Annotated in this window: 53 protein-coding genes and 2 pseudogenes (2 of these 55 only partly in view); 30 read left to right on the forward strand and 25 right to left on the reverse strand. The window is 32.6% G+C overall.

Translation table 11 applies throughout. The annotated features are described in order from the left end of the window. The 3 genes from DFR85_RS30350 to DFR85_RS30360 form a co-directional block, all read left to right on the forward strand. Positions 1–484, forward strand: the 3' portion of a protein-coding gene (locus DFR85_RS30350) for a hypothetical protein (protein WP_246252926.1). The gene continues 104 nt to the left of window position 1, outside the view; 484 of the gene's 588 nt are visible here — the last part of the coding sequence; the start codon falls outside the window, past its left edge; it ends in the stop codon at positions 482–484. Positions 485–803: 319 nt separating this feature from the next. Continuing rightward, a complete protein-coding gene (locus tag DFR85_RS30355; protein ID WP_246252927.1) occupies positions 804–1,931 on the forward strand; it encodes an AAA family ATPase in 1,128 nt (375 codons plus the stop codon). 407 nt (positions 1,932–2,338) lie between these two features. Continuing rightward, positions 2,339–2,791 carry a pyrimidine dimer DNA glycosylase/endonuclease V gene (locus DFR85_RS30360; protein ID WP_110271502.1) on the forward strand — a complete coding sequence of 151 codons (453 nt, stop codon included), beginning with the start codon at positions 2,339–2,341 and terminating at the stop codon, positions 2,789–2,791. A 233-nt stretch (positions 2,792–3,024) separates the two neighbouring features. Here DFR85_RS30360 and DFR85_RS30365 read toward each other — a convergent pair whose 3' ends face one another. Next, positions 3,025–4,134 (reverse strand): cytochrome P450, encoded by a 1,110-nt coding sequence (locus DFR85_RS30365; protein ID WP_168367222.1) that lies wholly within the window; start codon positions 4,132–4,134, stop codon positions 3,025–3,027. 93 nt (positions 4,135–4,227) lie between these two features. Here DFR85_RS30365 and DFR85_RS30370 point away from each other — a divergent pair, with 93 nt between their 5' ends. The 3 genes and pseudogenes from DFR85_RS30370 (at position 4,228) to DFR85_RS30380 (ending at position 8,362) form a co-directional block, all read left to right on the forward strand. Continuing rightward, positions 4,228–5,949 (forward strand): MFS transporter, encoded by a 1,722-nt coding sequence (locus tag DFR85_RS30370; protein ID WP_110271504.1) that lies wholly within the window; start codon positions 4,228–4,230, stop codon positions 5,947–5,949. Further along, positions 5,930–6,349, forward strand: a complete 420-nt coding sequence (locus DFR85_RS30375; protein ID WP_110271505.1) for a MarR family winged helix-turn-helix transcriptional regulator — start codon at positions 5,930–5,932, stop codon at positions 6,347–6,349. The genes DFR85_RS30370 and DFR85_RS30375 overlap by 20 nt, the downstream gene beginning before the upstream one ends. Before the next feature lie 953 nt (positions 6,350–7,302). Then, positions 7,303–8,362: pseudogene (locus DFR85_RS30380) on the forward strand (IS110 family RNA-guided transposase). Positions 8,363–8,477: 115 nt separating this feature from the next. On the opposite strand, the gene DFR85_RS30385 reads toward DFR85_RS30380, so the two are convergent. Next, a complete protein-coding gene (locus DFR85_RS30385; protein WP_168367223.1) occupies positions 8,478–9,659 on the reverse strand; it encodes an AAA family ATPase in 1,182 nt (393 codons plus the stop codon). A gap of 519 nt (positions 9,660–10,178) precedes the next feature. On the opposite strand from DFR85_RS30385, the gene DFR85_RS30390 reads away from it, so the two are divergent. Then, complete coding sequence (locus tag DFR85_RS30390; protein ID WP_110271507.1) at positions 10,179–10,649, forward strand: PaREP1 family protein; 471 nt, start codon at positions 10,179–10,181, stop codon at positions 10,647–10,649. 122 nt (positions 10,650–10,771) lie between these two features. Here DFR85_RS30390 and DFR85_RS30395 read toward each other — a convergent pair whose 3' ends face one another. Next, a complete protein-coding gene (locus DFR85_RS30395) occupies positions 10,772–12,217 on the reverse strand; it encodes an aldehyde dehydrogenase family protein (RefSeq protein ID WP_110271941.1) in 1,446 nt (481 codons plus the stop codon). 178 nt (positions 12,218–12,395) lie between these two features. Next, the gene (locus tag DFR85_RS30400) at positions 12,396–12,704 is read right to left on the reverse strand and encodes a hypothetical protein (protein WP_110271508.1); all 309 of its coding nucleotides are present in this window, start codon (positions 12,702–12,704) and stop codon (positions 12,396–12,398) included. A gap of 226 nt (positions 12,705–12,930) precedes the next feature. Here DFR85_RS30400 and DFR85_RS30405 point away from each other — a divergent pair, with 226 nt between their 5' ends. Next, positions 12,931–13,692 (forward strand): dioxygenase family protein, encoded by a 762-nt coding sequence (locus tag DFR85_RS30405; RefSeq protein WP_168367250.1) that lies wholly within the window; start codon positions 12,931–12,933, stop codon positions 13,690–13,692. 198 nt (positions 13,693–13,890) lie between these two features. Here the strand turns inward: DFR85_RS30405 and DFR85_RS30410 are convergent, their stop codons facing one another. Next, positions 13,891–15,072, reverse strand: coding sequence for a mandelate racemase/muconate lactonizing enzyme family protein (locus tag DFR85_RS30410; protein WP_110271510.1), 1,182 nt, complete (start codon positions 15,070–15,072; stop codon positions 13,891–13,893). Positions 15,073–15,124: 52 nt separating this feature from the next. Here DFR85_RS30410 and DFR85_RS30415 point away from each other — a divergent pair, with 52 nt between their 5' ends. Then, positions 15,125–15,616: an NTPase gene (locus DFR85_RS30415; protein WP_110271942.1), complete on the forward strand. Its 492-nt coding sequence runs from the start codon at positions 15,125–15,127 to the stop codon at positions 15,614–15,616. 74 nt (positions 15,617–15,690) lie between these two features. Here DFR85_RS30415 and DFR85_RS30420 read toward each other — a convergent pair whose 3' ends face one another. The 3 genes from DFR85_RS30420 to DFR85_RS30430 are packed head-to-tail and all read right to left on the reverse strand — an operon-like array spanning position 15,691 to position 19,813. After that, on the reverse strand, positions 15,691–16,638 hold the full coding sequence (locus DFR85_RS30420; protein WP_110271511.1) for an alcohol dehydrogenase catalytic domain-containing protein: 948 nt from the start codon (positions 16,636–16,638) through the stop codon (positions 15,691–15,693). Next, positions 16,639–18,594 carry a 3-hydroxyacyl-CoA dehydrogenase/enoyl-CoA hydratase family protein gene (locus tag DFR85_RS30425; protein ID WP_432417915.1) on the reverse strand — a complete coding sequence of 652 codons (1,956 nt, stop codon included), beginning with the start codon at positions 18,592–18,594 and terminating at the stop codon, positions 16,639–16,641. It lies immediately after the preceding gene. A 10-nt stretch (positions 18,595–18,604) separates the two neighbouring features. Next, positions 18,605–19,813 (reverse strand): acyl-CoA dehydrogenase family protein, encoded by a 1,209-nt coding sequence (locus DFR85_RS30430; RefSeq protein WP_110271513.1) that lies wholly within the window; start codon positions 19,811–19,813, stop codon positions 18,605–18,607. Between the two features lie 246 nt (positions 19,814–20,059). Here DFR85_RS30430 and DFR85_RS30435 point away from each other — a divergent pair, with 246 nt between their 5' ends. The 3 genes from DFR85_RS30435 to DFR85_RS30445 all read left to right on the forward strand — a co-directional run bounded on the left by DFR85_RS30435 (position 20,060) and on the right by DFR85_RS30445 (position 23,438). Continuing rightward, positions 20,060–21,655 (forward strand): long-chain fatty acid--CoA ligase, encoded by a 1,596-nt coding sequence (locus DFR85_RS30435; RefSeq protein WP_110271514.1) that lies wholly within the window; start codon positions 20,060–20,062, stop codon positions 21,653–21,655. Positions 21,656–21,720: 65 nt separating this feature from the next. Then, positions 21,721–22,911, forward strand: a complete 1,191-nt coding sequence (locus tag DFR85_RS30440; protein ID WP_110271515.1) for a thiolase family protein — start codon at positions 21,721–21,723, stop codon at positions 22,909–22,911. Beyond that, positions 22,902–23,438, forward strand: coding sequence for a Zn-ribbon domain-containing OB-fold protein (locus tag DFR85_RS30445; RefSeq protein ID WP_110271516.1), 537 nt, complete (start codon positions 22,902–22,904; stop codon positions 23,436–23,438). The genes DFR85_RS30440 and DFR85_RS30445 overlap by 10 nt, the downstream gene beginning before the upstream one ends. A gap of 451 nt (positions 23,439–23,889) precedes the next feature. Here DFR85_RS30445 and DFR85_RS30450 read toward each other — a convergent pair whose 3' ends face one another. Both DFR85_RS30450 and DFR85_RS30455 read right to left on the reverse strand, forming a co-directional pair. Next, complete coding sequence (locus DFR85_RS30450) at positions 23,890–24,720, reverse strand: hypothetical protein (protein ID WP_162582875.1); 831 nt, start codon at positions 24,718–24,720, stop codon at positions 23,890–23,892. A gap of 221 nt (positions 24,721–24,941) precedes the next feature. Next, entirely contained in the window at positions 24,942–25,427 is a 486-nt protein-coding gene (locus tag DFR85_RS30455; protein ID WP_110271518.1) for a GNAT family N-acetyltransferase, read from the reverse strand. Positions 25,428–25,816: 389 nt separating this feature from the next. Between DFR85_RS30455 and DFR85_RS30460 the strand changes: the two genes are divergently transcribed. From DFR85_RS30460 to DFR85_RS30475, 4 genes are all read left to right on the forward strand, one after another. Beyond that, positions 25,817–26,131, forward strand: a complete 315-nt coding sequence (locus DFR85_RS30460) for a 4Fe-4S dicluster domain-containing protein (RefSeq protein ID WP_110271519.1) — start codon at positions 25,817–25,819, stop codon at positions 26,129–26,131. A gap of 133 nt (positions 26,132–26,264) precedes the next feature. Continuing rightward, on the forward strand, positions 26,265–26,435 hold the full coding sequence (locus DFR85_RS30465; RefSeq protein WP_281351096.1) for a methyltransferase family protein: 171 nt from the start codon (positions 26,265–26,267) through the stop codon (positions 26,433–26,435). 297 nt (positions 26,436–26,732) lie between these two features. Next, a complete protein-coding gene (locus DFR85_RS30470; RefSeq protein WP_110271521.1) occupies positions 26,733–27,458 on the forward strand; it encodes an electron transfer flavoprotein subunit beta/FixA family protein in 726 nt (241 codons plus the stop codon). Further along, positions 27,455–28,312 (forward strand): electron transfer flavoprotein subunit alpha/FixB family protein, encoded by an 858-nt coding sequence (locus DFR85_RS30475; RefSeq protein WP_110271522.1) that lies wholly within the window; start codon positions 27,455–27,457, stop codon positions 28,310–28,312. The genes DFR85_RS30470 and DFR85_RS30475 overlap by 4 nt, the downstream gene beginning before the upstream one ends. Positions 28,313–28,692: 380 nt before the next feature. Here DFR85_RS30475 and DFR85_RS30480 read toward each other — a convergent pair whose 3' ends face one another. Further along, positions 28,693–30,222 (reverse strand): acetate--CoA ligase, encoded by a 1,530-nt coding sequence (locus DFR85_RS30480; RefSeq protein ID WP_110271523.1) that lies wholly within the window; start codon positions 30,220–30,222, stop codon positions 28,693–28,695. Positions 30,223–30,407: 185 nt separating this feature from the next. Between DFR85_RS30480 and DFR85_RS30485 the strand changes: the two genes are divergently transcribed. Further along, a complete protein-coding gene (locus DFR85_RS30485; RefSeq protein WP_110271524.1) occupies positions 30,408–31,022 on the forward strand; it encodes a beta-class carbonic anhydrase in 615 nt (204 codons plus the stop codon). A gap of 5 nt (positions 31,023–31,027) precedes the next feature. Here DFR85_RS30485 and DFR85_RS30490 read toward each other — a convergent pair whose 3' ends face one another. Further along, complete coding sequence (locus tag DFR85_RS30490; RefSeq protein WP_110271525.1) at positions 31,028–31,786, reverse strand: hypothetical protein; 759 nt, start codon at positions 31,784–31,786, stop codon at positions 31,028–31,030. A 177-nt stretch (positions 31,787–31,963) separates the two neighbouring features. On the opposite strand from DFR85_RS30490, the gene DFR85_RS30495 reads away from it, so the two are divergent. Beyond that, entirely contained in the window at positions 31,964–32,752 is a 789-nt protein-coding gene (locus DFR85_RS30495) for an XdhC family protein (protein WP_110271526.1), read from the forward strand. Position 32,753: 1 nt separating this feature from the next. Here DFR85_RS30495 and DFR85_RS30500 read toward each other — a convergent pair whose 3' ends face one another. Beyond that, the gene (locus DFR85_RS30500; RefSeq protein WP_110271527.1) at positions 32,754–33,167 is read right to left on the reverse strand and encodes a DUF3211 domain-containing protein; all 414 of its coding nucleotides are present in this window, start codon (positions 33,165–33,167) and stop codon (positions 32,754–32,756) included. 180 nt (positions 33,168–33,347) lie between these two features. Further along, complete coding sequence (locus DFR85_RS30505) at positions 33,348–33,821, reverse strand: STK_08120 family protein (RefSeq protein ID WP_162582879.1); 474 nt, start codon at positions 33,819–33,821, stop codon at positions 33,348–33,350. Positions 33,822–33,992: 171 nt separating this feature from the next. Between DFR85_RS30505 and DFR85_RS30510 the strand changes: the two genes are divergently transcribed. Further along, positions 33,993–34,232, forward strand: coding sequence for a hypothetical protein (locus DFR85_RS30510; protein WP_110271529.1), 240 nt, complete (start codon positions 33,993–33,995; stop codon positions 34,230–34,232). Between the two features lie 8 nt (positions 34,233–34,240). On the opposite strand, the gene DFR85_RS30515 is transcribed toward DFR85_RS30510, so the two are convergent. The 3 genes from DFR85_RS30515 to DFR85_RS30525 are packed head-to-tail and all read right to left on the reverse strand — an operon-like array spanning position 34,241 to position 36,748. Beyond that, a complete protein-coding gene (locus tag DFR85_RS30515) occupies positions 34,241–35,353 on the reverse strand; it encodes a helical membrane plugin domain-containing protein (protein ID WP_110271530.1) in 1,113 nt (370 codons plus the stop codon). 6 nt (positions 35,354–35,359) lie between these two features. After that, the gene (locus DFR85_RS30520) at positions 35,360–36,514 is read right to left on the reverse strand and encodes an NAD(P)/FAD-dependent oxidoreductase (protein ID WP_110271531.1); all 1,155 of its coding nucleotides are present in this window, start codon (positions 36,512–36,514) and stop codon (positions 35,360–35,362) included. A gap of 6 nt (positions 36,515–36,520) precedes the next feature. Continuing rightward, positions 36,521–36,748 (reverse strand): sulfurtransferase TusA family protein, encoded by a 228-nt coding sequence (locus tag DFR85_RS30525; RefSeq protein WP_210433919.1) that lies wholly within the window; start codon positions 36,746–36,748, stop codon positions 36,521–36,523. A gap of 353 nt (positions 36,749–37,101) precedes the next feature. Between DFR85_RS30525 and DFR85_RS30530 the strand changes: the two genes are divergently transcribed. Next, positions 37,102–38,739, forward strand: a complete 1,638-nt coding sequence (locus DFR85_RS30530; protein WP_110271532.1) for an oxidoreductase — start codon at positions 37,102–37,104, stop codon at positions 38,737–38,739. Between the two features lie 644 nt (positions 38,740–39,383). Here the strand turns inward: DFR85_RS30530 and DFR85_RS30535 are convergent. Next, positions 39,384–40,427 (reverse strand): annotated as a pseudogene (locus DFR85_RS30535) (IS110 family RNA-guided transposase). Positions 40,428–40,478: 51 nt separating this feature from the next. Beyond that, a complete protein-coding gene (locus DFR85_RS32050) occupies positions 40,479–40,796 on the reverse strand; it encodes a hypothetical protein (RefSeq protein ID WP_246252928.1) in 318 nt (105 codons plus the stop codon). A gap of 422 nt (positions 40,797–41,218) precedes the next feature. Between DFR85_RS32050 and DFR85_RS30545 the strand changes: the two genes are divergently transcribed. From DFR85_RS30545 to DFR85_RS30565, 5 genes are all read left to right on the forward strand, one after another. Continuing rightward, a complete protein-coding gene (locus DFR85_RS30545; RefSeq protein ID WP_110271533.1) occupies positions 41,219–42,091 on the forward strand; it encodes a bifunctional 2-dehydro-3-deoxy-phosphogluconate/2-dehydro-3-deoxy-6-phosphogalactonate aldolase in 873 nt (290 codons plus the stop codon). A 12-nt stretch (positions 42,092–42,103) separates the two neighbouring features. Further along, positions 42,104–43,036 carry a bifunctional 2-dehydro-3-deoxygluconokinase/2-dehydro-3-deoxygalactonokinase gene (kdgK, locus tag DFR85_RS30550; protein ID WP_110271534.1) on the forward strand — a complete coding sequence of 311 codons (933 nt, stop codon included), beginning with the start codon at positions 42,104–42,106 and terminating at the stop codon, positions 43,034–43,036. Between the two features lie 27 nt (positions 43,037–43,063). Further along, positions 43,064–44,587: an NADP-dependent glyceraldehyde-3-phosphate dehydrogenase gene (gene gapN, locus DFR85_RS30555; protein ID WP_110271535.1), complete on the forward strand. Its 1,524-nt coding sequence runs from the start codon at positions 43,064–43,066 to the stop codon at positions 44,585–44,587. Between the two features lie 36 nt (positions 44,588–44,623). Then, on the forward strand, positions 44,624–45,034 hold the full coding sequence (locus DFR85_RS30560; protein WP_110271536.1) for a PaaI family thioesterase: 411 nt from the start codon (positions 44,624–44,626) through the stop codon (positions 45,032–45,034). Positions 45,035–45,096: 62 nt separating this feature from the next. Continuing rightward, positions 45,097–46,740 (forward strand): acyl--CoA ligase family protein, encoded by a 1,644-nt coding sequence (locus DFR85_RS30565; RefSeq protein ID WP_110271537.1) that lies wholly within the window; start codon positions 45,097–45,099, stop codon positions 46,738–46,740. On the opposite strand, the gene DFR85_RS30570 is transcribed toward DFR85_RS30565, so the two are convergent. Further along, the gene (locus DFR85_RS30570; protein WP_110271538.1) at positions 46,735–47,433 is read right to left on the reverse strand and encodes a TrmB family transcriptional regulator; all 699 of its coding nucleotides are present in this window, start codon (positions 47,431–47,433) and stop codon (positions 46,735–46,737) included. The two genes, DFR85_RS30565 and DFR85_RS30570, sit on opposite strands and share 6 nt — an antisense overlap. A gap of 41 nt (positions 47,434–47,474) precedes the next feature. Here DFR85_RS30570 and DFR85_RS30575 point away from each other — a divergent pair, with 41 nt between their 5' ends. Continuing rightward, complete coding sequence (locus DFR85_RS30575) at positions 47,475–48,593, forward strand: MFS transporter (protein WP_110271539.1); 1,119 nt, start codon at positions 47,475–47,477, stop codon at positions 48,591–48,593. 59 nt (positions 48,594–48,652) lie between these two features. After that, entirely contained in the window at positions 48,653–49,057 is a 405-nt protein-coding gene (locus DFR85_RS30580) for a hypothetical protein (RefSeq protein WP_246252929.1), read from the forward strand. 4 nt (positions 49,058–49,061) lie between these two features. On the opposite strand, the gene DFR85_RS30585 is transcribed toward DFR85_RS30580, so the two are convergent. From DFR85_RS30585 to DFR85_RS30595, 3 genes are all read right to left on the reverse strand, one after another. Next, entirely contained in the window at positions 49,062–49,799 is a 738-nt protein-coding gene (locus tag DFR85_RS30585) for an MBL fold metallo-hydrolase (RefSeq protein ID WP_110271541.1), read from the reverse strand. A 116-nt stretch (positions 49,800–49,915) separates the two neighbouring features. Continuing rightward, positions 49,916–50,248, reverse strand: a complete 333-nt coding sequence (locus DFR85_RS30590) for a hypothetical protein (RefSeq protein ID WP_110271542.1) — start codon at positions 50,246–50,248, stop codon at positions 49,916–49,918. A 106-nt stretch (positions 50,249–50,354) separates the two neighbouring features. After that, entirely contained in the window at positions 50,355–51,902 is a 1,548-nt protein-coding gene (locus tag DFR85_RS30595; RefSeq protein ID WP_246252930.1) for an outer membrane protein assembly factor BamB family protein, read from the reverse strand. A gap of 283 nt (positions 51,903–52,185) precedes the next feature. Here DFR85_RS30595 and cyp119 point away from each other — a divergent pair, with 283 nt between their 5' ends. Both cyp119 and DFR85_RS30605 read left to right on the forward strand, forming a co-directional pair. Next, a complete protein-coding gene (cyp119, locus tag DFR85_RS30600; protein ID WP_110271544.1) occupies positions 52,186–53,289 on the forward strand; it encodes a cytochrome P450 Cyp119 in 1,104 nt (367 codons plus the stop codon). 44 nt (positions 53,290–53,333) lie between these two features. Continuing rightward, positions 53,334–54,500 (forward strand): trans-sulfuration enzyme family protein, encoded by a 1,167-nt coding sequence (locus DFR85_RS30605; protein WP_168367224.1) that lies wholly within the window; start codon positions 53,334–53,336, stop codon positions 54,498–54,500. 144 nt (positions 54,501–54,644) lie between these two features. Here DFR85_RS30605 and DFR85_RS30610 read toward each other — a convergent pair whose 3' ends face one another. Beyond that, on the reverse strand, positions 54,645–55,640 hold the full coding sequence (locus tag DFR85_RS30610) for an alpha-ketoacid dehydrogenase subunit beta (RefSeq protein WP_168367225.1): 996 nt from the start codon (positions 55,638–55,640) through the stop codon (positions 54,645–54,647). Next, positions 55,637–56,671, reverse strand: a complete 1,035-nt coding sequence (locus tag DFR85_RS30615) for a thiamine pyrophosphate-dependent dehydrogenase E1 component subunit alpha (RefSeq protein ID WP_246252931.1) — start codon at positions 56,669–56,671, stop codon at positions 55,637–55,639. The genes DFR85_RS30610 and DFR85_RS30615 overlap by 4 nt, the downstream gene beginning before the upstream one ends. Positions 56,672–57,158: 487 nt before the next feature. Here DFR85_RS30615 and DFR85_RS30620 point away from each other — a divergent pair, with 487 nt between their 5' ends. Beyond that, on the forward strand, positions 57,159–57,671 hold the 5' portion of the coding sequence (locus DFR85_RS30620) for an MBL fold metallo-hydrolase (protein WP_110271547.1). 114 nt of this gene lie beyond the right edge of the window; the window shows 513 of its 627 coding nt (coding positions 1–513); the start codon lies at positions 57,159–57,161; the stop codon falls past the right edge of the window.

Genomic DNA, 57,671 nt, shown 5'->3' on the forward strand with positions numbered 1-57,671 from the left:
AGAGATGAGAAATACTTTTACTGCAAGTGTTACAACACCTCGAGTTAACGCCTACGGAGTTAACAGCACATCTTTTAACCTAAGTTTTTCTATTAAGGTTAGAATTCCAGATTACTCTGGAAGAGTTCTTCTTGCTACTGGAGTTATTCCATTAGGGGCAAATCCTTGTACTTATCTTCCTCCTTCCTTCTCACCGAATATTACACCACAAGCAGTATATAGTGGATTCTCCTCCAAAACTTTCGTGGTAATGTTATTGAACTCAACAGTATATACGGAAAACAAAACTTTCATAGTAAGTTTAGACGCAGTGTCAACTCCCAACGATAACTGGGTGTTTTTAAGTCAAGGCTTTAACCTAAAAGAGACACCAGTAGTATGGATAATGGTATTTGAAGACCATCATGTTTACAGAATAGGAGTAATAGAATTCGAAAGAGTTGGAGAAGGTTTGCTTTACATGCCTAAGATAGAAAGATGTTAGAATGTTTAGCATTTTAAGAAATTTGAAAAGCACATAAAATATCATTCAATGAACACACTCCATTTCCATTACATTAATTGAAAGACATCTCAAAAAGTGCTATACAGTAGACCTAAAATCATCTACGTAAAAATAAAGTTTTTATCTATCATAGAGTATGACGACTCTTAGTGACTGTGAAGCTCCTCCCTCTGGCAAGATGAAGCTCTGAAGCAGGAAGCCACGTCACTAAGGGCGTGGTAGACTTTACATAGCGTAAATTGCTAGATGATAAGATAAGAACTTACAAGGCAATTAACGAATTTTCCAGAAACTTCTTTTGAAGAAAAATGTTTTAACTGGCTATGTCTCCAGTAACTGGAGATATCTCCTGTTATTCAACCCAAAGCCTAAAGAAGACCCGAAAGACCTTTTCGATAGGGAAAAGGAAATTGAAAAGTTAAGATTCGGAATAAATTATCCTATGACCCTTTTACTGGGAATAAGAAGGAGTGGAAAATCTTCATTAGTCAAGGTATTGATGAAGGAGGAGAAAGGAATTTGGTTATATCTTGATTTGAGAAAATTCGAGTCGTCTGCTTACATTAGTTATAAGGATATAATACAAGAATTAGAAAAGTCTATAAATACCTCTCTGCCGGAAAGATTAAAGAAAGTATTCGCTGGAGTGAAAGGCGTTAACTTTGTAGGAGTAAACGTAATATTTAACTGGGGAAAGGAGAGGATTAAATTAGCTCAGATACTAGATAAGCTCTCAGAAATTGCAGAAAAGGAAGGTGAACGGATTATAATAATCTTTGACGAATCACAAGAACTCAGAAAACTTAAGGGTGTTAATTTATTATATCCAATAGCTTACGCTTTCGATAATCTAAAGGTCAGATTCATATTTACAGGTAGCGAAATAGGAATGGTTTATGATTTTCTTAAGCTAGACAAGCCTGATTCACCCCTTTACGGAAGGGCTTATACAGAAGTTAATGTACCTCCTTTCAGTAAAGAGACTTCGCTAGAGTTCCTTAGAAAAGGATTTGAAGAATTTAAAATAAAAGTTGAGGAAAGGGAATTAGAAGATGCTGTAAACACTTTAGGAGGAATACCTGGCTGGCTTACATATTACGGATTTAACTATATTCAAGAAAAAGATCATGAAAAAGCACTTAACAAGACTGTTGAAACCGCAATTTCTTTAATAAAGAAAGAATTTAACAATTTCTTAAAAGGTAGAGAAGGGGCTAAAGAAAGGTATAAGACTATAATGACAGTGTATAAAAACGGATGTAAATGGAAAGAAGCTAAAATTGCCTTAGAGGCTAAGGAAGGAGTGAGAATTGATGATAAGAGGTTCACGCAACTGTTAAATAATCTTGTAAAGGCATCGTTTTTGATAAAAGAGGGAGAAATATATAAGCCTACTGATGTATTAATTGAAAAAGCCTTCTCGTAGTGTCAATATTACTATAGGAAAAAAGACAATTTAAGCGAAATTAGACATGTAATAAATTCTCTATTTAAGTAGAAATGGAATATTCTATGCATAATGAATTATTAAAAACTCTAACGGATTTGTAATAAAAATGGGTAGAGGAAAGTATGCACTACCTTCAGATCTATCTACTAAATTAGGTTTAAAGCATTCTGCTAAAAACTGGATAAAGAAAATGAAATATGACTTTCGGTATTTGAAGGTCATTAGATTCAATTTTATCCAGATCCAGATACTTTCTTTCCATAAGTTTACTAAATTCTCTATAGTTCATTTTAATAATAAAATATTTTCTAAAATACTAGTTTTACCCGGGCATTAAAGGATTTTTTATATTATTATTTAAAACACCAACAATCTTGATTCATATGAGACTGTGGTCAATACATCCCAAATATCTCGATTCTCAAGGACTTTTGGGCTTATGGAGAGAAAGTCTACTGGCTCAAAAAGTATTGTTAGGGCAAACAGTAGGTTACAAGAATCATCCCCAACTAATAAGATTCAAAAATACTAAGGATCCTATTCTTTATATAGGGACTTATCTATATTATGTTTACGTTGAGGGAGAAAGTAGAGGATATAACTTTGACAAAAATAAAATAATAAAATACGATTTAACGGTTAGGATGCCAGTAACTAAGGGACAAATACAATACGAATTCCAACATCTACTTGAAAAACTTAGAGTAAGGGATTCAAGTAAGTACGAAGAAGTAAAGGATGAAATTATCATCGAAACCAATCCCATATTTTACGTTACTGATGGAGATGTGGAAAAATGGGAAAAGATAAAGAGCAATTTAAGAATAAAAGTTTAGCCTTTTTTAAAATTTAGAACCAGACTTACTATAGATTTCAGATGAAAAGTTTTTGTTATATCAAATAAAAAAAAGACTTATTATAAAATATTCATCAATTTAAAATATATTAATGAATCTGGAACTATAATGAATTACAAAGCTTCATATTTCCTCTATCTATTGGAAAAATCTACTTCATATCAATATAATCTGTGAAATTTATTAACTATGATATAAATTCAATAACTTCATTAACTTATGTATATTTTTAGGCTTTTAACGCCGTAAAATAGACCGTTAGTTATTGGTTCTAATCTTTGATCAACTAATTCCATGTTTGAGAATCTTTCTAGAAGTGTGCTAAGAACGATTTTACCTTCTAGTCTAGCTAAAGGTGCTCCTAGACATGTATGCACGCCGCTTCCAAAAGCTAGATGAGGATTGGGACTCCTATCTATTATAAACTTGTCTGCATTAGGAAATTGATTTTCGTCCCTATTTGCAGATCCTATCCATGCTAATACCGCAGAACCTTTCTTAATTTTTTTACCAGAGAGTTCTACATCGTTTTTTGCTACTCTGAACATTCCTTGAACAGGAGATCTATACCTAAGGATCTCTTCTATAGTAGTAGTCATTTTTTGCTTATCTTTTTTAAGTTCATATAATGAATTTTTATTTTCTAATAAAGTCAATACTCCGTTTCCAATTAGATTAGTTGTAGTCTCGTTTCCTGCTATTAGAAGTAATACTATAAATCCTAATAACTGTTTTTCAGTTAGTTTTTCTCCATCAACAGTCGAACACAAAAGTAGCGATATTAGATCTTTTTTAGGTTCAGTTTTTCTCTCTGCTATAATTTCTGATAGATACTCAATCAATTCAGTAATTTTATCAGTAGAATAATCATTAACTCCTACGAGACTGTCAGTCCAATCTTTAAATTTCCATAAATCTTCTTCTCGAAGGCCAAGCAAATTAGCTATTACTCTTACTGGAACAGGTATTGCTAACTCACTTATTATATCTATTTCGTTACCTTTAACATTATTTAGAATTTCATTAACTATATCCTTTATCCTATTGCTTAATTGACCTACGTTATTCGGAGAAAAAGGATCAGAGACTAATGCTCTTAACTTATCGTGAGCTGGTGGATCTAAATTTATTATAGTTCCTTTTAATATTCCGTCCATTTCGAATTCCCATGAAAAATTCTTATAATCCCATAATACCTTTCTTACATCAGTATAAGAAAAAACGTTCCATATTTCAGACTTTTCATCAAAATATACTGGAGATCTTTTTCTCATAATACTATAAAAAGGAAAAGGGTTGAGTGGATCTAAATTAAATGGCATGTAATCTATTCTCTTTACCTTATTATAAATCCTCTTAACTAGTTCAATTCAGAAAAGTTTATAACTTAACTATTAACTATTTAATAGATCAAAATGGTTCAGTATAAATGGGTCGCACTTTCAAATACAACAATTGGAGTTCTAATGTCTTCAATAAACGGTACAATAATTCTAATTTCTCTTCCAGCAATTTTTAGAGGAATAAATATTAATCCAGTAGAACCTTCTTCTTTCCAATATCTGTTATGGATTCTAATGGGATATAACGTAATAACTGCAGCGTTTCTTGTGACTTTTGGTAGGCTTTCAGATATCTTCGGAAGGGTAAGGTTATACAATTTAGGCTTTGCAATATTTACTATAGGTTCTATATTGCTTTACATAACTCCTAATACTGGAGATCTTGGAGCTCTAGAGCTTATAATTTTCAGGCTTGTACAAGGAATAGGCGCGGCCTTTCTTTTTGCAAATAGTGCAGCAATAATAACTGACGCTTTCCCAGTGACGGAAAGAGGCAAGGCGTTAGGTATAAATCAAATAGCAGCGTTAGCTGGATCTCTAGTAGGTTTAATTTTAGGAGGAATTTTAGCTACTATAAATTGGAGATTCATATTTCTAGTAAGCGTTCCAGTAGGAATATTAGGTACAATATGGAGTTACTTCAAACTCAAGGAAACTGGAGGAACTGCAAAAGGAGAAGGAATAGATTGGATAGGCAATTTAATTTTTGCTGGTGGATTAATATTCTTACTACTAGGTGTAACATACGGATTAATGCCATACGGAACATCACAAATGGGTTGGACAAACCCCTATGTAATAGCGTCCCTAATAGCTGGTGCAGGACTTTTAGTAGCCTTCCCGTTTGTAGAGAAGAGAATGAAATATCCTATGTTCAGACTTGAACTATTCAAGATAAAGGCATTTCTAATGGGCGGAATTTCTCAGTTACTTTTCGCGTTCGCTTTCGGAGGTATAATGATAGTGCTAATAATTTTACTCCAAGGTATATGGTTACCACTACATGGATATAGCTATTCCTCTACTCCATTTTGGGCTGGAGTTTACATGATACCTATGATGGCAGGATTTGTATTAATGGGACCTATAAGTGGTGCATTATCGGATAGATATGGAGCAAGAACTTTAGCAACTATAGGATTAAGCATAGTAGGTGTTGCTTTTATAGCATTGAGTACATTGCCGTATAATTTTAACTATCCTGAATTTGCTACAATAATCTTTATTATGGGATTAGGTAGCGGTATGTTTGGAGCTCCAAACACTACTGCTATAATGAATAGCGTTCCAAGAATGCATAGAGGCGCAGCGTCAGGGATGAGAACTACACTTCAGAATTCAGCTCAAACTGCTAGCTTAGCGTTATTCTTTACTATAATAATAGGAGTACTAGCAGCTACATTGCCCACTGCTCTTTCAGACGCTGTTACGAATGCTGGAGCTCCTCAATTAGCTCCCATAATGTCAAAAATACCGGTCACAAGTGCTTTATTCTCGGCATTTCTAGGTTACAATCCAGTTGGAGCTATACTTTCAGCTTTACCTCATCAATTGACAGCGTCATTAAGTCCATCTACAGTTGCAACTTTAACAAGTAAACAGTGGTTCCCAGAGACCATTGCTCCACCTTTCATGCATGCACTTAAAATTTCGTTCTATATAGGCTCTGCAATGGCTTTCTTAGGTGCAATATTTTCAGCATTGAGAGGAGGAAGAACAATAGCTGAAGAAGAAATAACAAGAGTTAATTCACCAATTCAAAGGGGTGTAAAGGATGAAAGAGATAGAATCTAAGGAACTAGAAGTTCTAAGAATAATGTCAATAATATACAAAGAAATTAATAGAGAAGCGTTAAAGAGAATAGGAGAAGACCTTTCGCCATTAGATGTTGGAATAATAAAGGCGTTGAGTATTTCTCCTTATACTCCAGCTAAAATAGCTAGTATTTTAGGAGTTTCAAAGTCCGCTATGACTTACGCTGTAGATAGGTTAGAAAAATTAGGTTTAGTTGTGAGAACTAGGAGCGAAAAAGACAGGAGAGTCATACAATTGGAATTAACGGAGAAAGGTAAAGAAATCTTGCTGAAGGCTGAAAAAATATATTCTGAAGTTACTAGGGAAAAACTTAATGTATTGAGCGAAGAAGAGATCAGCACGTTAATACAAATACTTCAGAAACTAGTCTCACATTAGAGAATTTTTAATTGTGATAACAGTGAATAGTTTATTTAAATTTTGTTTAATATTTTTATTTCATTAGATAATGGAGTAAACTATGTTAAAATTTACGTTAATTTTTCGTAATTATGTTTAACTATTTAATTTTTATCATATTATTTTTAACGTAAGTCTACAGGAATTTTAGTACAAACTCTGACTGTGAACTACCGCGCCCTAACGGGCGTGGCTTCCTGCTTCAAAGCCGAGGCTTGCCAAAGGTAGAGGTCTCAGCTCCACAGGCACTAAGGGTCGTTCCGACCCCGAGCACTAATGTGAACCCACAGTATCCCAATATGGGACTGTTGAATGGAGCAGAGGCGTACCACATGGACCCTCGCTTTAACCAAGGCGTCTCAGTGACGCTTACTCCGTCAGTGACTGCCATTAATAGAATATTTGAAAAATACGTATTTAAATGTAACCACAAAGGGGGCTCCTACGGTGATTTTCACGAACAACACTCCTAAACAAGAAGACAAGCCTTACAAGAGTAAAACTTTTATAAAGAGAACAAGAAAATAACACAAGCCGAAAGTGGGCATGGGGATAAAACCCCGTTGGATAGGCTGGCTATACGTCCCCCGCGATCTAACATGTGGGACAACATCCCGAGTAGGAGCGTGCAAAAATTTAAGGGGACGTTCTCATACTTAGTTCGCACTATCTCCTAACAAAATTAACAATACAACGCGTATTATAGAAAAATTCAAGAATCAGAAAAAGAGTATTACACATACAAAGTGAAGATCCTAAAGTTAACCTCTATCGAGTGGTTTCCTCGGCTCTTCAAGCTATCGCCTAGCCATGTTAGAGGCAAAGCATGTGGAGCCTATCCATCTCCACCCTTACGGATGGAGTCTTCCGCCCCCTTTGAACCCTATATAGATTAATTAGTTGGGGAGAGTAATACTCTCCAACTGGGAAACATGGTCGACCCTTTGACTGAAGCAAAGTCTTCGAACGGGGGCGTGACAAACCCCTACCATCGGACTGAACATTGTGATAATATGCACGGATATAGGTGTGATAAAGAGGTAGGGATCCTAGGAATAGACATATCAAAAGATCATCTAGTAACGAGTGAGGGGAGGGTCTACGAGAACAACAAGAAGGGTTATGAAGAAATACTAAAAGTGAAACTAAACACAATAGTGGTCGAACCGACAGGAGCATACTCAATAAAACCATGTCAATACTTCAAGGAAAAAGGGATCAAGATACTACAAGTAAGCCCAAATATACTATGGAAGGAGAAGGACTTGAGAGGAAAGAAAACAGATTTTTACGACGCACAAAAACTAATAAACATGGCAAACAAGGCAAAGGAGTACAACTACAACCCATTGAAAGAACTAGTAACACTATATATCTTCCTAAAAGTTGAAAGTAAAGTACAAGAACAGGGTAAAAAGAGCACTATTCCTAGTCAGTGACGAGGAAAAAATAAGCAAGGAAATGCTTGAAGAATTCTCTAAAGGAAACTTCAAAATACAATTATACAACTTAGAGTACACAAAGATCGTACTTGAAGAAATCGAAGTATTATCTAAAGCACTACTGGAAACAAGCGAGAAAATAAAAGAAGTAGAGAAAATGATACAATCACAGTCTGAAAATCACGTTCTATTAACTATACCGGGAATAGGAAAACTTTCTTCGGGAATAATAATAGGCATTGTTGGAGACATTAAACGCTTTCCTAACCCTGAGTCCTTCGTAGCCTACTGTGGTTTAGACCCAATAGTTGAGAGGAGCGGTAAAGCTACTGTAAGTAAGGGAATATCGAAGAAGGGTAATAAGTCCTTGCGCAGCTTGTTCTACTTCCTCGCTGAGATGAATTACTCTCGTAATCCTACATTACTAGAATTTTACGAGAACCATAAGGAAAAGTTGAAGGGAAAGAAGTTGTACACTGCTTTAGCCAGGAAATTGGCTAGAATAGTTTGGAGTGTTTGGTATAATAATAAGCCTTATGAGCCTAAGTGATCCTCCCCAAATCGCCACGTGGATTGAAAGGTACACGTGGCAATCTTAGTTGACATTATGCTTGAAGTTCAACCAAAATATTTATTACTGAACGCCCTTGTTAAGATAAATTAAGTCAACTCATTTTCTTTATCCAGTTTTTAGCAGAATGCTTTAAACCTAGTTTAGTAGGTAGATCTGAAGGTAGCGAATATTTTCCTCTACCTATTTTTATTATAAATCCATAATTTATTAATGTACCCAATAATTCATGAAGTCTAGAATCCTCTATTTCTTCCTTAAATAAGGAGTTAACGCTCTCTCTAATTTCACTTAAACTACCCTTATTGCCTAACCTAGATATAGCTAAAATTGTCTCAGCATATCTCATTGGAGAATTTGATGACTTTAAAAATCTCGTAAAATCTCTCGAGACCTCCTTGGCAGCCTCTTTTAATATTATCTTTATATCTACCTGATGAGAATGCTTCATTGCATAGGAATAACTTCTTCCGAAAAGAGCTAACCATCCTGGTATACCGTCAAAAAGTCTAATTGCCTCCTCTAAAACCTTTTCGTTAACTTCAATTCCTTCTTCTGTAAACCCTGCCTTTAAGAATTCCTTAGATTTTTCTTCATTAAAACGGTCTAACTTAATTCTAAAGAACTTTCTTCCAAAAAACGGCTTCTCTTCTTCAACTTGATTTAATATTTCTTCGGTAACTCCTACGAAACTACCAGATACTACAATTATTGTATTGTTACACCATTCATAAATATCGTGAAGAAAAGAACCTAAATCAAATCCTCTAATCTTTTTAATATTCTGAACCTCGTCAATAAAAATCACTAGGTATTTTCCGTTATCTTTAGATATAGAATCTAATGCTCTAACAACCTCATTAACGTCGTGAGTATTAAATTCTCTCAATCTTATACTTATCTTAACCCAATTAAGCTCTAAAATATCAGTAGGATCTATACCGAGTCTATTTGCTATTATTTTAGAAACTTTTCCAGCAAACGTATTCTTTCTTAATACTTCAACAGAACCTTCTATAAAAATTCTAGAAAAAATCTCCATTGGATAAGATTTTTTATTACCAAGTTTACCCAGATTAATAGAGAGAGCCATATAATTCGAAAGTTCGTTAAGCGTCACTCTAACTAAGCTTGTTTTTCCAATTCTTCTTATACCTAAGACTGCGGCAAAATCTCTATGCGCTATTATATCCTTAAGTTCCTCTATTTCCTTTTCTCTATCAAAGAAATCTTTCTTCTCTGTTTTTGGTCTAGTATCAAAGAGAATTTCCGCCACCGAAAATATTCCGGTACCGGAATTTTTAAAGTTAAATCGCCTTCTACTAGATTAACCATTATTATGAAGATATATGGGTCAAGAGTACCTATAGAGTCACTTTCAATTAAACATAAATTAAATTTATGTAATGCCGATTATAGATAAATTATTCAGTAAAATAAAACATTTAATTTTAATTATATTAATAAGTTTTGTTGTACATTAAAATAGTACAATACTTTCTCCATTAATCTTTTGTCTTAAAATAAAGCGTTAATTATCTCTTATATTAAAAAATATAATTGTATTTTATTTTTAATTAATTATGATATTATATTACTAATACATCGTATTTATTCAATTATTTGTGCCTGGGACAGTACCTCAAGGTGTCCTAAAGGTATTTATCAATAAGTGTCAAGAAGATGTTTAAGAAAAACGTGAAAATGTTATCCAAAATGTGTCAACATCGTATTAGAAGGAGAATTAGAACGATCCATAATAACGCTTAAAGCTTCATAATATAATATTCTAAACATGGAGGAGCTAATTAAGAAAGCTAAGGAGTACGACATCGATATTAATGACCTAATAATAGACGCTATTTCAAGGAAAGATCCTAAAGAGGCAATTAACTTAAGAATAGAATTAGCAAAGAAATACATTATGGAAGCAGAGGACTATTTGAAGAGAGGTGATACCGTACAGGCTTCAGGGAAGGCTTACAAAGTTGCTGAAGAAATCGTTAAGGCCCTAGCAGAGAAATTCAACATTCCTGAGTATCAACAAGCATTGAAAGAAGGAAGGTGGTACACATATTGGTTAGCCTCCGCAGTTAATAGGTTAGCTAAGGATTTAGGTGATTGGATTTTAAATGGTTGGAATTCCGCTTATACTCTTCACGTGTGGGGTTTTCATGAAGCAAAACTTTCAACTGTAGATATTACTGAGCATCTAAGAAAAGTTAAGGAAATGTTAGATAATGCGGTAAAAGTAGTAGGGGAATAGTATTTGATAAGATAATTTTTAAAAATTTTCAAGATCTCGTTATACTGCAAGGATTTCCCAACAAAAAGCTATAAGAACTTTCAGTAAATATAACCTAGTATTTTTAAAATTTTATATTTTGGCTATTCTAATTCTATAGATAATATTTTTGGTTCTGTCATAGTCATTATTGTGTTTCTTACACCTTCTCTATTTCCTAATCCACTCATTCTAACTCCACCGAAGGGAAGAGCGTCCCATCTTAGTCTCGTACTATTGTTTATTATTACCGCGCCAAATTTCAATTCTTTAGATATCCTTAGTGCCTTATTAAGATCTTTAGTAAAAATGGCTGATTGTAGGCCATAGTCCGTTGAATTAGCTATATCTATCGCCTCATCAATTGAGGAGAATTTTACAATAGGTGCTAGGGGACCGAAAACTTCCTCCTTCATTACTTTCATATCCGGTGATGCATTAATAAGAACTGTTAATGGATAATAATATCCCTTTTGAATTCTGAGACCAGAATATATTTTAGCACCCTTGTTTTTAGCATCTTCAATAAAATCATTCATTGTATTTACTGCAGTATTAGAAATTATTGGACCTACGTCAGTATTTTCATCTAGAGGATCTCCTACCTTTAGTTTATTTACTGCGTCTATATACATTTTGGAGAATTTATCGTAAACGTCTTCATGAACAATAATTCTTTTTCCTGCATTACAATTCTGTCCTGCATATTCAAATCTAGCCTTAACGCTTACATTTACTGCCTTCTCTATATCGGCGTCGTTTAATACAATTATTGGATCGGAACCTCCCATCTCCATCATTAATCTCTTGCTAGTAAGTACAGCCTTGCTAGCTATACTTAATCCTACTTTAGTAGATCCAGTAAAGGTTATTCCTTGAATTTTCTTACTTGTTATCAATTCATCACCAATAACTGCAGAGTCTCCAATTAATACACTTAATACACCTCTAGGGAGACCAGCTTCATACATAATTTTTCCTAGTTCTAAAGCCGATAACGGAGTTGAGACAGAAGGTTTTACTATTACTGTGTTACCTGCAACAATATTTGGTGCCACTTTATGTGCAAAGCTATTTGCAGGAAAATTAAACGGTAATATGGCAGCTACTATCCCCAAAGGTTCTCTAACTTCCATGACAATTCTGTTTTGATTTCCTGGAGGATATTCATAAGCATCTACCCTATGTACCTTCCCTTCTAATACAAACCTTGCTTCTTCTGCCGCTATTTTAAATACTGAGATTGCTCTTAATATCTCAACTCTAGAATCCTTAATAGGTTTTCCAGATTCTAACGATAGAGTTTTTGCCAAATCTTCTTTTCTCATCTCCATTATTTCAGAAGCTTTCATCAGAATTTTCGATCTGTCTTTTAAAGGTAATTTTGAGAATTCTCTAAAAGAGTCTTCTGCCAAATCTATAGATCTTTTGATAAGATCTTTATCTTTGATTACGGAAACTTTTTCGAAAGGTTCTCCATTAGCTGGATTAACTATGCTTGAGTATTCTCCAGTATCTACTTCTTCTCCTCCGATTATAAGTGATTTCAAAGCATTCACCAAATAATTAATATTATTTACTATTAATAAATATTTTGTTTAAAATATATAAGTAATTAAATATAGAATATAAGTTTTTTAAATCTAACATACTGATGTAAAAGCAAAAAGTAAGACAATTCATAACTTATATATTAATAATAGAAGACTAGATAATATTTATGAAAAATTATTTTTTGACTTTCTTAATAAGTTCCTCAGCTTTTTCCGCATACTTATTTAGGGCGTTCCTAAGATCTTTAACACTTAGTTTTTTCTGTTTTTCTCTTATATTATCCATTTTATTAAGGAGTTCATTAAATTCCTTCTCTATATCATCTACCTTCTTACCTTCTTTCTTAGCCTTAGCAAGTTCGGAGTTTAAAGTACTATTAACAGAATAGTACAACTTATTTGTATCTTTCATTATTTTTTCCTTTGTATCATAAACTTTTTTCTTTATCTCCTCTACAAGTTTTAAAGTTTCTTCTGTAGTCATATGAAGAATTGAGAGAACTAGGTTAAAAATCTAATTTTATTTTATTTAGCTGTAATTAATTTTGATATATTAAAAATTATGAGATAAATAAAGTCATAAAACTAATTTTGAGAGTTATAAAAATACCACTTATATTATGTTTATCATTTGGGTTTGAAAGTATTTTTGCCTTTAATCCTTAAGTCGACATAAGATTTATTTAACTAAGTAAACAAATTAACTTTTGATGATAAAAGGATTTTACATCTCTCATGGATCTCCTACAATTCTAACTGAAAATAATAAATGGAAAGACACTCTTAGGAGTATTGGGAAAAGAATAAAGGATGAATTGAACCCTCAAACTGTTGTAGTAGTAAGTCCTCATTTCTTCTCTTGGTCCGGAACTTTTTTAGTAGAGACTCAAGAAAAATTAGAGTGTATTCAAGATTATTATGGATTTCCAGATGAATTGTATAAGTTTTGTTATTCTGCAGAAAATGATGTAAGTCTGGCATATAAAATAATTGAAAACGCTAAAAGAAAAGGAATAGATATAGCTGAAGATAATAAATGGGGATTGGATCATGGGGCGTGGATACCGCTAATGTATATGTTTCCCGAGGGAATAAGGGCTGTTACTTTATCAATAACAGACAAGTCTCCAGAAGTTCACTATAAGTTAGGTGAAGCTATTGCTCAATCTATAGATGAAAATGTATTAATCCTTGGTACCGGATCTCCAACACATATTTTAGAATTATTTTACTTTAACATAAAACCTAAACAAAGCAATTTTGATAGGAAATTGATCGATCTCCTTAACAAAGGAGATTTTGACTCAATAATGAATCTTGAGGAGACAAAGGAATGGAAACAAGCTCAGCCTGAGGGATTTTTAAGGCCAATGTATGTAGTTATGGGTGCTATAAAACCTAAGAAGGCTGAAGTAATAGATTATGCAGTACCTTGGCCAGGAGTAAGTATGTTAGCTTGTGAATTCAAATAATAATTGTGTATATTAAAAGCAGAATTTTCCAAAGACAAGATAATAAGCGAGCGTTATTTTTTATTTTCATATGCATATTTAGCTACTTTCTTCTTGATATTAGGATCATTTTTTCGTATTATTTTTTAATTCGTTAAGAAGCAGTTAGAATTTCAATATTTATAATTTTGTGCTAATTATGATTAGAATTAATAAAAATCAATATCCTTTCCACGTGTTTTTAACTACCCATACAGGCTCCTCTTCAACGTCTAAAGGTATTGGTTCAGCTTTAAGTTCGCTAATTAATTTTTCATTAACGTCTACTCCTATCCCTGGTTTTTCAGGAACCTTCACATAACCATCTTCTACTGGAGTTCCGTTATATACTAAATCTCTTTTCCATTGTGGGAACCAATCGTAAAAGTTTTCCAATATCAGTAAGTTAGGAATAACGGCGCTAAGTTGAACTGAAACTGCATTCTGAATTGAACCAAAAGCGTTATGGAAAGCTATTTCAACATCATTAGCTTCAGCAAGAGTTACAACTTTCCTTGCTATGGTTACTCCTCCAATGTTTGTAATATCTGGTTGTAAAACGTCAGCTAACCTATTATCTATATAAAACATTGCCTCCTTTAAACTTACTAATCTTTCTCCTAATGCTACGGTCGATTTAGTTGACGATCTGTATTTCTTATATCCTTCGATATCTTCGTGATGAACAGGCTCTTCCATAAAGAGGGGATTGTATTTTTCTAGAACATGAGCGATTTTTATTGCAGAATTAGCGTTAAATCTTCCGTGGTGTTCAATCATTATGCAAACGTCATCTCCTACAGCCTCTCTTACTGCTTTAACCCTTTCTTCAGCTTCTCTTAATCCTTTTTCGTCTATCCAATCGTAATACTGACCAAAAGGATCAAATTTTAAACCTTTATATCCATTCTTAACTACTTCCTTAGCCTTAGTAGCAAAATCGTCTGGAGTAACACAGTCCGAATACCATCCATTAGCATAAACAAGCACCTTATCTCTAAATTTTCCTCCTAAAAATTTGTAAATAGGTGAGCCTAGTTCTTTTCCTAAAATATCCCAAGAAGCTATGTCAATGGATGAAACAGCTGTAGCAGATTCAAAGGATCTAGCTAAATAAAAATCTTGTCTGTACCATTCGTGATAATTCTTTTCAATCTCCTCAACCTCCTTCCCTATAAAAGCCTTAGCTACTTGTTTTATTTCATTATACACTGAAATTACTCTTAATGTGGGTACAGCTTCTCCATAACCTACTTCGCCGTTAGATGTAGTCATCTTTACTAAAATCATTGTAGATGCCCAGGTAGCTCCTCCTTTTTCTTTTGATGTGAGAACTATCGGTTCTATTTCTTGGATTTTCATAGATAGTAATGTGAAATGATAATCTTAAACCTTTTCTTTCAATATGTATCTAATGAAAATTTTTATAACTGGAAATCCGGGAGTAGGAAAAACAACAACGTTAATGTACATAATTAATGAAGTTAAGAAGAGAGGAATAAGCGTCTCTGGATTCTACTGCCCAGAAGTAAGAGAAAATGGTAAGAGAATAGGATTCAAAATAATTGATATCTCTACTGGAAAGGAGAAATGGTTAGCTAAAGTTGGAGAAGGAAGAATAAGAGTTGGAAAATATGCTGTGCAACAAGTTGATGACATAGCCAACGAAATATATTCTTCTCTTTCTAATTCTAAAATTATAGCAATAGACGAAATAGGACCTATGGAGCTTTCAATTCCTTCAATAAAGAGAATTATAGATTATGCTTTAAAGACCGATAAACCTTTAATTGCAGTTGTTCATAGAAACATTAAGGAAGAAGGTAAAATATATACACTTACTTTGAGTAATAGGAATGTATTAAAAGAAGAGATTTTAAATGAGATATTAAATAATATAAGTTAATTTTTACAGCAGTTTTCCATATCTTATTTATCAAATCTTACAGACTCTTCGTCAATAAAAGAGACACATACAGCCTAAGGTGTAAGTATTGCTCTTCCTAGTATTCTTCCTTCAATTAAATCCTTTATTGCATTATTTACGTTTATTAACTCATATCTCTTGTATATAGGAATAATTTTTTGATCATGAATAAGATCAACTGCTTCAAGAACTTCTTTCCTAGTATAAGATGCAGAACCTATAATCCTTTGTTGTTTCATTATAGTTAAAGCCGGTCTCTTAAGAGAAATTTCTTTCCCACTAACGTTTCCTATTAGAACAAGCGTTCCATCTCTTGACAATGACCTTAAACTTTCATTAATAGTTTCACTACCTACTAACTCCATTACAACGTCTACTCCCTTAACGAGTCTAGAAAATTCCTTTTCAGTTATTACCTCATCAGAGAACTTTCCTACTTCTTCCTTTTTTGATTCAGAAGTTATAGAGATTACGTAAGCTCCTAAACTTTTTAGATATTGTATCATATGAATACCTACCCCTCCACCGGCACCAGTTACTAAAACTTCAGTATTCTGTCTTACATTGGCTAAACGAGAAGCATGAATAGAAGTAGCTATTGGGCATACTGACGCAGCATATTTTTCATAATCTTTATCTGGAAGGGAAAAAATGGAATCTTTTGGAGCATAAACGGATTCAGCATATCCTCCAGGTCTTCCTTCACCGAAAAATACGGAATTTTCGCATAGATTTTCCTTACCTTCTCTACAGTATCTACAATTACCGCATACAATAGTACCAAATACTCCTACGGGATTACCATTCAGTTCTCCAAAAATTTCATGCCCTAGTATTAAAGGTAACTTTAAGTTTCTAAATCCTCCTTTCCATATAACTATATCTCTTCCGCACATTCCTGAAGATTTTATGTTAACCAATACGTCGTTATCGTTTCCGCTCATATTAACGTCTTTTATTAATAGGGGTTTTCCGAATTCTTCCAGAACTGCGGCCTTCATTTATTCTCCCTTAAACTGGGGCTTTCTCCTTTCTATAAAGGCCTTAATTCCTTCCTCAAAATCCTTTGTACTGAATAAGATACCGAAAAAGGAGGATTCTAATGCTTCACCAGTCCATATATTTGTTTGATTACCAAGATTCACAGCGTATTTTGCTAAGGCTACTGCTAAGGGAGACTTTTCAGCTATTTTATTAGCTATCTTTTTACCTTCATTTTCTAATTCTGAAGGATCTACTACTTCATCTACAATTCCTAATTCTTCCGCTTCTTTTGCAGATATATTTTCTCCTGTAAGTATTAATTGGAGTGATTTTCTTTTAGATAATTTAGGCAATCTTTGTGTCCCTCCACCTCCAGGGATAATGCCCAAGTTTATCTCAGGCTGTCCTAATTGAGCGTTTGACGATGCTATTCTTATATCAGTGCTCATGGCCAATTCTAAACCTCCTCCTATAGCATAACCATTAATTAATGAAATTACTGGTTTTGTTAAAAACTGTATTTTATTGTATAATTCTTGTAATCTTCTTGAAGCTATCATTGCTTTTATTGGAGTCATCTTTAAGAACTCTGAGGTGTCAGCTCCTGCAGAAAAAGCCCTTCCACTTCCTTGGATTATAATTACTCTAATTTTATCGTCTTCCTCTATTTCATCTAGAAGTTCATTTAATTCTTTAACCATATCTTCGTTTATCGCATTAAGTTTCTCGGGTCTATTTAATGTTATAATCCCTATTTTTCCGTCAATTTCGTATTTAATTGTAGTAAAATTTCTTTTTCCGTATTCATAAAATCCATTTCCAGTCTTTTTTCCCAATCTTCCTTCATTTCTCATTGAAATTAGTAATGGATCTGGAGTAAAGTTTTCTAATTTTGTTTCGTTCTTTAATTCTTCTAAGGCATTTATTACTTCGTCTATTCCGAAGGAATCAGCATATTCAAATATTCCTTTTGGCCATCCTAATCCTAGTTTGCACCCTTTTTCTATATCTTCTTTAGAAGAAATTCCTTCCCTTAGTAAATAAGAGGCTTCGTTTATTGCAGAAGATAATAGAAGTATTGCGTTAACCTTCTTGGCTCCCTTAAATTCTGGCCTAACAAATTTGCCTGGAGCTGGATATGTATAGAAACCTTTCCCACTCTTTACTCCTAGTTCTTTGGATTTAAACTTCTCTTCGAACATTTTACATTCGTATGTTTTAAAACCTCTTTCTTCCATAGCTTTACCTACTAAATATCCTACGTCTAGACCAGTGTAGTCTTGGAGAAGAAAAATTCCCATTGGAAAGCCCAAATCAGTAATAGAAGTGTAATCTACGTCTTCTATGCTGGCTTTTCCAGATTCGACAAGCCAACAGGCTACTTCATTTACCCTAAATAATATTCTATTCACAAGGAAACCCGGTACATCTTTATTTACTACTACTGGATCTTTTCCTAGCCTTTTTGCTAAATTGTAAACTTCCTTTACGGTTTCTTCTGATGTCTTCTCCCCTTTTATAATTTCAACTAGAGGCATGATAACTGGAGGATTAAAGAAATGCATTCCTACTACTCTTTCTCCTTTTTTAACGTATTTGGCTATTTCTGATATAGGAATACTGCTAGTGTTTGATGCTAGTATAGCGTTATCCGAAGATAAGGCATCGGCTTTTGAAAACACTTTAGATTTTATGTTAATATCTTCTATTACTGCCTCCACCATGAAATCAGTGTCTTTAAGAGCTTCTTCCTGGTCAGTAGTTAAATGAATTCTTGACAATACTTCGTCCTTACTTTTTATTTGTCCTTTTTCCTCAAGTTTTGATAAACTCCAAGAAATTTTTTCTTTAGCGTTTTTTAAAATATCTTCGGTAACATCGTTTAACCATACTTCTAATCCTGAGATAGCTGCAACTTCAGCTATCCCGTGACCCATTGTTCCTGCTCCAATTACAGTAAATTTCCTTATCATACTCATCATCTCACATAATCTCTATATTTGTACCTAAAATTTTTCTTACTAGATCCCTTACTATTGTTAATCTTTGAATATCGTTTGCTCCTTCGTAAATTGTAGTAATTATGGCGTCTCTAAGATACCTTTCTACTCCGTTCTGTTGATCTACACCGGCTCCTCCATGTATTTTTATTGATAATGACGAAACTTTTTCTGCAACCTCTGTAGCCATCAACTTTGCCAAAGAGGACACCATTACTGCTTCCTTCCTATTTTTATCGTTCATATTAGCTGCCCAATAAGTTAGGAGTCTTGCAGCTTCCAATTCTACCAGCATATCAGCTAATTTAAACGCTATCCCTTCGTATGATATTAACGGCCTATCGAAAGTCTTCCTTGATAGTGAATAGTTAAATGCCTTCTCAAATGCGCCTTGAGCAATTCCCACTGCCTGAGCCGCAACACCTACTCTACCTTTATCGTAAGTTGTAACTGCTACTTTGAATCCTTCATCTACTTTACCTAGAATATTTTCCTCTGGAACTTCCACATTATCTAATATAACTTCATTGGGTTGTTCTCCTCTTAAACCTATTACATTTATTTTACTACCTATTTTTACACCTGGCATTTCTGTATCAACTATGAAAAACGTTATACCTCTCCATCTTTCTTTTGAAGGTGGACTGGTCCTAGCAGAGACTACTAGATATTTTGCCCTGTCAGCTCCAGTTATGAAGTATTTTCTTCCATTTATTATATATCTACTCCCTTCCTTCCTAGCAGTAGTCTTTATGCCTGCAACATCGCTTCCCGCTCCAGGCTCAGTATTAGCATGTGCAGCAAAGACTTCACCTTTAGCTACTGGAGGAACATATTTTTTCTTCTGTTCCTCTGTACCGAAAATAAGGAGAGGGGTAGTAAAAAGGTAATTAGCTCCTATAAGTGCAGCAAAAGCTGGACAAACTCTTGCTACTTCCTCATTAGTTATAGCAAGCATTAAAGAATCTCCACCTTGGCCTCCGTATTCTTGAGGTATTCCTATACCTAATAATCCTAATTCTTTTGCTTTAATTATAGCCTCGCTATCGTTGGGAATAGAATTTGTCTTTTCTATCTGCATTACGTTTTTAGCTAAAATTTCTTCAGAGAATTCTCTTACACTTCTTCTAAATAATTCGTGATCCTCACTTATCTTGATTTCGAAATCTTGCGCACTTTCAAACGGGAACAATTTTATTCATCAATAATTATAATTGTTAGCTAAAAAAGTAAACGATATATCTTTGGCAGAATTTTGTTTTTAATGAAACCTTATTATACTGCTTAAATATGTGTATTTATAAGAAATAATTTAACGTAAGAAAGAAGGTATTTTAGATATATCTAATTGGATTAGATTAAATTTTATTTAAAAGATATATAATATATTTACTTAATTTTAATGGCTACTTTTAAGTTTTAACATAAATTATAGAATATGAGCGAGAATTATAACTATCAGTTGACGGTAGATAAGGTTCTGGAATATGGAGAAAGAGTTTATCCAGACAGGGAGATAGTATATAGAGATAAAAGAAGATACACTTTTGAAAGTTTCGGAAGAAAGGTAAGAAACTTAGCCGGAGGTCTACAGAGACTTGGAGTTAAACCGGGAGATAAAGTGGGTGTAATAGACTGGGATACTGACGTATATTTAATGAGTTATTATGCAATACCTATGATGGGTGCAATGCTTCATACAGTCAATGTAAGATATCCGCCTGAACTCATAGTTAAAACAATTCTTCACGCTGAGGATAAATGGCTAATTGTAAGAGACGAATTTCTTCCATTAATAGAAAAAGCTGGAAATTATCTAAATAACGTTAAAATCATTGCTTACAGTGACGAAAATAAAGTAAAATATCCTGATGTTATGGAATTAATAAATAACGATGATAACCAATTTCAGCAACAGGAAATAAGTGAAAATACTCCTGCTACAATATTTTATACTTCTGGAACTACGGGTGAACCTAAGGGAGTATGGTTTACACATAGGGATTTAATACTTCACGCAATGTCTTGTTCCATAGCAGCTGCAAAACCTCCAATTAGCGCAACACCTGAAGACGTCTATTTAATTTTAGTACCATTGTTTCACGTTCATCAATGGGGATATCCTTATCTCTTCATGCTAGGAGGAAATAAATACGTGTTGCCGGGAAGATATGATCCAACAATAGAACTTAATTTGATGAAAAACGAAGGAGTAACGTTTTCAGCTATGGTACCAACTATACTTTACATGATTTTATCTCACCCTGACGCACCAAAGTATTCTGAAGTTTTTAAAAATTGGAGGGTTTTGATAGGAGGTGCAGCTTTACCTAAAGGACTAGCTGATACTGCAAGAAAATTTGGAATTACAGTAATGGCAGGATACGGTCTTTCAGAGACTGCCCCAGTATTAACTATATCGTATTATAATTCTAAAGTTGAAAAATTACCAGATGAAAAGAAATTTGAGCAACAAATAAAAACTGGAGTACCTATTCCATTAGTTGAATTAAGAGTAGTTGATCCTGAATTTAAAGATGTACCTCATGATGGTAACACAATTGGTGAAATAGTTGTTAGAGCTCCATGGCTAACTAGAGAATACTATAAAGATCCAGAAAAAACTAAGAGACTTTGGAGTGGAGGATGGTTACATACTGGTGATCTTGCAGTAGTAGACGAATATGGATACATAAGAATAGTTGATAGAGATAAAGACGCGATAAAGAGCGGAGGAGAATTTATACCGTCATTACTCTTAGAAGACGTAATATCATCTCATCCTAAGATAGGACAAGTTGCTGTTGTTGGTATGCCAGACGAAAAATGGGGAGAAAGACCCGTAGCGTTCATAGTATTAAAAGATAAAATGACTGAAGAAGAACTTAAAAATTATCTTATGCAAAAAGCTGAGGAAGGAAAAATAAGAAAATGGTGGATTCCAGATAAATTCGTTTTCCTTAGTGATTTGCCAAAAACATCTACAAATAAAATCGATAAGAAGAGTTTGCGAGACATAATCAAAGCAAAATAATTAGATTTCTCTTTTTTCTTTCATAATTAAAAAGAGTTAAATATCGAAAAGATATATCTTATCTTATGAGAAATGTAGCAATAATCGGAACAGGTCACAGTAAGTTTGGAGCTAGAACAGATGTAAATTTGCAAGAGCTAGCCTGGGAAGCCGTGAAACAAGCTTTAGAGGAAGCTAATATAGATCAAAAGGAAATTCAATATTTCTCTGTAGGAAATGCAGGTATGTGGAGTTCAGAAAATTTGCCTGCAATAGTTGTAGGAGAATATTGTGGATTGACTACAAAAGGAACAATGAGAGTAGAAGCAGCTTGTGCTTCAGGGAGTGCAGCACTAAGAGAGGCATATCTTGCAGTTAAATCAGGAGAAGTAGATGTAGCCATGGCCATAGGAGTAGAACAAATGCATCAATCTCCAAATCCAAATGTTGTGGAAATGATAGGCAGAGCAGGAAGTTATTTCTGGGAATTTGAGAACTTTGGTTTAACCTTCCCTGGATATTATGCGTTATACGCTACTGCATACATGGCCAAATACGGATTAAAAGAAGAAGACTTAGGGAAAATAGCAATAAAAGCGCATCATTACGGTTCGCTTAATCCTTATGCTCACTTCCAAAAAGAAATTTCAATGGAGGAATATATGAAATCCAAGCCAGTAGCTTGGCCTTTAAAAATTTACGACTCTTCACCTATAACTGACGGAGCAGCTGCAATAATTTTAGCTTCAGAAGATTTCGCTAGAAAAGTCACAGATTCTCCAGTATGGATAGTATCTCAAGGAGTTTCATCGGGTTTTGCTAATCTTTCAAGAAAAAGTGATTTTACAACAATAGAAGCTGCAAGAGAAGCCGCAGATATGGCTTACAAAAAAGCCGGAATAAATAGGGAAGACTCATGGAAAGTATTTGATGTAGCTGAAGTTCACGACTGCTTTACAATAGCTGAAATAATAGCTTATGAGGATCTTGGATTTGCAAGGAGAGGAGAAGGAGTTAATTTAGCAAGAGAGAATCAGACATATATAGGAGGAAGAATTCCAGTAAACGTTGACGGAGGATTAAAGGCTAAAGGACATCCGATAGGCGCTACTGGAGTTAGCATGGCAGTATCATTGGCTAGACAACTACTTTATAGAGCTCCAAATAAGGGAATGCAGGTCGAAGTCAAGAATGGTATGGCTTTAGCTCATAATGTTGGCGGAACTGGACATTACGGTTATGTTACAATATTTTCTACTAGGAGGCCATCGCAATGATGAGTATTAGAGATAACTTACAAAAACAAATAAATGATTCTATAAAACAGTTAGATTTTCTAGTAAAGCAGACAAAAATGCCTATAATCCAAGATAAGAGTGGAAATCCATTATGGGTTGACGTCAGAGAATTAGATTTAAGATATCAAATACCTGTAAAGAAAGTTCAGAAATTCTTTAATGGTCTAAAAGATGGTAAAATATTAGCTACAAAATGTCAAAAGTGTGGTACAGTATATTTTCCTCCTCAAGACGACTGTCCTTATTGCAAAACGTCTGGATTAGAATGGATAGAGTTACCTAAAGAAGGCAAATTAATAACTTATACTAAAATCTCTGTTAAACCTCCATCATTTTCGCATTATCAAGATTATATTGTAGGTATTGCTAAATTGAGTAACGGAGTTAATGTAACTGCTTGGGTAATAGGAAACTTAGAAAAACTTACTGTTGGTGTAGACGTTAAATTGGAAGTAAAGGAAAGAGAACCAGAAGGTTACATAACATATTATCTCGAATTAGAATAAATTTTTTTGAGTATTCTCAATGTAATCATCTTATTCTGGAGCTAAACGTGAAATTATTAGAACGACGAAAAATTACTTCTAGAACATTTATGTGCAAGAATTACGAGACTTTTGTAGATAGACAATGAATCTCGCAACCATTTCACAATACTTCTGATAGCAGTTTACTGGTTTCCCTTCCGTTTAAATAATTTTTTTTGATTCCTCCCCTCTTTGATAAATTCTCTTTATCGATCTAGAGAGCCTCTTAGCTCCTAGGGTTATTAGAGGCTGAGCATATAGAGCCCTCGTTTCTCTTGTTGAACTTTATGTAAATTGTAATTCAAAGGAGTCTTCTCTCTTGAACGAGGCTTACTTGAAGAGATTACAGAATATTAGAGAGAATTTTATATAATTTTATTAAATAATATCGAATAAGATGCTTGCATGACAACACTCCTAAATTTTTTAGCTATTTATTTGAGATTGATTTTAATTGAATATTTATAGACGACCCGTTATCTAAAGCTACTGTAACGAAATTTTCATTAACGTTGACCTTAGGAAACTTTAGTTCCATCGAATTAATTCCCAACATAATGTATGAAGGAAAAGTTACGGCTTGGTATATACCATTTAGCATTATATTTTTTACACTGCCTTGCACTTGAGAGTAGAATTTTAGCTTTGCTTCACCAGTACTTAAGAAAATTACATTGTTTGCAATATTTATACCTAATATTAGACCAACACCATAAAGTATATCACCAAAAATCAATACACATAATAAAGTATTTATAAAGCTCATCATTGAACTGCTCACGTGTATAACATTTACTAAAAAGAAATAAGCCATAAAATCGCTGATGATTCGAAGCATCACTCCTACAAATCCTATAATACTTGCTAGTTTATTAATGGTAAGAATTTTAATGAATATTATAATAAACGCTATAAGATTTAGTGTTGACTCCATGAAGCTTAAATGAAAATCAATTCCATTAGTCAATATAGACGAGGAATATACTGAGTAATAATATAATGACAAGATAAGATAGGTAAAATTACCAATTATTCCTATAATTCCACCTATTAATGTGACAAGCAATAACATAGAAAATAATATAATGTAAATTACTGAAATTGTAAGATCTGTATAAATTATGCTGAGGAAAAAGCCATGTGCGTTATCTCCAAAAAACTTAGTTAGCCAAACTACTATGTATCCTATCATAAAATTCATGATTGATATTATCAGAATTAATATTCCTGCAATTAACATATTCCTGGAAATTTTTAGCATAAAATGATCTATTACTCTTGTATTTTAAACTTGACTATTATACAGATTAATTGAAAATATTCTAATAAAAGAAACTTGAATAATTAGAATCTAAAAACATAGCAAAGTTTCATGAATTTCTCTTTATAATTAACCTAAAATTAAAATATTAAGGTATGATAAAATAGTAATCTTCATTAGAGTTAATCTTATAAAATAAAGAAGAATACAATAAATAGTTATCAAGCGTAGATTTCGTAAGTACTTTCAGATTGTATACTATTTACTATTAGTTCTCCATAAATCTCGTCTTCATCATTAATTAATTTGAAACCTAATTTTCTTCCCAATTTTATCATTGGCATGTTTTCGCTTAATGTGTAAAACTTTATTTTCTTAAGTCCCATCCTTTTACCTTCGTTAATCAAAGATTTGACTATCATACTTCCTATTCCGTATCTTCTAAATTCTGGGTGAACAACTAAAGAAAATTCTCCATCATTATAAATAGTCCCTTCACCTATTATTTTTCCATTATATTCGGCTAAAATGGTAATGTGATCGTTTTCGTTTGTTAGTTTCTTAACATCTTCCACTGTAGGCCTATAAAGATGAAAATATCTTAGGTATAAATCATCATCAGAAAGAGTAGAATAGAGCTCATATATCTTATTCCAATCTTCTTCCTTAGCTCTCCTTAAAGTTACTCCGGCAATATATTCACTCATAATTATATGTTAGTTAAGAAGTTTAAATATTTTGCCACATATTAAAGAAGACTATCTATTTCATAAAAATATATAAAGTACAAGTATGAATCAATAAATAAATAGATAGTTTTTAATTAATAACGGAATTATTCATCAACTAATCATTAACTAACATGAAAAAATATAACTTTTATACTAAAGTTATATGTTACAATTTTTATAAAAAAGGTTATAATAAGATAAAAGTAAATAACTTGAATTGAAAATTATCATTATAATCTTTTAGTGGAATATAACTTTCTGAAAGTAACATAAATATTAAGAAATAGGTATTTATAGATACTAGAAGGATTTATAGAATTAAATTTTTTATATTTAGATTCATATCTTACAATAGATGATATAAAATGGGAATTGATCCAAACTTCCGGACATCTAAACAAGTAGTAGGGGAACATGAAGGGCATAAGGTTTATGGTCCAGTAGAACCACCTAAAGTTTTAGGAATTCATGGTACTATAGTAGGCGTAGATTTTGATCTATGCACTGCGGATGGTTCCTGTTTAACGGCTTGCCCGGTTAACGTATTTCAATGGTATGATACACCTGGACATCCAGCTTCTGAGAAAAAGGCAGATCCAATAAATGAACAAGCTTGTATATTTTGTATGGCATGCGTTAACGTATGTCCAGTAGCAGCAATAGATGTAAAACCACCTTGATCTTTTCTTTTTAACTTTTTATATAACTACTAAATTTTATATTTATACATATTTAGTATTAATTTTACAAAGTTTTCTTTAAAGATTTTATAATTCTTTATATAATTTTACTAAAAATAATGAACTTCCCATAATCTTGGTAGATAAAGGGCCTTGTAAGTATGTAAGACATTCATCCTACACTGGAGCCTTCGTGGCAATTTTAGGATTATCCTTACTCGCTCACCCAATTCTTTCTATAGTAGTATCGATAATTACTTTTGTAGCCTACTATTTTAGAATAAAAAATGAAGAAAAACATTAATTTCTAATTTTGGAGACGAATATCTTAGAAGATTTGGTAAGAAGAAAAGACTCTTTCCCTGTATCTTTTAACTAGAAGATTAGAGCTTATTGACTTTAATTGAATAATAGAAGATCTCAAAACTTTTTCAATTGAAAAATTATATAACTTTATTCTTTTTCATTTAAATAAACAATAAATAAATTCCTCTATAAAACATTTGTAACGGTTTATAAGAAATAACTATAAACTATATTCATAACTCTTTAGGTAGGCATAAACTACAAACTTTTAATTTTTAGTTATCTATTTTTATTTATGAACATTGTGGTGGGTTTTAAAATAGTCCCTGATGATACACTAGTTAGGGCATCCGGAGAAAAACTTCTTTTGGATGTTCCGTTAAAGATAAGTACATATGACAAAAATGCTATAGAAGAAGGTATAGAACTCAAAGAAAAATTTGGAGGAAAAGTGGTAGGGATAACTGTAGGAAATAACGATAAAAAATCAATTAGAGAAGCATTGTCAATGGGAATAGACGAGGTTATTTCAGTATCATCACGTAACTTAGACGTTTATGGAACTGCAATGGCCATAGTTGAAAATATAAAAAATTTGAATCCCGATATCATAATATTTGGAGAGCAAACAGTAGATAGTGGAACTTCTGGAGTTCCCGGCTATGTTTCAGAACTTCTTAACTTACCGTATATATCTAACGTAAAATCACTAAAAATTGAAGGTAAAAAGGTAATAGCTGATAGAGGAATGGTTAGCTACGTTGAAACAGTAGAAAGTGAGCTTCCTTTAATAATCTCCGTAGGAGGAGAAATAAATACTCCAAGAATACCTACTGTTAGACAAATTATGGAATCTTCAAAGAAACCCGTAAAAGAAGTTACCTTTGAATTAGAACCAAAAGTTAAGGTAATAGAAACTAAACCTTTAGTTGTTAATAGGAAAAAGATAATAATAGAAGCAAACATGAATGAGGCTGTAGACAAATTATTAGAAAAATTGAAGGAGGATGGTGTTTTATGAAAGTAGTAGTCTTTTCAGAGAGTCCACCTCATTATAAAATGGCTTCAGCAATAGCTCAGAGCCTTAACCCTGATGAGTTAATAGGAATTTCTCCTCAACCATTTAAATTTACAACTCAGCTTTACGTTTACGAAAAACCAGATGAGGACGGGTTGGTGGACTTCATATCAAATCTTCACCCTGACCTATTACTTACAGGAAGTGTAAGAAGAGATAGAGTAATAGCGTCAAGAGTGGCAGGAAGGTTAAAAGCTGGATACATACCAGACGCTGTTAACTTAAAATTTGATAATAAATTAACTGTCAACAGGACATCTTATAGTGGAATAGGAATTTCTCAACTTGAATCATCGTTACCAGCTGTTGTCACAATTGCTGGTACTCAGTTACAACCTAAGGAAATAGAAAGTAAAATGGAAAAAATACAATTAAATCAGGGAAGGATAAAAATAGTAAATGTCAAGCCTACTACTTCTGGAGCAAACTTAGCTACAGCTCAGATAGTAATAGGCGTAGGAAGAGGGATAGGATCAAAAGAAAACGTGAAATATGCTGAGGAATTAGCTAATGCTATAGGAGGAGTAGTAGGAGGAAGTAGACCTGTAGCAGCAGAATTAAATTGGGTATCTGAAGATAGACAAATAGGACTGTCTGGACTCAGAATAAGGCCAAAGCTTTACATAGCATTAGGAATATCTGGACAGCCACAACATATTGCTGGAATAAGAGATTCCAAGATAATAGTTGCAGTAAATAAAGATAAGAACGCACCTATAATTGATAACGCTGATTACATGATTGTTGGAGACGCAGTAGAATTCTGTAAAGTAATGACAGGAAAACTAAAGAAATAAAATATTTTATACATTTAACTTAATAACAGATGAAAAATTTTGCACTAATTATAAAGAACTACATAATTAATGTAAAAGCAAATCTTTAGAATATATGAATATTTATTTCTAGCATCTATTAATATTATTACTTCCAGTAAGTTTTTGTCTTATTTCTTCTTATTTTACGTCATCTAAATTAAAAAGAACTTTCCAGAACTACTAATGTATTAATTTAATCAAGATACATATTTATTTTTAACAACTATATATTAGGTGATAACTAGGAGATTAGATGGTGAACTACCCAACCCTAACTAGTCTACCACAATTTCTAGTTCACAAATAAATTAAATTTGATATTATGTTATAAAGAATTATACTATATTAATATTACACTATTACATGGTCTTTAACTTAAATCTCTGAATTTTTCCGCTTTCTGTCTTAGGTAAGGAATCTACGAATTTTATTTCGTGCAAATGAACGTGCTTAGAATAGTTTTCTCTAACTAAATCAAGCAATTCTTTAGCTAGTTCATCACTTGGAGAATATCCTTGTTTAAGTACTACAAATGCTTTAAATACATGTCCTCTTACTGGATCATCTACGGGAACTACTGCTGTTTCTAAAACTGAAGGATGAGTTATTAATGCGCTTTCTATTTCAAATGGGCCTACTCTGTATCCTGAAACTTTAACTACGTCGTCTTGTCTTCCTATAAACCAGAAATATCCCTCATCATCGATTTTAGCCATATCCCCCGTTAAATACCAATCTCCCTTGAAGACATTTTTAGTTCTCTCTTCGTCAGCTAGATAACCTTTAAAACAGAACCCTTCACTCTTAGAGTTGACTGCTATCACTTCATCAATGGTTGTAATTTCATAGCCAGGTGCTGGCAATCCCATACTTCCAGGTTTTGTTTCTGCTTCATAACCCCAACCATTATAGACTACCATTCCTACTTCAGACTGACCGTAATGATCCTTTATAGTAATTCCGTAATTTGTATTAAACCATTTTATTATTTCTGGATTAAGGGGTTCTCCAGCTGAACTCGCTCTCCTTATTTTCAAGTTATATTTTTTAGGATCTCTAATTTTTCCAGCTATTATCCTATATGCAGTAGGGGCAAATGCTAGGTTAGTAATTTTATTATCTTCTAAAAATTTTAATGTATCTTCTGGATCAAAAGGTTTATCTAAGAAAAATATTGTCTTACCGAAAAGTAAAGGACCTATTAAACCATAATATAATCCATATGCCCAGCCTGGGTCTGCAGGATTCCAGAAAACGTCGTCTTCTTTTAATCCTATACCATATTTCATGTATACGTAAGTATTTAATAGTAATCGAAAGCTAACTAATGCGCCCTTAGGTTTACCAGTAGTTCCTGAAGTATATATTAAAATAGCAGTATCGTCAAGAGAGGGTCTATTAGGATTTTTTATTGGTTCGGATGATATTGCATCATCAAAACTTAATGAATTAGAAGTTTTACCAGGAAATGTTATTATGGTTAAATTAAATCTTTCGAGTTTTTGAATTTGATCTTCTTGTGCGAATATAATTTTAGGTTTAACATCCCTTGTCCTAATTTCTATAGCTAATGGTCCAAACGCTGTGAAAAGTGGTTGGTAAATTGCTCCTATCATCCATGTAGCTAAAAGTATTATTGGCTGTTCAGCTTTTTTAGAGGCTAAAACTGATATAACGTCTCCTTTTTTAACGCCCAATCCTTGCATAAAGCCTGCAAGTCTACTACTTTTATTATAAAGTTCATAAAACGAATAAGATATTTTATCATAATTCATGTCAAATCTTACTAACGCAGTATCTGAATTTTTTGGAAATGAAAGCAAATTATCCTTAAAATAGCTTAATGCCTCGTTCCAAGAAAATTCCTTTTTAAGCTCTTGATATTTCATAGTTTAATATTGTTTATACATTATATAAAGATCTTTCTGAAATGAAGTTATAATTTTATTCAAGTTTATGAGTCTCCATTTGACTTAATCCATTGTATTAAAGCGATTTAGTTTAAAAATTGATATAGGAATATAAATATTCACAAGGATATAGATATTACGTTTCTATACTACTATACTAAATAATGGTATCGGAATATATAGATTCGGAACTAAAAAGACTCGAAGATTATGCCTTAAGAAGAGTTAAAGGAATTCCAAATAATAGAAGGCTATGGGTTTTAACATGCATGGATGAGAGAGTTCATATTGAGCAGGCTTTAGGGATACAGCCAGACGATGCTCATATTTATAGGAACGCTGGCGGAATAGTAACAGATGATGCAATACGATCTGCTTCATTAACTACAAATTTCTTCGGTACAAAAGAGATAATTGTAGTTACACATACAGATTGCGGAATGTTAAGATTTACGGGAGAAGAAGTAGCTAAGTATTTTGAAAGTAAAGGTATAAAACCAACACAAATTCAACTGGATCCTTTATTACCAGCTTTTCGTATTTCATCTGAAGAAGATTTTATAAAATGGTTTAAGTTTTATGAGGATTTAGGCGTGAAGTCTCCTGATGAAATGGCACTTAAGGGCGTAGAGATTTTAAGAAATCATCCACTAATTCCTAAAGATATTAGAATAACTGGTTACGTATATGAGGTCGAAACTCATAGACTAAGGAAACCTAATCAGTTTATCTATAATGAAACCTCCAAATTTGAACATGGCACAGTAGTCAAGGAATAATTTTTTTATAAATTTATATCTGATAAGTATTTTATGGTAATTTTGCAAGAACATTTTCCATTTATTATCTCACTTCTACAGTTAGCGCATTTTTCAACTATTTTCTCTGGAGAATTTGTTATATTTATGGCGTATTTTATTAATTCTTTCCATCTATCTTCTATATTATGTAATCCGAGTTTGTTATATATTTCGCTTAAGGTATCTTCACTTAAGAATGTTATAGCTTGAAGTCCGCATGTGAATGCATATTTTTCCCAATCTCTTTGGTTATTAAGTGAAGCATTCCTAATCTTGTCAATACATTTCAACCATAGAATCTTTGCATAAAATAATGGCTTATAATATACCTTAATACCTTTAATTTCGTCAATTATTGCATATTTTATATTTTTTATCATCAATATATCTTCTGAGGAAATATCGGAGTATGATTTGCAAGAGACTACCAGCATAAGCATGCCTAAAGTTTTTAATAATACCCTTAGTTCATCATTTGTTGAGATTATAGAAAGTATTGCCTCAGAATTTTTGTTTTTTAGTATTCTCTTAGCATAAATATCAAATGGTAAATAGTCCCCTTCATAATATAACCACCTATAGAGTTCCTCTACTTTCCTAGCATATTCCTCACTATAATAATGTTTAATCTTATCTTCTATCATCTGTTTAATTAATTTTGAAGGAGAACTGTTAACAGATTCTGCAAAATCTTCTAGGAGCTTAAAAGTTGATGGATTTAACCATGTAGAAACAGTAGGCATTGATTATATTATATTCTCTGGATTTTAAAGCTTAATTTAATAAAGAAAGATTTTATACAATATTTTTGATTTTTCCAAGAAATACACATAATATAGAGTTTACATTAAATATCTAATATATTCTTATTAAACATATTTCATGAAAAACATATAAGACTAAAGTGAGTATTCTGATTTATGTCAGTATGTGAAATATTCCCAATAATAGCCGATTACACGTCTCAAGGTAAAAGAGTTATATTAGTTACAGAATATTCCAATATTCCTGTAAGAAGTGTATTCGTCGATGGAAAACTAATAATTGGAAACAAGAAGTACGAAGATTTGGCGCTAGAGGCAGAAAAGAGAGGAAACAAAATAGAAGTGGAAAAGAATGGAATAAAAATAGTTGCAGAAGTAATTGAACCTAGACCTTCTCTGGTTCTCGTAGGTTCTGGTACAATAGCAAAAGAGATCTTTAAGTTAGCAACCACTATGGGTTTTCTTGTTGAAGTAGTAGCAGAAGACGCTAAAGAGGAAGATTTTCCAGATGCTAAATTCTTTTCAAATACACTTCAAGTTATTGAGCAATTATCCAGTAATTCCTTTGTAATAGTTGCTAATGAAGGAGGAAAACCATACGATATTCCTGCAGCATTTTTAGCTTTAAAATCCAAAGCCAAGTATGTAGGATTCCTTTCAAGTCAAAAAAGAGCCGCTTATACGATTGCGCAATTAATAAAGATGGGAATTCCTCAAGAAGAGCTTAGAGAAAGATTTTATGGCCCAATGGGTCTTGATCTAAACGCTAAGACTGCAGAAGAGATAGCTTTAAGCGCTCTATCAGAATTAGTTCTAATAATGAGGAAAGGTAGTGGTAAACATCTTAGGGATGTAAAAGATCCTTATTTACTATTAAAAGATGCTATGGATGGCAAAATAACAGACGTATGTAATTTTACTCCGATAAAAATAAGCGAAAAATAAATCATATCTTCCTTCTTATTCTTTCTAATCTAATTTCTTCATTCAAATTTTTTGCAAAATTATCAAACCATTTTGACATAAAGAATGTTTTGGAAAATCTATTCATCCAACCCTCATATGAAAAAATTAGCTTAAGAACCTCGCTTTCTGAGTTTATCATTAATTTTCCATTTCCTAATCCACCGCCTGCTCTTAAGCTAAAGATAAATGTTATCAAATCTGTGCTTCTATAAATATTTCCTCTCATGGTAAAACGCATGCCAACGAACTTTCCTTCACATTCGAATGATTCCCCATTTCTATTAACCTTTTTTATTGGAGGAAATAATCTGGGTAAAGTGAAATAAGGATCTGACAGAATTTCTATTATAGCGTTCCATTCATGCGAAATACGAACGTCTTTTTCTACTAACATATGATATTATTAAGCAAAACTTATATTTTAAATTATATCTCGATATTAGGTAAAGTTAAGATAATAAATTATTTCACTTTTTCTATATATTTTAAGAATTATTATCTATAATATTTCTTATTTTTAGATTAATTCATGACATAATCCAAAACATTATCTAGCATATTATAACACTAGTCATTATATGTGCCTTTTTATTCTCTCTAATTGTATAATTTTATCAAAATTTTTAATCTGTTTATTCATTCTCTTTACTATGAAATTAACTATTGCTTTTTCTTTGTCACCTTCATAATCAATAGTTATTTCTATACTTCCTTGAGACATTGAAATAACTATTTTCCCATTACCCTTAGGCGAGACTCCTTTAAAACTTCTATCTATTAGATTATCGTAAGAACCTTGAATTAGTCCTGGTTGAACTATAAGTATGTACGTGATAACGTAGCTAGAAATATACTTCCTTACTCTAGCTTCTACATCAAAGGCTGAAAATAGAGAATAAAATTCTCCATATACATAAAAGACATTTTCACTCTCCTCATTAATTATAGTAAATGGGGTAAAATTCGCAAAGAAGAATTTTTGATCAGAAAATAATTTTAAGATTATATCCTTCTCAAATGGCGATGATATTGTTACTTTAGCTTGCACAAATATCTATCTTTTTAGTTCTATATATGCTTTACTTTCATAATTTACAAAAATCTCATCTTTTGCAATTCTATTAATATTTTCCATTTTACATGATATTGTGCTAAGATATCTATATGTTAAACAGATTATGGTAATCTATATTATCCACTTTATTCATATTTTTATAGTATGAATTCGCAACTATTGTATATAAAGGAAAAATATGATGAATTATTAAAAGCATATAATGCATGTAAAACATGTATAGATTGTGAAATGTGTGATAAAGCAGAAATAATTTCAGATGAATTAATAACATTGATAAATAAATGTAACATATCAGATTTAAGTCCAGAAGAGAGAAAAGAAATTAAGAGTATTATCTTCTCAATATCCTCTCTATCTAAAGATCTTAAAAAAACACTCTAACTTATTTGTTATTTGAACTCGTTTCCTATGGCTCTAACCAGAACAAATAATACGCCCAAACCTCTCTGTATAGTTGGATCAGCCATTAGCTTGATCAAATTACCTAAACTAACTTGAGGTGGATATTCTACTTCTTTTTTAACTTCTTCAGATGTTACCGCCTTAATTATCCTACTAGGTACATCGCTTAGGGCAACATTCAGAAACTTCATTGCTTTTGGATAAGCTTCTAAGAATTGAGACATATATGAAGAAATATGAGTTAAAGCGTCATCGTTTAACATATCTTTTAGTGTTTTTGCTGCATATGCCATATTCATTGCAGCATCTAATGCTCCAGTATTGTTTAATTCTTCTATCTTATCCAATACGTTATTTATTGTTCCCAATTTTTTCATGCTTAATTTTATTGACTGTAAAGTACCATAATCTAGTTCTCTCATTATTTCTAATAAATTAGATGTATAAGTTGCTATATTCTGTAAAGCATCGTCAGTTAACATATCTCTAAATGTCTTTACAGCATAAGCAGAATTAATTAAAGTATCTAAAGTTCCATCATTCTTCATAGTATCTAATCTACTTAAAACGTCTGAGAGCACTGGTGCTTTGTCTATTATTTGCTTAACTTGAGACGAATTCTTATTCAATTCTTTTAATAACTCTAAAGAGTTAGATAATGTACCTCCTATTGTTTCTATTGCGTCGTCATTAAGCATATCTTTTATAGTTTTTATGGAATATGACGCGTTTACTATAGCGTCAAAAGAACCATCTTTTTCCATCTCTTTTAGTTTCTTACTTAACTCTGCTATTGCACTAGAATTATCTATTATTACTTGAATATTATTGAAAATATCTTCTTTTGATATTTCCTTTCCAATGTTTAATAATGAAGATAATATGAGTCCAAAATTTTCTATTGCGTCGTCATTAAGCATATCCCTGAGTGTTCTTATTATGTAAGTTGAATTAATTACTGTATCCAGAGTTCCGCTACTTTCAAGCTCATTAATCTTTTTTAGTAGATCATTAAGGGTCGGAGTTAGATCTATTAATTGGCTTATTTCTTCCATCTTTTTCTCGTCTAACTTTGAAAGAAGTTTATCTATGGATTCCATAATTCTTCATACCACAGCCTTAGCTGTAACAGTCCAGTACATTTTATTATACATTATCTTTCCCCACCAGTGAATATATGATGGTGGAGGTGGACTTTCGTTCATAGTATAACTGAATCTAATGTAAGTAGCTTGATCAGTACCAGTTGCTATGTAGCATAATACGTCGCCGCCGTAATGCTTCACTCCTAGGTTCCCTTTGATATCATTGGCTATGTTATGCGCTACAACGTAAGATTCAAAATCTGCTGTAGATCCTGCCTTAGATACTGCTAAATCCGTAGTATCTCCCATAACATAAACGTTAGGATGATCCTTCATTCTTAGCGTAAACTTGTCAGTTGGGACCCATCTTCTTCTGTCTCCTATTCCAGAATCTTCTATAACTTTTGCACCCATATTAGGAGGAATTGAAATTAGCATATCGAATTTTAGTTTATCTCCCTCCTGAGATTCGGCTATTTTTTCTGTTGGGTCTACACTTTTTATTGTAAATGGAGAATGTACTTCTATTCCTCTCTGCTCGAATATATTCATTATAAACTTATTAGTAATAGGTCTACCGAAAACTCCCGGTACTGGATAGGTATATATAATCTTAGTTTTATCTCTAATTCCTCTTTTTCTTAAGTAATCGTCTAAAATAAGAGTAGTCTCTATTGGGGCTACTGGGCATCTATGAGGTAATCTTGCAGTATTTACTACGACAGTACCTCCAGAGAAAGATCCTAAAGCTTCCCTTAGCTTTAATGCAGATTCCATCTCATATGGAGTAAGTGAAGCTGCCCTATATCCTGGTACTTCGTCCCATGAATATTCCACTCCAGTAGTTATAACCAAATAATCATAATTGTGAGAGACTCCATCTGCAGTCTGTACTGAGTTATTAGCTACATCTATCTTGGTAATTGTACCTTTATCTCCATGCAAGAATTTTATTCTGGGATCTAACAGTTCTTTCTCTTTTTTAACTAATTCTCCAGGTATTTCAAGACCAAAAGCTGCTAATAGTTGTCCTGGCAAATAAGTGTGATCGTCTGATCTATTAAGGACTACTATCTCTACTTCTCCTTTATTTACTTCATCTTCCAACTTCTGAATTAATCTATTGGCAACAATTGTGCCAGCTATATTTCCTCCTGCAATTATGATTCTCTTCATCTTTTTTCACCTCGATATAACTAATACATACTTGGAATTATCTTTCACTTCAGTAACTAATTTTAATCCTTTTTTCTTAACCCAAGATTCTATAATTCTCTTTGTGTCTTCCATGCTTATAATTACTTTTATCGCCTCACCACTTTTTAACTCACTTACTATTCCACTTAGCTCCCCAATAGGTCCAGAGCATGACGATTCAGATAGATCTATTTCTTTAATTATATAACTCATACTTATCAAAAGATATGTAAGATTTGAAGATTATAAACATTTCTATTATATCAATTATTGAGAAAAATGTCATAAAGATTAGTAAATCCAATTTATATTATTTTGTGCAATTCTATTAAATTGTTATATTTACAAGATAATATTATTTAATAGATACAAAACAAAGATAGTTAATCATATATACTGCATAATGTAGAAAATACATATAATTTTTATATGATAATCAAAATCTTACTCTATTAAAAGATTTTTAGACAGTACCTTAAGTTTATATAATATTTTTATATAAAATGTTTTCGATTTTATACAGACTAAGTAGCTTTATTTATCTTAAGGAACTTCATTATTCTTAAATGAAATTATTGGAACCTTTTTCTATAAAGGACATAAAGTTAAAGAACAGAATAGTAATGTCGCCAATGATAACAAATTTAGCAACACCAGAAGGTTATCCAACAGAAGAACATATAAGATATTTTATAAGAAGATCGTCAGCAGGATTATTGATAACGGAATATACTTATGTAAATAATCTCGATTCAAGAGGTTCCCCCAATGAAATGGGACTCTATAGTGATGAATTAATACCTAAGTTTGCTAGACTCACTGAAGCAGTACATAATAACGATTCTAGAATTTTTGTGCAACTTGTCCACGCAGGAAGAAAAACTAGGAAATTATTAATATGGGGAAACTCTCCAATAGCTCCCTCTAATGTACCATTAATTGATCCGGTAAGAGAAATGAACGAGGATGATATAAATAGGGTAATAGACGATTTCGTAAAGGCTTCAGAAAGGGCAGAAAAAAGTGGTTTTGATGGTATTGAATTACATGGAGCGCACGGTTATTTGATAGCTCAATTTCTATCTCCTGCTACAAATAAAAGAGAAGATAAATATAAGGACGGAGTTTTATTTCTTGAGGAAATTCTAAAGGAGGTTAGAAGAGTAGTCTCCATACCAGTAGGAATGAGAATATCAGTTACAGAGTTTGATCCCAATGGATTAAATCCTGAATTAGTAGCTAAAATTGTGAAAAGAGTCGAACCACTTTTAGATTATGTTCACTTATCAGCTGGAAGAGATGGTCCTTTAGGCGGTTCCTCATCATTTTATTACAAAAAACCTAGCTACATCGATGAAGCGAGAATCGTAAGGAAAGAAGTCAGAATTCCACTATTTTTAGTAGGATCAGTAACAAGTGTAGAAGATGCTGAAAAAGTACTAGAAGTTGCAGATGTGGTTGTCTTAGCTAGACAAATTCTTGCTGATCCAGATTGGCCTATTAAAATAGGTAATAATCGACCTATAAGGCCGTGCATAAGATGCAATCAATTATGCAGATTACTATCAGTGAGAGAAGTTAGATGTGACGTTAATCCGGAATTAGGATGGGAGATCTTACCTCCTATGGAAAAAGGAGAAGGTGAAGTAAAAGTAGTTGGTGGAGGATTAATGGGAATGGAAATAGCTAGGGTGTTAAGTCTGAGGGGATTTGAAGTTACGCTCTATGAAAAAAACGATAGATTAGGAGGTCAGATAAACGAGATTAAAGATCCTTATAAGAAAAATGAGTTCTCCAAGTTAGTCGAGTATTATGAAAAAGAATTAATGAGATTGGGAGTAAAAATTATGTTAAATAGTGAGTCAAAAGATGGAATAATTGCCATACCAAAGGAGAGGCAGCCCATATTTAGAAATTACGAAAAAAAGAAAATTTTGGTAAATTCTAACTTATATGCATATCAGGATTATGTATTTGAATGGATAAAGAATAACGAAGTCTACGTTACACAAAATGTATTTAAGGGATTAGACAGGAATAGAGGATATCTTCTCGAAGAAAAATATAGGGAATTAGGGGTAAAAATTGTAAAAGAACCGATAAAAGCTGATATAGTAATTGACGATATTAGAGTGTCACAACCCTCAATAGGAGCATCTATTGCAAGAGGATATTGGATAGCTAGAAATTTCTCCAATGTTTAGCATGACTAGTAAAATTATACCTATATAATCTAAATTTTTGTAATTTAGTATATTATGAAGTTAAATCGCTTAGAAAATAATATTAATAATTTCAGAAAAATTCCTAGCTGATTCTTACATAAATATAGTGAGTTTCATATAATTCTTTAGTCGTCTTCCTCACATTGAAGTATCAAAGACAGTATCTTTCATACGACATAATTTAGTGGAACACCAGCGAAAGAATGTTAGAAATAATAAACTCTTACCTACTGTCTAAGGAGAAAGATGGGAATTTCATCTTTATTTAATATTATAACGTCTTTAGGATAAGACTTATGACTTCTGCTCTTTTTTATCTCTATTTTATAATTGTTTGTTATGATATCAATTTATACGGAATTCTTATAGTAGAATACCTTTCCTATTTTTCTCCTTAAATGCTCTTGAACGATATTTTCTAAAATTGCCGATTCATCAAATTCCTTATTAACCCATCAAGAAATTGCCCTAAGTATGAAAGAGTCTCTGAAAAATATTTTTTCTCCTTTCTTTTTATCTTAACAAGGGGCGTTCAGTAATAAATATTTCGGTTGAACTTCAAGCATAATGTCAACTAAGATTGCCACGTGTACCTTTCAATCCACGTGGCGATTTGGGGAGGATCACTTAGGCTCATAAGGCTTATTATTATACCAAACACTCCAAACTATTCTAGCCAATTTCCTGGCTAAAGCAGTGTACAACTTCTTTCCCTTCAACTTTTCCTTATGGTTCTCGTAAAATTCTAGTAATGTAGGATTACGAGAGTAATTCATCTCAGCGAGGAGAACAAGCTGCGCAAGTACTTATTACCCTTCTTCGATATTCCCTTACTTACAGTAGCTTTACCGCTCCTCTCATTGGGTCTAAACCGCAGATACGAAGGACTCAGGGTTAGGAAAGCGTTTAATGTCTCCAACAATGCCTATTATTATCCCCGAAGAAAGTTTTCCTATTCCCGGTATAGTTAATAGAACGTGATTTTCAGACTGTGATTGTATCATTTTCTCTACTTCTTTTATTTTCTCGCTTGTTTCCAGTAGTGCTTTAGATAATACTTCGATTTCTTCAAGTACGATCTTTGTTCCAAGTTGTATAATTGTATTTTGAAGTTTCCTTTAGAGAATTCTTCAAGCATTTCCTTGCTTATTTTTTCCTCGTCACTGACTAGGAATAGTGCTCTTTTTACCCTGTTCTTGTACTTTACTTTCAACTTTTAGGAAGACGTATAGTGTTACTAGTTCTTTCAATGAGTTGTAGTTGTACTCCTTTGCCTTGTTTGCCATGTTTATTAGTTTTTGTGCGTCGTAAAAATCTGTTTTCTTTCCTCTCAAGTCCTTCTCCTTCCATAGTATATTTGGGCTTACTTGTAGTATCTTGATCCCTTTTTCCTTGAAGTATTGACATGGTTTTATTGAGTATGCTCCTGTCGGTTCGACCACTATTGTGTTTAGTTTCACTTTTAGTATTTCTTCATAACCCTTCTTGTTGTTCTCGTAGACCCTCCCCTCACTCGTTACTAGATGATCTTTTGATATGTCTATTCCTAGGATCCCTACCTCTTTATCACACCTATATCCGTGCATATTATCACAATGTTCAGTCCGATGGTAGGGGTTTGTCACGCCCCCGTTCGAAGACTTTGCTTCAGTCAAAGGGTCGACCATGTTTCCCAGTTGGAGAGTATTACTCTCCCCAACTAATTAATCTATATAGGTTCAAAGGGGGCGGAAGACTCCATCCGTAAGGAGATGGATAGGCTCCACATGCTTTGCCTCTAACATGGCTAGGCGATAGCTTGAAGAGCCGAAGGAGTTCACTATCTCATTTCCTGACTTTAAGTAGGCAACGTCAATTAGAAATATATCAGTCAAAAATTCAATATATTCAGAGACTGTATTATGAGAAATACCCAAATCTGAGGCTATAGAATTAAATGAAATAGATGAAGGTATTTTATCTAATAAAGAATGCTTATCTTTATCCTCCCAATTACTGTAAAACCACCATGGATTTATGTTATTAAATGTTTCCATAGTTGATACTCTATTTACCAAATATTTATAAACTATTGTCAGTTGAATGACAACATTGTAATGTAATAAAAACTGAATATCTACAGAAATAATTATATATTGAGTTTAGATCAAGGAATACAGTTATTGACTCCTTATTTAATGTATTTCTAGCTTTATGATAAAACTCTCATTCTATAAATATCGTTTTATTTTAAATCAATTTAACTATAACCTAGTTTAAATATTATAAAGAAAAAATTAATAAAATTAATTTCAACGTTGCGTCATGACTTAAACTTTTAAGATGCTACCTTCCTCTTAACTCTTAGCTTTATATTATCTGTAATATTTTAAACTCAGAAGTCAATTATAATAATTAAATAAGGAAACTCTCAGTAGAATGTATTAAAATTATTTAAGGAGTTTTGAGATCTTTATTTATGGAAATTATTACACCAATCTTAACTCCTTTTAAAAATAATGGAGATATCGATAAAGAAGCATTAAAAACGCATGTAAATAATTTAATTACAAAAGGTATAGATTTGATTTTCCTTAATGGATCCACTGGTTTAGGTCCTGCTCTTTCTAAAGATGAAAAATTATCTACATTAAAAACTATCTATGATATAACTGGAAAGATAATCTTCCAAGTAGGTGGCCTTAATATCAACGATGTAATAGAGTTACTTAAAGCATCAAAAGAATTTGATATAGTAGGTGTAGCGTCCTATTCTCCCTTCTATTTTCCTAGAATTCCTGAAAAAATGTTAATAAAATATTTTAAAACTATAGAAGAATATTCTCCACACCCTATTTACATTTATAATTATCCCTTAGCTACGGGTTATGATATTTCAGCAAAGACTCTAGAGAAATTTATGGACTCAAAGTTTGTAGGAATAAAAGACACCAACCAGGATTTATCTCACTCTCTTGAATATAAATCATTGAAAAACTTCAAAGTATATAATGGTTCTGATTCCTTAATATATTATTCACTTCTTTCTCTTGACGGTAGTGTAACTGCGGCTAGTAATTATTTGCCTGAAATAGTAGTAAAAATGAAGAACCTAATACAAAATGGAAAATTAAATGAAGCCTTAGAACTTCAGAAACTTATAATTTCTATTTTAGAAATATCAAGAAAATATGGTCAATTATCATCTAATTATATTCTTGTAAGAGAATTTCAAGGATATAATGTAGGAATACCTAGAGGTCCCATATTTCCGTTAGAAGATGAAGACGTAAAGGCTTTAATTCAAGAAATAAATCCTCTAAAAGACAAAATAAGGAAATTTTCTTCATAAAGATGATAACAAATGGCTAAAATGATCACTCTTTGCGAAATTTTGATAGAATTTAATGCTTTAACTTCTGGTCCACTAAGACACGTAACATATTTTGAAAAACACATAGCAGGTAGCGAAGCAAACTACTGTGTAGCATTTACGAAACAGGGTAATGAATGCGGAATAATAGCTAGACTAGGAGAAGACGAATTCGGATATAATGCTATGGAATGGTTAAGAGGAAAGGGAGTAGACGTTTCTCATATAAAATTCGATCCAGCACCTACTGGCATATTTTTTATTCAGCGACATTACCCTGTTCCGCATAAAAGTAACTTTATCTATTATAGAAAAGGTAGCGCAGGAAGTAAACTTTCTCCTGAAGATGTTGATGAGAATTATATTAGGTCAGCGGATCTTGTCCATTCTTCTGGAATAACTTTAGCTATATCCGATTCTGCTAAAAATGCAGTGATTAAAGCATTTAACAACGCCAAAGTGAGATCTCTCGATACAAATATAAGGTTAAAACTATGGTCAGCTGAACAAGCCAGGGAAATAATAATGGGTGTTCTGAAAGAGTATCCACTAAAATTTCTAATTACTGATATTGAAGATTCTAGAATTCTAGTTAGGGAATCTGATCCAGACGCTGCAGTTTCAAAACTTTCTAACTATGCAGAAATAGTAATAATGAAATTAGGCCCTAAAGGATCTACGGTATATTACGAAGGTAAAAAATATCATTCACCAGGCTATCAAGTTCCAGTTGAGGACGTGACTGGAGCAGGAGATGCATTAGGCGGAACTTTTCTTTCACTATATTATAAAGGCTTTAGTATAGAAAAAGCCCTTGATTATGCTGTGGTAGCATCTACGCTTTCTGTAATGGTAAGAGGAGATCACGAAAACATACCTTCGACTAGTGATATTGAATCATTCTTAGAAGAAATGAAAAGATAAAAAATCGTGAAAGTTTTAGTATTTAATATGGTAAGTTTAAATGAACTTTCAGAAGAGTTCAAAAGTATATACGTAATAGACAATGATGGAATTCCTTTATTTAAAACATATTTATTAGGAGAATGGGTCGATGCAAAAGACGTTCAGTACTTAAAATCTCCAATTGATCTTTCTGTCTATGCTAAGGTTCCAAAATTAAATCATGAAATGATTGATTCTACGCTAAGTGTTATGTATAAGGTTGGCAAATGGGAAATAAGGGACATACCAGGAGAAAAGAGATTGAAAATATATCATAAAATAGCAGATCTATTAGATAAATATAGAGACGACTTCATAAACGTCCTAATGATTGGAAATGGGAAAACTAAAGCTCAAGCTAACGGTGAAATCAATGCATCAATAGAAAGGTTAATAAGAGCAGATCTTGATGTGAGAAAACTATACGGTGAGTACGTTCCTGGAGACTGGAGCACCGAAAGTTTAGAATCAGAAGCTATAGTGAGGAGGGAGCCGCTAGGAATAGTGCTAGGTATAACTCCTTTTAATTATCCCCTCTTTGACGTAATTAATAAATTTGTATACTCTACAGTAGCAGGTAATGCATTTATTTTAAAACCAGCTAGTTCTACACCATTACCAGCAATAATGCTTGCTAAATTAGCGGAAATAGCAGAATTTCCCAAAAGAGCGTTATCAATAATAACAATACAAGGTAACGAGATGGATAAAATAATTTCAGATAAGAGAATTAATGTAATAACGTTTACTGGTAGTAGTGAATCTGGAGAACAAGTAATTAAATCTGGTGGATTAAAACAATACATAATGGAACTGGGTGGTGGTGACCCTGCTATAGTGTTGGGAGATGCGGATCCTAAGATAGCTGCTCAAAGAATAGCTTCTGGAATAACAAGTTATTCTGGACAAAGATGTGACTCTATAAAATTTATTTTCGCTGAGGCATCGATCTATGAGCAATTAAAAAATTATCTCATTGAAGAATTGAAGAAGATTAAAGTAGGAGATCCAAGAGAATCCAATACTGCTATGGGACCAATAATAGATCCAAATACTGTTCAAGAATTCGAATATGCAGTAAAGGACGCAGTAAATAAAGGTGCTACTATTCTTTATGGAGGTAACATTTTAGGTCCTACTTACATTGAACCAACTTTGCTAGAAGTAGATAAGAAAGTACTCAAAGAATTATATTTATTTAGAAAGGAAGTGTTTTTATCTATAGCTACGCTAACTAAAGTAGACAATATAGACGAGGCAATAGAACTGAATACTGAGAGAAGATATGGTCTAGATGCAGCAATATTTGGTAACGATATTTTTAAGATTAGGAAGGCACTAAGGAGACTAGAAGTTGGGGCAATATACATTAATGATTATCCAAAGCACGGAATAGGATATTTTCCCTTCGGAGGAAGAAAAGATTCAGGAACTGGTAGAGAAGGTATAGGGTACACAATAGAATACGTAACTTCTTATAAAACTTTAGTATATAACTATAAAGGAAAAGGTATTTGGGAATATATCTAGATAATCTTTTTTCTTACGTTATTAGTCTATGATTATATGGATATACAAAGATTATTAGAAGATAATGATAAAGTATACAAGTATATAGGAATTAAGCTTTTAGAACAAAAAGAAGGATACGTAAAACTTCAAATACCTTATAAAGAGGAACTTTGTAGAAGAGGAGGAGTATTAAACGGAGGAATAATAATGACGGCTATGGATTTTGCAGGCGGATTAGCTACTCTAACGGTTAATGATGGAATTGACCAAGTGACGCAGGAATTAAAAACGAATTTTTTAGAACCCATGTATAAGGGACCATTTACAGTAGAGGCTAATATAATAAGAAAAGGAAGAACTGCAGTAGTTGTAGAGATAAAATTTAAGGATAATGAAGGAAAAATAGGAGCAATAGGATTAGGAACTTGGTACATAATTAGAGACAGATTAATAACTACAAAATAAAGCTAAAACTATTTAATTCAAATAATAAAAATTTTTAACCTTTATACGCATGATAGTAATCTATGTCGAACATGAACCCAAATTACCCCGGCATTGATAAGTCAAGATCATGGTACTCACCATTAACTCCTCTCCTTTTTTTAGATAGAACATCCTATTTTAAGAATAAGACCGCTATAGTGTATAGAGACAAGAGATATACTTATGAGAAGTTCAAAGAGAATGTATTAATGCAAGCCAATGCATTTAAAGCTGAAGGACTTTCTAACGAAGATAAAGTAGCATTCATATCTAGAAATAGACCTCAATTCTTAGAATCTTTCTTTAGTGTTCCATTAGCTGGCGGAATTTTGGTACCAATAAATTTCAGATTGTCACCTAAAGAAATTTCTTACATTGTGAATCATTCAGAGTCTAATTTTCTCATAGTTGATGAACTATTCCTAGATCAACTAGTGAGCGTCAAAGACGAAATTAAAGCCAAAATTATACTTCTTGAGGATGAATTATCTCCGTCAACTGAGAATGCAAGAAAAATAGTATGGAAAACTTTTTCCGAGTTTATTAAATCTGGAACAACTCAACCAATTCAAATACAAGTTAAGGACGAATATTCAATGATAACCTTGTATTATACATCAGGGACAACTGGTTTACCAAAAGGCGTAATGCATCATCATAGAGGAGCTTATTTAAATGCGTTAACTGAAGCACTTGAACATCAGATGGGAATAAATTCAACTTATCTATGGACATTGCCAATGTTTCATGCTGCAGGTTGGGGATTTCCATGGGCTACTGTAGCTGTAGGTGCTACAAACGTTTGTCTAGATAAAGTAGATCCAGAAGTAATGTATAGATTAATAAAGGAAGAAAAGGTTACTCACATGTGCGGTGCTCCTACTGTTTATATAACATTAATAGACTATATGAAAAGAAATAAGCTAAGATTTGATAATATGGTTCACATGATAGTAGCTGGAGCCGCCCCTGCACCAGCTACATTAAGGGCAGTACAAGAACTAGGAGGATATATGGCCCACGTTTATGGACTTACAGAAACTTACGGTCCACATTCAATATGTGAATGGTTAGAAGAATGGAATAATCTCTCAATTGAGGAACAAGCTAAACTAAAGGCTAGACAAGGAATACCTTATGTAGGTTTTGAGATGAATGTATTTGATGAGAACGGAAATCCAGTACCTTGGGACGGGAAAACTATTGGTGAAGTAGTAATGAGAGGAAATAATGTTGCCTTAGGATATTATAAGAACGAAGAGAAAACAGCCGAATCCTTCAGAGACGGATGGTTCCATTCTGGCGATGCAGCTATAGTAGATCCTGATGGTTATATTCAAATAGTAGATAGATTTAAAGATTTAATAAATACTGGCGGAGAAAAAGTTTCGAGTATATTAGTAGAGAAGACTCTAATGGAAATCCCTGGCGTTAAGGCCGTAGCTGTATATGGGACTCCAGATCCAAAGTGGGGAGAGGCTGTTACAGCAAGAATAGAATTAAAAGAAGGAGTTAGTTTAACTGCTGATGAAGTTATAAAATTCTGTAAAGAAAGGCTTGCTCATTTCGAATGCCCTAAGATTGTAGAATTCGGATCTATTCCAATGACAGCTACTGGTAAAGTTCAAAAATATGTTCTAAGAAATTCTGCATTAAAGAAAATGAAGGAAGAAAATAATTTATAATTGAATTTCTTTTTTAGGAATTATTGAATTTATTAGTAAATCAAAATGTTCAGAAGCTTGAATAATACAGCCTCTACAAGAATCTATAATTATCTCGTCTCCTTCTTCGTTTTTATTGAATGTTACAAGTAAAGAATCATCAAAAATTATAAATCTTGATTGTATATCTTTAACCAGCTTAATTTTTGCATTTATATCTATATTTTGAGAAGTAATGAATGTTAAATCTCCCTTATATTGTTTAATCATTCTTACTAACCATTCTGGTGGTTTATCATAAACTATCTTTACTTTTCTGCTTTTTTCCATAAATTCCTTTATTATCTTAATTATTGTTCTTTTACCAGCAACATGGAGACTACGCTCTGTGTCTCCTTTCCTCTCTTTACTCCAGAACGAAATTATCTTAGAAATAGAATTATCAAATCTTGACATTATTTTGTCTTTATATGTTTTTAAAGCTATAGAAGGATCAATAATTTTTACTCTCTTAGGTTTTCCTTCTATAATTTTTATTAATCCTTTGTTCTCAAGTGATCTTGTAACTTCGTAAATTTTTTGATAAGGTACCTCGGATTTTTCTGATAGCTCCCTCATAGTAGCGCTGCACAACTGTAATAAAGACAGATATACTTTACTTTCATATAAAGATAGCCCTATGTCTTCTAAATTAGATCTCAATTCACTACTCATAGTGAATAATTGATTTTTATATTTTTAAACATATCTTTATTATGAATAGGCAATTTATTTTGTTTACCATTTTAGTCTTTTTTACAGGATTATATTTAGGAACATTAAGAATTGTCATCCCAGTAATAGAAAGACATTTAGATATTGCTGTAACTTTGTCTATATTTTTGCCACTGGTAATCTTTGGTTTTACTAAAGGAGGATTTAATTATTTAGCAGGTAAACTTTCTGATGACTTAGGTAGAAAATTGGTACTTATAATAGGTTGGATAGCAGCTTTATCTTCAATAATATTATTCTTTTATGTTAATATATATTCAATTATAATCATTACTGTGTTTTTAGCTATAAATCAAGCATTAACTTGGACAACAACAGTAACTTCGCAAATAGATATTAGTGGGAAAAGTAGAGCTGGATTAGCGTCTGGAATTAATGAAATGTCTGGATATTTCGGTGTTGCAGTAGGTAACCTTTTTGCCACTTATATTTTTCGTCTTAGTTACGTTTTTATTTTCACAGTTGCGATAGTAGCCCTTATTTCGTCAATCTTAGCAATAGATACAAAAAAATTATTAAAAGATACAATAATAGGAAAAACAAAAATCAATTATTCGTCTATAACGAAAACAAGTATAGCCGGATTACTAGAAAAATTTGTAGACTCGTCATTTTTCATATTAATACCAACATATTTACTACTGCTGCATTATAGTTTATTTTTAATAGGAGTTATAGTAGCAAGTTATACATTGACATGGGCGGTATTACAACCATTATTCGGGTATATAGCTGATATTTCTAACCAGAGAAGACTAATTATTACAATAGGTTTCTTTCTTATGTTCTTAGGCTTCTTTCACTACACTGTTTATCCTTTAGTATTTTCTATAATGGAAGGAATTGGAATGAGCATGATATACCCTAATCTAATAGCTTTGGTAAATGATGAAATACATGAATCAGTTAGAGGTAAAGCATTAGGGTACTATAGACTATACCGTGATAGTGGATACGGAGTTGCAGGCTTAATTTTGCCATTGCTTTACTCATTTTTTGGATTTAACTATGCACTATTAATTGTAGGTACATTTCAACTTATCTCCATATTTCTTATAATAGACGTTAACGTTTTCAAACATGTTACTAAGAATATGTAAATATAATTAACTATATATAGTTAATTAAGTTTATAAGTATTCATTTTATAGTAATTAACATGCCAGAACACCCTAAAAAAGAGCATTCAGAACATCCAACAAGAGAACACCCAGGTAAAGGTGTAAGTTTAGATAATATCGCTAAAACAGTTGAGGATTTCGTTAAAACGGATTCCCAACTAAAAGGAGGTCATTTTTCTATTTATGATCCAGTTTCGAATAAACCGTTAGCATTAGATCTGGAGAAAGTGCACAAAGATAGACTATCTAAAATTACAGAAAACGAATATTTTGTGTGTGCAGATTTTAAGTCTACTGAAGGAAAAATGTATGATCTAGACTTCTTTGTCAAAGAAGATAAAGGTAATCTAAAGGTGACTGAAATTTCTATACATAAGGAAGAGGGAAAACCAAGATATAATTGGGTAGAAGAAGGAGGTATATGGAAGAAAATTCCTACATAATTTTTTAAATCATTCCTTCTAGGTTTATTTTTATATTACGTTCAAATTCTGTTGACTTTTCTAAATTCATTTGATTTATTTGTTTTATAAATTCTTCCTTATTGTCAATCTTAAATAATTTATTAAATCTTTTTTCAAATCCTATAGTAGAGCTAGGTTTTCCGCTAATTCCTAGTCCACATACTGAACCAGATGTATGCGATGGATAAATTTCTACATAATCTGGGAACTTCTTAATTTTCTGAAGACTGTAATATAAATTCTCTTCTGAATTATCTTTGTTTATATCTATTCTACCTACAGAACCTACAAATAGAGTATCTCCAGTTAACATACTCCAGGGCTCTGTCCAACTATCATCTCTTCTCTTATCATATATTAATAAAGACATACTATCCGGTGTATGACCTGGAGTATAAACGGCTTTTATTTTTACATTCCCTGACTTTATCTCTTCACCGTCTTTTATTCTTTCAGAAGGGAATTTTATCTGAGAGTATTCACTATAATATATATTTGCGTTAGTTAAACTCTGCAATTTCCTTACTCCAGAAATATGATCTGCATGAGTATGAGTATCTATTATATAGGAAATTTTCATTCCAAGATCTTCGCTAAGTTTAATTATTTCGTTCAATACGTCATATTTTGGATCAACCACAAATAATTCACCTGCTTGAGTACAACCAAAAATATAGGTTAGACATCCTCCACTCTTACTCAATACATATCTGAATATCATAATTATTAATATACCAATTATAGTTTTAAGAGTTATTAACTTTTAATAGTGAAATAAACTTATGATAATAATATACGATAAATATATATCATAAATATTTAATATAGTATAAAAAGTTAAAAAGATATTATTTCATAGCCTTCTCTTACAAAATGCGCTACCCTTTCACTTGTAGGCATTAACGATATCCCTAGACTCTCTAAATTAGGCTTTATTTTCATATTCTCTGCTATTCCTATACATGCAGAATCTACAATCTTATTTTGTAATAATTCATGAAACATTGACTTTATATCGCCGTCTAACTGCGTTAATCTTTTTTGACTAGGTCCAAAAAATAATACCTTCATCTCATCATATCGCCTATTTTTAAAACTATTATAACTTATTCTAATTCCTAGATCGAATTTAGTATCGTCCGACATTATCAGAAATAATACTTTAGTCATATATTTCCGATACTGATGTATCTTAAAAAGGTATCTTAAAAATACGTTCCTAAATGTATAAATTTTTAGATATTTCAGGAAAAAATGTTATAGTAAAAAATATTACCTAACTATTCCAGTCAGGATATATTTGACTTAGAGGTATTGCAATAACCCATCCGTATGAATTTGTCAAGAATATTGTACCTCCAGATATTACTGGATCTACTATACCGAATCTTCCTCCGACATAATACATTGTTATGACTTTTCCAGAGTCAGGATTAAGTACATAGATATGACTTCCAGCAGCTACCCATAGTAGTCCATGATAATATACTGGAGCACCTCTAGGACCGCCAGGTAATGTTGGAGGAATTCCTAAATCTGGTAATCTTGTCTCCCATATTATTTTCCCTGTAGCTATAGATACTTTAGCGACACTTCCGAGCGAAGGTATTCCTACATATGCGTAGTTTCCATTAGCTAAAATCATTGATGCTTTAAAAGCTGGAGGAACGTAGCCTCTACCAAGATTAATAGCCCATAACACGTTTCCATTAGTAGCATTCACTGCAAACATTACAGTATCCACAGTGCCATTTCTGAAATTAGCTATAGTATCCTTTAATATTATTCCACTACTTTGAATTACAGTAGCAGGTGAATCTCCCATACCCGTATTAAATGGTACATATGTAGACGGTAATTGAGATTGCCATACTACTTTACCGTTTTCAGAGTTTACTGCTACTAGTATTCCATAAGGATATTTCAGAAGAGTAAATCCTGCTATAAAGAGTACTGTACCATTAGATCCTACGTAATAATTGAGACTACTCATGCTATCTATATAGCCAGGCAATTTTGTTATCCATAAAGTACTGCCGGTAGTAGCATTAAGTCCAACAAAGCATCCTGATCCAGTAGCGTACGCTAATATTCCATTATAAACTACGGGATCTGGCATATTTTCACCAAACGTAAACCTCATCCATAATAATTGACCATCACTAGCATTGAAAGCGTAAATTCCACCATAAACTGAACCTCTATATACTCCAGAAGATTCATTTCTTAGTGCATGCTCAAGAGCAGTAAATGTGAAACCTATATCACCTACAGGTACGTATACTATACCGTTCCATACTATTGGATCTTGCATAGCCATTGATGCTAAACCAGTAGCATACCATACAACGTTACCAGAAATTGGATTTACTGCTAATATAGTTCCTGGTCCACTATCCTCTTCTACAAATAGTAGGTTGTCAGCTAATGTAACTCCTAAAGGTTGTCCTACATCTTGAGTTAGGAACACTAGTGCGGCCTTCTCACCTAACGCACTAGCTCCAGGTAACATTGATGCCGGTGTAGAAAGAGGAATTGGAGTACCTCCTCCAAAAGAATCTGCCGGTAACTCCCAAGATACACCTTGTTGCAAATATGTGCAAGACGTCGGAACTACAGACTCAAACTCTTGATTATAATTCGTCACTATCCAATCTGAAGGAAATCCTAAATTAGAATTTGACATATTTCCAGGATAATAAGTAACCTTAACTTCATAGGGGAAATATGTACCATTATACTGAGTATAAACCGTAGTTATTGGTTGAAGAGGAGTTTGAGTTTGAACTTGATTCTGGAACGAATTGACTATAAAAAATGACACTGAAATAAGGAATAGGATTGCGGTTATAAGGCCGATAATTTTTAACTCCATTTTTGACCATTTATCATGCTGGATAAACTAAATTTAAGCATTAAGTCTTTATAAGTATCTTTTTTAATTTATTAGATAAAATTAAAAATAACACGAAATGTATAAATACGCTTCTATATATGTTAATTTACACTATAACGCTAAGCTATTCAATTACGTTATTGCATTTAACGTTCACTCTTCGTTAATTTAGATATATCTATTTATTAACTTGAGAAAGAAAATGTAACATATGTATGAATGGTTTGCAGAAATGAGGAAAAAGGATCCCGTGTATTATGATGGAAAGGTATGGCATGTATTCAAATATAAGCATGCAAAAGAAGTTTTGAATAATTTTTCTAAATTTTCTTCAGACCTTACAGAATATAATGAGAAAGTTAACGATCTCAGAAATGGTAAAATAAAATTGGATGTACCAACCAGGTATACAATGTTAACTTCTGATCCTCCGCTCCACGATGAATTAAGATCTATGACTGCAGATATTTTCTCTCCACCAAAATTACAAGTTCTCGAAAGTTTTATCAGAGATACTGCAAAATCTCTCCTAAATGCAGTTGATAAGGAGGACGATATAGTTAGGAAATTTGCAGTTCCATTGCCAATAATTGTTATATCGAAACTTTTAGGGCTTCCGATAGAAGATAAGGAAAAATTCAAGGAATGGTCTGATCTGATAGCGTTAAGATTAGGGAAGCCTGAGGAAATATTCATAGTTGGAAAGAAATATCTTGAACTCATAACGTACGTAAGAAATCATTTAAATCCTGATAATGAATTAGTAAGCAGAATTTTAAAATCGAACCTTTCGAACATAGAAAAACTTGGTTACATAATTCTCCTTTTAATAGCAGGTAATGAGACAACTACAAATCTAATATCTAATGCAATAGTAGATTTTACAAGGTTTAATATATGGGAAAAAATTAGAATAGAAAATCTGTATCTTAAGTCTATAGAAGAAGTATTAAGATACTCTCCACCAGTTATGAGAACAGTAAGAATAGCTAAGGAAAAAGTAACATTAGAAAATCTGACTATAAATGAGGGAGAATTTGTAAGAGTATGGATAGCCTCAGCTAATAGAGACGAGGAAGTATTTCATAATTCAGAAGAATTTATACCTGATAGAAGTCCAAATCCTCACCTAAGTTTTGGATCTGGAATACATCTATGCTTAGGAGCACCTTTAGCTAGATTAGAAGCAAGAATAGCTATTGAAGAATTTTCAAGGAAATTTAGGAATGTAGAAATTCTTGAAACTGAGAAAGTTCCTAACGAGATTCTAAATGGATATAGAAAGCTTATAGTCAGAGCTAAACCTATAACTTAAATCCATGATATAAACTTTATTTATTATATTAAAATATAGAACGTATGAGAGGTTTCAATACTAGAGCCGTGCATGAGGGAGAAATTATAGATAAAAGATTCGGAAATGTTGTAACTCCAATTTTTCAGACCTCTACATTTATCCATCCCAATGACGATCCTAACGCTTATCTAGATTCTAATACTGGGAAACCTTTTCTTTACACTAGACATGGTAATCCTACGGTGAACTCTCTAGAAATGAAATATGCCTCACTAGAAGAAGCAAAATTCAGTATATCATTTTCCTCAGGTATGGCTGCAATTTCCACTACATTAACAAGTTTAATTAAGAAAGGCGATAAAATACTTACAATAAATCAATTATATGGACAAACATACAGATTATTCCTAGATTTAATAGAAAGATATGAAATAGAAGTAGATTTTGCATCGATTAATGAAATAAACTCCTTAGATATTAATAAGGATTACAATATAATATACGTAGAATCAATAACTAATCCCACTCTTCAAATTGTAGACCTTATGGAATTAGGAAAATATTGTAATGAGAGAAATATCAAATTGGTAGTTGACGCTACTTTTGCGTCTCCCTTTAATCAGAGACCTTTAAAATTTGGAGCAGATATTTCTCTTCATAGTGGAACTAAATACATTTCTGGTCATAGTGACGTAGTAATTGGTCTAGTATCTACTAATAACAAAGAGATTCATAGTAAAATTTTTGATGGACGAAAAACGTATGGTGGTTCTGCAGATCCGTTAAGCGCATATTTAAGTTTAAGAGGTTTAAAAACGTTAGGTCTACGTATGGAAAGACATAATTCAAACGCTATGGAATTAGCTAAATTCCTTTCAGATAACGAAAAGGTTAGTAAAGTATTCTATCCAGGGATTCCAGAGTTTGAGTACTACGATATAGCGAAAAAGGTTCTAAAAGGATATGGAGGAATGGTTTCTTTTGAACCTAAGGGAGGATATGAGTGTTCTAAGAAGATAATAAAGTCATTAACACTTGCAACACCTGCTCCAAGTTTAGGTGGAGTAGAAACATTGGTTACCCTACCTAGAGAAACTAGTCACGCATCTCTATCTAGTGAAGAATTAAAAAAGATGGGAATCCCTGAAGGCCTGATAAGGGTATCCGTAGGAATAGAAGATATAGAAGACCTAATAGAAGACTTTAAAGAAGCTCTCTCAGTTTGTTGATTTATTATAAAAATATATTAGCAACTATATTTAAAATAAATGGATATTTATCAGAACTATTATAGGTAAAATGGAATTACTTCTTAAACACTTTAATGAACAATTAGACCTTATAATAACTCTTGAGAGACCGTGTAAATATTTTTATAGCTTTACCATTGACTTTGCCTCCTCATATATTTTTCTTACACTCGGAATCACAGTGCTCTCTAAAGGTTGTGAGAAAGGAATAGGTACATCAGGAACAGCTATTCTTCTTATTGGTTCCTTTAAATCTTTAAATGCGTCTTGATATATTATGAATCCTATCTCTCCAGTCATACCATAACTCATGTAATCTTCGTCTACAATAAGGACTCTCCCAGTTTTCTTGGCAGATTTTACAAGAGTTTCTCTATCTAGAGGTACTAAAGTTCTTGGATCTATAACCTCTGCAGATATTCCTTCTTTTTGCAAAAGTTCCGCAGCCTTCAAACTTCTCTGCAACATTAATGCTGTAGAGATAATTGTTATATCACTTCCTTCTCTTTTTATATCAGCTTTACCAAATTCAATAGTGTAAGGATAATCTGGAACATTTTCTTCTTCTCCTTCAAAAGGTAAGAACGGCATTCCAGTGAGGAGTTTATGCCCAAATATAACTACAGGATTCCTATCTCTTAGCGCAGTATGTGTTAATCCTTTAGCATCATATGCATTAGATGGAACTACTACTTTAAATCCAGGTAAGTGAGCGAACAAGGAGTAGAGAACTTGCGAATGTTGTGAAGAATCACCGTAACCTCCTCCTATCGCAGTAACTATAGTTATTGGCATTTCGAATTGTTCACCACTCATATAGAAGTTCTTTGCCATATGATTATACATCTGATCAAAGCCTGCGCCTAGAAAATCTACGAACATTAATGAAACTACTGGATGCATTCCGACTGAAGCCATACCGACTGCCATTCCCATAAAAGTCTGTTCTGTTATAGGAGTATCAACTATTCTGTCTCTACCGAATTTCTCAAACAGGCCTGCTGTAAATCCAAATACTGCTCCCCAATATGTTACGTCCTCACCTAAAACCACTATTTTATCATTACGTTCCATCTCTTGAGATATTGCGTTAGAAATTGCTGCCGCTATTCCTTTCATGCGAAAACACCTCTTAAGGCGTCCTCTTCTGAAGGATATGGACTGTTTTCTGCAAATTTTATGGCCTCATTTACTTCATTCTCTGCATCTTTTCTTATCTTATTTAATTCTTCATTTGAATAACCAAGTTTCATCATTCTATCTTCAAGGAATGATATAGGATCTATTTTCCTCCATAATTCAACTTCTTCCTTTGTTCTATATTCTTCACTATCTCCCTCAAAATGACCACGAAGTCTGTAAGTCACAGCTTCTATCACTGTTGGTCCGAAACCACTTCTAGCTTTTTTAATAGCATAATTTGCAACAGTGTACACTTCAATTACATCATTACCATTAATTAAAAATGACTGAATATTATTAGCCAAGGCTTTCTGATAGTGATGAGTTGTAGACATTACAAAGCTTTTGGGTGTAGAATCTGCATATAGGTTATCTTCAATAACAATAATTAATGGTAAGTTCCATGCAGAAGCTATATTTAAAGTCTCAGCAAAAGTTCCGTGATTCGCGGCTCCTTCACCGGCAAAGGCTACAGCAACATTATTAGTTCCAGTATAGTTAAAAGCGAAAGCTGCTCCTAAAGCTTGAGGGAAAGAAGCGCCTACAATTCCGCTACACGAAAATCTTTTTGATTTATCGAAAAGATGCATGTGACCACCTTTACCTTTACAAAGTCCCGTTGATTTTCCGAAAATTTCTGCAGCTAATTTCTTTAGATCTACTCCTTTAGCTATAGCATGATGATGAGGCCTATGAGTGCTTACTACAACATCGTCATCCTTTAAATTGTCTTCAACTCCTACAGCTATCGCTTCTTGACCTACTGCTAAGTGCATTTCTCCTCTTATAACTCCTGAGGCCATATTGAATTGAGGTACTTTCCCTTCATAATACTTTTTAGCTATTGATTCCTCGAAATAGCGTATAGTATACATTTTTCTATAAAAGGATAGTAATCTGTCTTTGTCTAATTCGTTTTTCCGTAAAATATAATTTAAATCTTTTATGGTATATTCTGGTCTCCACATCAATATAATAAAGCATGATTAGTTATTTAAAGATTCATTATTAAAATTATTTTATAGAAATACTTAAATTTATATATCTACGCAATACAAAAACCTATAGTCTAATAAGAATTTTAAGTTTTGTATATAGATCAAAATGTTTAATATAAGAACTAAAAGTGAATTGGTAAAATATAGCATTGTAGTATAATAAAGGCCAATAAAAATATCTTCCAATAAATTCTTTTTATGGTTATAGGCCTTATTACTAAACTCTACTTACTACGTCCTTCGAAACTAATACTAATCCCTTCCAATCCGGTTCGTCTTTAGATAGAGAATATTCATCATTCTCTTTTCCTATAAATCCCATGCTAACTAACCTAATCCTGCGTTGAGTTAAAAGTTAGCTATACGTTTCCTATTGAGAAAGACTAAAGAATTACACAAAGCACTAATAGCATATATCTTTATATTTAACTTTTAATAATAAAATACAGATGTAAATATGATTATTGAACGTTTCGTTAGCGGACCTCTTTCCACTAATACGTACGTATTAATTTATGGTAATGAAAGCTTAATTATAGACTCTGAAGGAGACATGACAGAGGTAATAAATTTTCTTAAATCAAGAAATATTATACCAAACCTATTCATAGCTACTCACGGACATTTCGATCATATTCTAGGAATTAATCGACTTAAATACGAATTTCCTTCTTTACGTTTTTTAATTAATAAAAAAGATCTAGAATTAGTCGCGAATGCAGAGTCTTTAGCAAAATATTTTGGAATAAGAATATCTCCAATAATTCTTCCAGACTGTTACGTGAAGGAGGGTGATAAAATAAAAATTGGAGAAGAAGAATTAGTAATAATTGAAACTCCCGGACATACTATGGGAAGTATCTGTATCTTGACTAATAATGCAATTTTTACTGGAGATACATTATTTAGTGGTACTGTTGGAAGAACTGACTTAGGTGGTTCTTTAGAACTTTTGAAAAATAGTTTAGAA

This window comes from Acidianus brierleyi (assembly GCF_003201835.2).
Taxonomy (GTDB): Archaea; Thermoproteota; Thermoprotei_A; order Sulfolobales; family Sulfolobaceae; genus Aramenus; species Aramenus brierleyi.

Excerpts from the sequence above, each read along its gene's own strand:
- DFR85_RS30360 (WP_110271502.1), top strand. The coding sequence starts at position 2,339 with ATGAGACTGTGGTCAATACATCCCAAATATCTCGATTCTCAAGGACTT.
- DFR85_RS30365 (WP_168367222.1), bottom strand. The coding sequence starts at position 4,134 with ATGCCATTTAATTTAGATCCACTCAACCCTTTTCCTTTTTATAGTATT.
- DFR85_RS30370 (WP_110271504.1), top strand. The coding sequence starts at position 4,228 with ATGGTTCAGTATAAATGGGTCGCACTTTCAAATACAACAATTGGAGTT.
- DFR85_RS30375 (WP_110271505.1), top strand. The coding sequence starts at position 5,930 with ATGAAAGAGATAGAATCTAAGGAACTAGAAGTTCTAAGAATAATGTCA.
- DFR85_RS30390 (WP_110271507.1), top strand. The coding sequence starts at position 10,179 with ATGGAGGAGCTAATTAAGAAAGCTAAGGAGTACGACATCGATATTAAT.
- DFR85_RS30400 (WP_110271508.1), bottom strand. The coding sequence starts at position 12,704 with ATGACTACAGAAGAAACTTTAAAACTTGTAGAGGAGATAAAGAAAAAA.
- DFR85_RS30405 (WP_168367250.1), top strand. The coding sequence starts at position 12,931 with ATGATAAAAGGATTTTACATCTCTCATGGATCTCCTACAATTCTAACT.
- DFR85_RS30410 (WP_110271510.1), bottom strand. The coding sequence starts at position 15,072 with ATGAAAATCCAAGAAATAGAACCGATAGTTCTCACATCAAAAGAAAAA.
- DFR85_RS30415 (WP_110271942.1), top strand. The coding sequence starts at position 15,125 with ATGAAAATTTTTATAACTGGAAATCCGGGAGTAGGAAAAACAACAACG.
- DFR85_RS30420 (WP_110271511.1), bottom strand. The coding sequence starts at position 16,638 with ATGAAGGCCGCAGTTCTGGAAGAATTCGGAAAACCCCTATTAATAAAA.
- DFR85_RS30425 (WP_432417915.1), bottom strand. The coding sequence starts at position 18,594 with ATGATAAGGAAATTTACTGTAATTGGAGCAGGAACAATGGGTCACGGG.
- DFR85_RS30435 (WP_110271514.1), top strand. The coding sequence starts at position 20,060 with ATGAGCGAGAATTATAACTATCAGTTGACGGTAGATAAGGTTCTGGAA.
- DFR85_RS30440 (WP_110271515.1), top strand. The coding sequence starts at position 21,721 with ATGAGAAATGTAGCAATAATCGGAACAGGTCACAGTAAGTTTGGAGCT.
- DFR85_RS30450 (WP_162582875.1), bottom strand. The coding sequence starts at position 24,720 with ATGCTAAAAATTTCCAGGAATATGTTAATTGCAGGAATATTAATTCTG.
- DFR85_RS30455 (WP_110271518.1), bottom strand. The coding sequence starts at position 25,427 with ATGAGTGAATATATTGCCGGAGTAACTTTAAGGAGAGCTAAGGAAGAA.
- DFR85_RS30460 (WP_110271519.1), top strand. The coding sequence starts at position 25,817 with ATGGGAATTGATCCAAACTTCCGGACATCTAAACAAGTAGTAGGGGAA.
- DFR85_RS30470 (WP_110271521.1), top strand. The coding sequence starts at position 26,733 with ATGAACATTGTGGTGGGTTTTAAAATAGTCCCTGATGATACACTAGTT.
- DFR85_RS30475 (WP_110271522.1), top strand. The coding sequence starts at position 27,455 with ATGAAAGTAGTAGTCTTTTCAGAGAGTCCACCTCATTATAAAATGGCT.
- DFR85_RS30480 (WP_110271523.1), bottom strand. The coding sequence starts at position 30,222 with ATGAAATATCAAGAGCTTAAAAAGGAATTTTCTTGGAACGAGGCATTA.
- DFR85_RS30485 (WP_110271524.1), top strand. The coding sequence starts at position 30,408 with ATGGTATCGGAATATATAGATTCGGAACTAAAAAGACTCGAAGATTAT.
- DFR85_RS30490 (WP_110271525.1), bottom strand. The coding sequence starts at position 31,786 with ATGCCTACTGTTTCTACATGGTTAAATCCATCAACTTTTAAGCTCCTA.
- DFR85_RS30495 (WP_110271526.1), top strand. The coding sequence starts at position 31,964 with ATGTCAGTATGTGAAATATTCCCAATAATAGCCGATTACACGTCTCAA.
- DFR85_RS30500 (WP_110271527.1), bottom strand. The coding sequence starts at position 33,167 with ATGTTAGTAGAAAAAGACGTTCGTATTTCGCATGAATGGAACGCTATA.
- DFR85_RS30510 (WP_110271529.1), top strand. The coding sequence starts at position 33,993 with ATGAATTCGCAACTATTGTATATAAAGGAAAAATATGATGAATTATTA.
- DFR85_RS30515 (WP_110271530.1), bottom strand. The coding sequence starts at position 35,353 with ATGGAATCCATAGATAAACTTCTTTCAAAGTTAGACGAGAAAAAGATG.
- DFR85_RS30520 (WP_110271531.1), bottom strand. The coding sequence starts at position 36,514 with ATGAAGAGAATCATAATTGCAGGAGGAAATATAGCTGGCACAATTGTT.
- DFR85_RS30525 (WP_210433919.1), bottom strand. The coding sequence starts at position 36,748 with ATGAGTTATATAATTAAAGAAATAGATCTATCTGAATCGTCATGCTCT.
- DFR85_RS30530 (WP_110271532.1), top strand. The coding sequence starts at position 37,102 with ATGAAATTATTGGAACCTTTTTCTATAAAGGACATAAAGTTAAAGAAC.
- DFR85_RS32050 (WP_246252928.1), bottom strand. The coding sequence starts at position 40,796 with ATGGAAACATTTAATAACATAAATCCATGGTGGTTTTACAGTAATTGG.
- DFR85_RS30545 (WP_110271533.1), top strand. The coding sequence starts at position 41,219 with ATGGAAATTATTACACCAATCTTAACTCCTTTTAAAAATAATGGAGAT.
- kdgK (WP_110271534.1), top strand. The coding sequence starts at position 42,104 with ATGGCTAAAATGATCACTCTTTGCGAAATTTTGATAGAATTTAATGCT.
- gapN (WP_110271535.1), top strand. The coding sequence starts at position 43,064 with ATGGTAAGTTTAAATGAACTTTCAGAAGAGTTCAAAAGTATATACGTA.
- DFR85_RS30560 (WP_110271536.1), top strand. The coding sequence starts at position 44,624 with ATGGATATACAAAGATTATTAGAAGATAATGATAAAGTATACAAGTAT.
- DFR85_RS30565 (WP_110271537.1), top strand. The coding sequence starts at position 45,097 with ATGTCGAACATGAACCCAAATTACCCCGGCATTGATAAGTCAAGATCA.
- DFR85_RS30570 (WP_110271538.1), bottom strand. The coding sequence starts at position 47,433 with ATGAGTAGTGAATTGAGATCTAATTTAGAAGACATAGGGCTATCTTTA.
- DFR85_RS30575 (WP_110271539.1), top strand. The coding sequence starts at position 47,475 with ATGAATAGGCAATTTATTTTGTTTACCATTTTAGTCTTTTTTACAGGA.
- DFR85_RS30580 (WP_246252929.1), top strand. The coding sequence starts at position 48,653 with ATGCCAGAACACCCTAAAAAAGAGCATTCAGAACATCCAACAAGAGAA.
- DFR85_RS30585 (WP_110271541.1), bottom strand. The coding sequence starts at position 49,799 with ATGATATTCAGATATGTATTGAGTAAGAGTGGAGGATGTCTAACCTAT.
- DFR85_RS30590 (WP_110271542.1), bottom strand. The coding sequence starts at position 50,248 with ATGACTAAAGTATTATTTCTGATAATGTCGGACGATACTAAATTCGAT.
- cyp119 (WP_110271544.1), top strand. The coding sequence starts at position 52,186 with ATGTATGAATGGTTTGCAGAAATGAGGAAAAAGGATCCCGTGTATTAT.
- DFR85_RS30605 (WP_168367224.1), top strand. The coding sequence starts at position 53,334 with ATGAGAGGTTTCAATACTAGAGCCGTGCATGAGGGAGAAATTATAGAT.
- DFR85_RS30610 (WP_168367225.1), bottom strand. The coding sequence starts at position 55,640 with ATGAAAGGAATAGCGGCAGCAATTTCTAACGCAATATCTCAAGAGATG.
- DFR85_RS30615 (WP_246252931.1), bottom strand. The coding sequence starts at position 56,671 with ATGTGGAGACCAGAATATACCATAAAAGATTTAAATTATATTTTACGG.